This is a genomic window from Paraburkholderia sp. UCT31, from assembly GCF_014397655.1.
Lineage (GTDB): Bacteria > Pseudomonadota > Gammaproteobacteria > Burkholderiales > Burkholderiaceae > Paraburkholderia > Paraburkholderia tuberum.
Genome location: NZ_VZQP01000010.1, coordinates 57672 through 113181, shown reverse-complemented (window position 1 = coordinate 113181; position 55510 = coordinate 57672). Strand labels below are relative to the sequence as shown.

Here is a 55510-nt window from a genome sequence, read left to right as displayed (position 1 = left end):
ATAAACACACAAGCAAGCGTTACGTCATCGACCACAAGCAGCAGACAGTCACGCAGTACGGCCCCACCGGTTTGCGGACGGCGCACGTCAAGCACCGCGCCGCCGACAGCTTGAGGGGCTGGATGGCCATGATGGGGTTCGTCCCAGCCATGGAGCATCAAGCGCAATAACGCTGCGTGATTACCTTATTTTTCTCCGGACCTCTCGCCACCGCGAGAGGTTTTTTTATGGCGTACGGGACGCCGCAACAGCCAGCAAAACGGCGTAGCCTGTCCCGATGATGTCCTTTACAATTCCAACCTGCCCGCCAACTTGCTACCGCCGGCCGGCGCTCCCACCGCTAGCCGGTTTGCTGTCACGTCTGCCTTTATCAAATGGCCCAGAGGAAATTCGATGCGCGTCCATATTCTCTCAGACTTGCACATGGACGATGCTCCATGGCTGCCACCTGAGGTGGACGCAGACGTCACGATTGCGGCAGGCGACCTGTTCGACGACGGAGAACGCGCCATCCAGTGGTGCGCGGACCACGCTCAAAGAACCGGGCGTCCCGTTCTCTACGTCCCCGGCAACCACGAGTTAGCTCCCGGGAGCGTTGCAAACCGGCTTAAGGCAATCCTCGGTGCCGCGAAGAGAAGCAACGTCCTCGTTCTTCATAACCGTTCTGTCGTTCTTCAGGGAATCCGCTTCGTTGGGACGCCGTGCTGGACCGATTTCGAGCTTGACGGTCGCAGGATGGCACAAATATCGAAGCACGCCGCCGGCACTATGCTGGCGGACTTCGGTCCTTCAGAGGGCGAGCGGACAGACGAAGGCGCGCCGCGAATAACTCCTGAGTACGCCGTTCGCATGCACGCACGAGCGAAGCGGGCGCTTTTACGAGGATTGGAGGACGCGTACAGCGAACCGGTGGTCATCATCACACACCACGCCCCCTCGGCCAGGTCGCTGTCCACCCGATATAACGGGTCTGCTCTGAACCCATCATTCGCCTCGAACCTCGACGAACTCGTCGCCTACAGTAATGCCCGACTGTGGGTCCACGGGCACGCGCATGAATCGGCCGATTACGTGCTTGGCACCACCCGCGTGGTTTGCAATCCCCGAGGGACCGCGCGCCACCCCAACACCGCTTTCGCGCCTCAAATGGTGGTGGTCGTCGAGTAACTTTGCGACGGCCTAAAAGCCTTGGAGCCAATTTGTCGGTACGCCTTTGCAAAATGAAAGGTCGTCCACTTTCTTCGTTTACTTTACAATTCAAAGCGATATCAAATCCGCCCCAACCACGCGTTCACTACCGGATACCTCGTACCATGACTTACCCAATCGTCTTCCTCGACGAGGCTGGCTACTACTTCGCAAACAACGACCAGCTGAAAGAGCAACTCCGGACGATGCCGGGCGTGCCAAATGCCCAGTATCTGTCGCGCGACGGAAAGGTCTTCGTCTTCGACAAACTCGTACGCCTCGTGTCAGCCGCCGGCATGTCCGCCGATGGCAAGGTAGACCCAGTGCAGGTAGCGAAGCTGCTTCCGCAGGCCTGGGTCGAGCCGGAGCTTGCCGTCGTGTCGTTCGATGTCGTGCCCGAACCGTACGAACTCGTCGACAAGGAAGGTGCAGTGGCAATTCGCCACCGGCCCTTCAACGCGCTCCTGCCAGGCTCGTACGCCAGCAAGACGGATGCGCAGAAGGCGCTGGTCAAGCTGCTGGTCGGCGAAGTGATTCGCGGCGAAGGCCAGTTCGAATACCGGGGGCAGCCCATGACCCTGCAGCATAGCTTCGAGCTACAGAAACTGCCCGCGCGACCGTTCATCGACGTTGACGACGAGGGGGATGCACCTTATTTCTGGCGTATGGACGTCGACACGTACTGCCCGGGCCTGCCGCCCCTGAGCGCAGATGCCTTCACCGAACTCGTTAATGCCCACAACAGCTGGAGCGCCAAGGAACGACGCGCTCAAAAAAGAACCCGCGCCGCCAGTGATGAGCTCTGGCGCGATGCGGTGCGCTACTCACTCGCGTCATTGAACGACCTGAGTGAAAAACTGCCAGAGTACGGTTTCGAGGACGGCGCCGAATTGCGTCGCCTTTATCCGGAACTCTCAATGCTGGGCGACGGTTCGCTCTATAGCTGGTACAGCAGCTTCGCGGACGACTGCTTGTGCCTCAGAGGATGGACGCCGGCACGCGACGACGACTTTTTGTTCTTCCTGCTCGGAAAGGTAGCGAGGGGGCACGAGGCGAATGGCTACTACGCGAGGGAAGCTGGTTTGATGGCGGGCTTTGCCCTTCTGTGTGGTTCAACTGTCGCCGACGCGCTGCGTTTCGGCATCGAGTGTTCGCTGTATCGAGCAGCTCTGGGAGCAATGGCCGGCCATGCCCGTTCGGCAATGCGTTTCCTCGCCCAGGACAAGGATGCGCCGCCACTGCAGGGGTCAAAAGTGACTACGATGTTGGACCTGTTCCGGGCGGGACGGTCCGTTAAATCCCGCTTCGCTTACGCGGAGCAATCGTTATCTGACTTCGAAACCCCGGTCGTTCAGGGCTAAGCTTGGCTCAAAGACGGCAACAGGTGAGGGCGGCCCAGCGCGAGCGGCAAGTCGGCTATCGATGCGACCTGAAACTGCGCTAGCGGTTGACGGCTTCTTGTGGCGCGCTCTCTGCGGGCGCTAGCCGAAGCTTGGTAGCCTACACAAGGCAATCTGCACACCGACAAAAGGAAAATCTCATGCCTGACCTCACCTTGGCGGAACGCCTTGTCGAAACGCTGCCTCACGGAGTAGCAGGGCTATTCAACCCTTGGCGAGACGTCTGCCAGGAGGACACCCCCTTCAACAGCCCTGAAGAAAGGATAAAGCGGCTCGCGGCCCACCTTGACTGCAAGCCCCGATTTTTAGTCGTTGGCGAGGCGAGCGGGTATCAGGGCATGCGCCGAAGCGCCATCGCGTTCACGAGCGAGCGTCAGTTGCTCGAGGGAGCCATACCCCGGATAGCCCGCCTCGACAATCGGCTTACGACAAGGCGACTGCCATTCAGCGAACCCAGTGCCACTATTGTCTGGAAGGCACTGTATCGGCTTCACATCGCCGAACACACTATTCTTTGGAATGCGTTGCCGATGCACCCGCACAAGCCCGGCGACATCCAGTCGAATCGCACCCCGACAAACGTCGAGCTGCAACTCGGTGTTCCGGCGATGCGGCTTCTGGTCGAGGCCTTTCCTCGCGCCAAGGTGATTGCAGTCGGCAAGAAAGCTGAGGGTTTGCTGCAGGCCATGGGCGTCGCTACCGCCGGCGCCGTGCGCCATCCCGCCAACGGCGGTGCAACCGCGTTTGCCGAAGGCATGGCCGCACTAGCGGCATCGAGCTGACAATGGACACGGACAGAACGCCATTTAGTTGATTTCCGGCCGGTGTTTGCGCTCGCGGGAATGGAGTGTCCCGAACCCGGAAAGTATGTGGGTGCCCCCGCGTTCGAAACAGGTGACCGTCCGCTCGTGAGCATGCTCGCGCTGTATGACTTCGTTGTTGGGCTGGCGGGCTCAGAACAAACTCATCTGCGAGGCGGGCGCCGAAGTCACCGGCGGCGAGACTTCCGGGTGAAGCACAAGCACATAGTTATCGCCGTGGCAGCGAGCGCTCGGGGTCTTTCGCCCTTTGCACCAGCACCCCAGCCTCAACCCTCGTAGCTCTTCGAGCCGGGCCATGATACCGGGCTGCGTGGGAAGCCACACTCGATGTTTTTCGACCACCTCGTCGCGCGTGCCGTCCTTCCCGATGCGGAACGGATTGGCAAAAATGCTTCCCGGCAGCCCGGGCATGGCGCGGCCGATGTACACATCGTATTCCGCCTCCCTGCAGTGCACTACGCTCGTCAACTTTGACATGTGTCAACTCCTGCAATCCTGGGCAACTTACTAAGCAAAGGCAACTCGCGGGTCTAGCGACCAACGCCGCCACCATGCGGCCGTCCGTACCACTTGTTGACTCGAGCCTTCGTGTGACCCCGGCTTAAGTACGAAAGTCGCTACACGCCTCAGCTGGACACACTTTTACTCGAGGACAATCAAAATGAGCAGAAACACCATCGTTAGCATTGGCGGCGCGGTTCCGGACATGCTGAACAACATCGGCACGGTTTTCTTCGAAGCACAAAACATGCGCTATCACCGGTATGCGGAAGCCTTGACGGTAACGCTTCTGGACAACGCGCTGGACGCCGGCAAGACCTGCCCGCACTTGCATTTCAAGACTGACGAGCGCGATATCTGCGTCGTCTGGAATACTCTCAGCGCCCTTATCGGCGGTGAGCTGACGCCGCAGGCGCTTACCGACTATAGTCGCAAGCTCTGGGACGAGCACGCTGCGGTCGTCCCACTTCGTCTCCGAGACAAGGTTATCGTCTACTTCGAACCGAAGCAATCAATCCGGGTGTTCAGTCCGTTCGCGTTGAAGAAACTCAAGCCGCTGGATAAGGTGCCGGCAAAGATGACGCTGGCTTTTGTCAAACGTGCGCTGGCCAACGGCCAGTACGCCAACCTGAGGTGCAACTATGTGCTCACGGACGACTACGCGTGGGACGCGGCAGTCAACTTCCGCAAAGGCGCTATTGATGCGCTTCCGATGCTCGAGCGTATCATCGAGTCGCCGTCCGGATGGTGGACTTCGATGGATGGCAATCCCGCCGCGCCCCTCGTGTCACTTTGCTGTCACAGCTTCGACAGTAACAGTTTCACCCTGAAGCTCGACTCAACGGCGGCCGTCGCTTAAAAAGTCTTATTCATTCCCCAATCCCCCAGAGCCAACACTTTGGGGGATTTTCTTTCAGCGGGCCGCTGCTGCATCTATTTGGGTGGCGAACTTCAGGCTACCTTCGAAAGTTTTCGGGTGTCCACACGCCTTCATATTCGATGCCCCGCACACGGGCCACTCCATCCAGACGGCGAATGAAGGCGTCATCACTGTCGCCAACTCTACCTGCAACCAGACGGTCTGCTGCTATTCCCACGGGATTGCCATCCTCGATGTCGCGCGTGAGAAGCACCCAGCCCTCGGCACGCCGATGCCGAATGTTGCTAAGACAGTCACCCGCCCGCATACGCAACGCAGAGTCCGAAAGAGTCCTCGTCGGTCGGTCAAAGGCGTGCAGCCGCATAGTCATGCCGCCTAGCCGCCGCGCCAACTCAGGTACCACTCCGAAGATTAACCGTGATTCGTATGCCCGGTCTTCGGGGGCCCACTCTGGTTCTGAGCGCCGCGCAGACCGTGCGAGCTGGAGAAGGCGATTGGCAAGCAAGGGTGCATCGAGTCCATAAAGCCGTTCGACTTCGGCGCGCTCGGACGCCGTCTCATCGAAGCGGCGTTCATAGGGATGCAGAAAAAAGGCCATTTGGCTACTCGGTGTCCTGGACGTTAGGCAAGTTTACCCGTTTTTGTAAAGATAAACCAATGGAGCGCGGCAAGCAGTGCCTTGTGGAGCTCATCCCGCTAGCGGCCATTCAGCTAGAACGGCTTCGCCTTACCGGTTGCAGCCGTCGGGCGCAATTTGAGGATGTCGCGACGCAATACCTCAGCGGTCGGTTTGGAACGGCTCTCGTACCGCAGGGTGACGAAGCCAGCTTCGGCGGTCATCCGGTCTCGGGCTGCGTCCGTGTCCCGCTTGTTGTTGTGAGACGCGTCGTCGAGCTCGATGAGCGCGACCACGTCCAGATTACTGTCCGCGACCACGAAGTCGACAATCTTGCGATTGAACTGATTTCGCAGCTTTCCACTGTCGCCGCTTTCACCGCCTTTGGCCGTCATGAGCGCGCCCATGGAGACCTGGGGAAAGATGTAATGGCTGGGCAGGGCGCGTGCGAGTTGCTCAAAAAACAGCTTCTCATTTCGCGTGAGCAATGATTTTGCCGTGAGGCGAGCCCCCCGCGCGACGGTACTACGACCCCCGCCGGCTTTGGCGATGAGTAGAACGAGGAGCAGCACAACGCAGCCGATGAATACGAACTTGAGCATGAAAACCTTTAGAAGAAGGGTGTCACGCGTATAGCTCGTTTGCGTCTCAAAACACGCGCCCCAGTGCGGCCACCCCGCCGCGCGGGGGATTCGCTGACCACGCGAGAACTATTCCCTATACGGAGTATTCATTTCTGTTTAGAGGACACTTTATGAGTACTTTTCTACTTGACGCCGAAGTTCAGGACGCCATTGACCGCACGTCGTTCGTCGTTCTCGCTTCATCGTTCGAAAAAATCGCGCTTTGCCAGGAGGCGAAGGAAAGGGGTTTTGCCTGGCATCTCGAAAGCACCGGTTTCCTCGTGCGCATCGGAGAGCTCAACGGCCAGGCGATGAACGCGTTGGTCTCGTGGGCATCCTTCGACGGGTACCGCGTCATGTTCATCTCCCCGGCAAGCCGCTATTCGGATTCTGCAGCGCTATCACGCTGGCTCGACGAGCACTGCGACCCCGTCTGGTACCAGCGCGCCGCCGGCCGCCGTTCAATCTGTGAACCTCTAACGTTTTCGAACTGTCTCAGTGCTATCCGTGAGTTCCAGAAGGCTGTCGGCAGCGAAGAAGACCTTCTTGCCGCTTAGTGATTCAGTCCGCCTCCTATGGCGGACTTTTTTCGCACAGAGGCGTCGATTACTTTACAATAATCCGGCACACGCCTTCTCCCGAATCACTTTGTAAAGCCAGAATGCATTCACGCCAGTCATACATGCCTGATAACACTGATGCAGCATCGTTTTTGCCATTGCCGCATGTGCCGATAGCATGGGCTACTGTCACTCGTGCCGGCGAGCTCGTCCCGTGGATGCCCGTCGACGCCACACCCAACAGTGCGCACCCAAATTTCAATGCGGAACTTGCCGACCTTCAAAATCCGCAAAATGCGCCGCATCGCATCGTTGCGCTTTTCGCGCGAGACGACCAGCCAGAGTCTGTTTTTCCACCACTGTGGGATGTTCGTCCCGAAGGACGCAATGGTCCGGCTCCTTCCTTGCGGCAGATAGTGCACGAGTGGTGGGGAGTTTTTGGCGGAAGCGGCGATGTCGACGGATATCTCGACGCGGTGACGGCCTGCGCGCGAACGGTGTCTCGACGAGGAAACTCGGATGCGCGGGACTGCCGCAGGGAGGTTGCTGTGCCTCCTGCCTCTTTTCTGCCAATTCACCCGAGCGTACTTAGGGCTGCACGACTGCTACGGCCCACGCCAGCCCGGCAGACCAAGAAAATTCCCACGTCAAAACCAACACCGGCGCCCTGCGTGTCCGGGGAACCCTTTGACGCTGCGTTGCTGCACATTGAACGGGCGCGCAGGGCGCTCGCGGAACCCGGTGCCCGACGTCGATACGCTGCCCGCAGCTGGAGCGCCCTGAACGAGTTGCGGCGACAAATGCATCGTCACCAAAGCGACACAATCCGACCTTGTCCGGATTCGCCTCGCCCGGCACGCGACGGCCTTCGTGATGCTCTTATTAAAAGATATGAGAGCGCCCCTGATGACTGTCTGGTTGCGATTGGCCACTGGCGGCGTTCTGAGATTTTCCCGGCGCCCGCACGCGATTTTGTTGCCGTGATGTCTATTCGCGTGGGCGACCTCCGAGCGCACGCGGCTCCCGCCCTCGACCCCGCGTAGGTACGCGAGTGGCATCCTCCGGCCCGCTACCCCACAACAAAAGGACCATTCTATGAAGCAAGATAGCCTCGAGCATTCGGCAACTACCAACGGTGCGCCTGCTCCCCTCAGATTGATGCCGCGCCTCCAGTCCCAATTCGTCAGTTGGCTCGAGCATCTGGAAAGCGGCGGCGCGCCGGCGGCCGTCGCTGACGAGATACGCGGACTGCTTGACATGGGCCTGTCGACCCAGCCTGACGCGTCGACCCATGAGGCACGAATTGGAAACGCCCAATGGCGAGTTGCGCGCCGGCTCGAAGACCATTTGAAGATTGAGCTACGCGAGGCCTATGACCTTTCCGCGAGACTGATTCAGGACATGGTCGACACCGGCGCAGTTCCGCCCGCCGAGCCGCCGCCTGCATATGACGGTCCGGAGCCGCTCAACCTCCATATTTCCAGGCGCATTGACGAACTGATGCAACTTATCGCTCAGGTTCGGAAAGAACCGGGGGGCCTTGGAGATGGAACGGTGCTCGAGGCTTTTCGCGCGTTGGCACCGTGCCTGTCTCGCAACATGCGCTCGGGCCTCTACAACAGTCTCGGATGCGTTCCCCGCATTTACGACAACGCCTACCTCCCGCCGCCGGGATGGCCCGCATTTCTCGACGCCATGAAAGCTGAGGCGCTTCGTGCGGGCGACGAACAGGACGCCGGCCTGCGGCAATACAACGAAGGAGTACGCTGGACCATCGCGCAAATCCGCCAAGCTTTCCGCTACCTGGAAACGGACCCCGAGAAGAACGGTTGGCCTTCCGCCTAGCCGCTATTCTGAATCCGACCAAAACGGGCACGGCTCGGAACGACGCTGGCGCATAGCGCACAATCCGCCCAGCATGTTGGTCGGTCGGGAAAATCACGGATTGCTGCATTGCACAATTTAGTGTAGGCTTTCCCTCATGAATCGATGAGGCGTCGTCTGAGTACCTGTGGCCGCGCCTCACTCAATCGGAGGGCTTCTGCGCATCATGAAACTCGAACCGACAACGTTCGCTCAGCTCCGGCGACTTGCACCCACGTTGGACGACCTCCTGCATGCCGGGGAGGTCGAGCATGAGGGCCAGGCGAGGTGCCTGCTCGCTCTTTCTGAACTCTGCGCGGAATTGCACACAGCATATACGGCTACCGCGCCGCCTATGCCGTCGGACGAAGAGGGCACCACCCCGGGACAGCGCGACTAGCTCCACCGCGCCCGTCGTGTTGTAAAGCCGCAACGCTTGAAAATATTTTGCGTCATCCTTGACAAATCCAAAGCGGAGTTACTACACTCCGCATCATTGAAAACATTTCTTGGAACTGCTGCATCATGAACGCACTCTTTACCGCAATCGCATTGTTCGCCCGGGACGCCCGGTCGGATGCGTTCGCGCGTGATGAGCGTGCTGATGCCGAACGCGACGAGCGTTCGTAAGCGGTCCTGGTCGTTCTCCACCAGGTGACTGGTGGAACCCACAGAGCGGCCCGATGTACCATCCCCTTCTGTAGTCAAGTTTCCCCAGTCTAAGTTCCTCGGGACACGGAGAGCACGGTAGTAACTTGCTCTTTAATATCGTTGGTGCTGCGCCTTGAGGCTACAACAGTCTTGGGAACATGCGCGCGCGAACTAGAAACCTGATTTTTTACGTCTCCATCTACGGCAGGTTAGGACACAACCCTTTTCGCGGTTGTAAACTCGGTTCGACCCCGAGTGGAGACGTCAAACCAAAGCGCATTGTTCGCAGTGCTGACCAGTGCAGCAGTGTGCTTCTGTTTGATTGCAACGCTCTGTTCGTCTAGCGGCCTAGGACACCTGGTTTTCGCCCAGGTAACAGCGGCTACAGAGCGCCATGATGCGTTAGCTCAGTAGGTAGAGCAGTGGATTGTCTATCCGAAGGTCAGGGGTTCGAGCCCCCTACGCATCGCCAGATTTTTCGTCAGTACGGCTATAGCTCAGAGGATGAGAGCGTTGGCTTGCGAAGCCAAAGGTCGCTGGTTCGAGCCCAGCTAGCCGTGCCAAATGTTTTACGCGACTGTATGTCTCAACTGGAAAGAGCAGGAGCCTTCGAAGCTCAAGGTTGGGGGTTCGAGTCCCTCCAGTCGCACCAATTTTATGGACCGTTGGACTTCTGGTTGAGGTCAGCAGACTTTCACTCTGCGTAGGCTTGGGTTCGAATCCCGCACGGTCTTCCCGTTTCACGGTGAGTTAGCTCAATTGGCAAGAGCGCCGGCCTGTCACGCCGGAGGCAGCTCGGTTCGAAACCGGCACTCATCGCCATCACTTTAGTACGGCTGTTACTCACGGGGCCGAACTGCTTCGCTACAAACGAAAGAGTCGGTAGTCGGCTGTCGAATCCCTCCGGCCGTGCCGTTCTGCATTCTATCAAGACCAAATCCCCCTTTTCTGTTGCCAGTCTGTGCGGTTCTCTGGCGAATTGGTGGCAATCCCCATACAATGCGCATATGTGCGCGACAAAATCAATTCCCAATGTCGAGAACCTCGACTTGCTCCAGTGGATGGCAGGTATTCTCGAAGGCGAAGGCTCTTTTCTATTGTGTCAGCGTCGCATCTCCATTGTTCTTTGCATGACGGATGCAGATATTGTTCAACGAATGGCGTTGTTATGGGGGGTTGCTTACTTCAGCGTTTCAAAGCGGAAGGACCACCACAAAGTCCCCTACGTGTGTCGTGCATCCGGAACACGCGCAGCCTATCTCATGCAGCAGATATATCCCTACATGGGCGCAAGACGAAGGTCTCAAATCCGGCACTGCTTGGATTTTGTTGAAGAAGCGTCGCGCAGACGTAGTTCCGGCGAGACGGCTCGAAAGAAGAAGGTTGCCAACGAAGACCTGCTCCACGCATGGAATTCAAAAGAACCTTCCGAATCTTTTAGGGCGTTTGCACGACGGTTGGGGGTGGCCAATAGAAACTCAATGAAGACGCGACTAGAAACCTTAACTGGTGGAGGCGCTGGTGCTTCGGCGGAACTCCGGCTCCGAGAAGAAGAGGCCCCGAAGTCCCTCGCTTGGATAGCCGGGTTGTTGGAAGGGGAAGGCTGTTTTGATTGCAATCGTCGTAATAACACGGTGTGCGTCACGTTGAACATGACGGATGTGGATGTCGTGAACGACTTCGCAGCTATCACCAGTGCATTCTTATGGAAAGAAGCGCCCCGCCGAAACGGCTGGAAACCGAGCTTCATTGCGCGCGTGCAAGGCGTCAAAGCCGCGCAACTCATGCGGGCAGTTTTGCCTTACATGGGGCAACGCCGGTCCGTACGAATCGAAGACTGCCTAGCGTACTTTGACGGGGTCTTGCTTGCCAGAAAAGTGCGTGAAGAAGCCAAGGCCGCACGTCTGCCTTTGCCCGCGTTCAAGCAGCGCTGGCTTTCACGCGCCGAAGGGGAGTCTCTTCTCAAGATTGCCCAGGAATTTGGCGTTCACCCCGACTCACTCCGGAAGCAACTTCTCAAACTCGGCGTCTACGAGAGCCCCATCTACAAATACACGCAGAATACGACGAGCACGTGTTCAATCTGCGGTTCAGCGTTTGAGCACCTTGCTCACAAAGCAGCAATGTATTGCTCTCGCAAGTGCAGTGGACAAGCGGCGGCAATCCGCCTTCGTGCGGGTGCAGGTCAAGTAAGCCGCAAACGTCCCGCTAAGCATGCGATTGCTGGTGAAGTAACCGGCACACGCCCCGGTAAGCTCCTCCCGCAAGAAGCTATTTGCGTCCGCTGGCGTTCGCGGAAACCGGAGGATTCCCTCCGCGTCGTGGCCCGCGAGTTTTGCGTCAACCACGAGACTCTTCGCAAACGGCTTATTGCGTGGGGTGTCTATTAGCTCGGGTGGCGTGCTAGTTCAGTGTCAGACCGGCCTCGTCGACGGAAGGGTCACGATTCTCTGACAGCCGCCAGTTAAGTCCTCGCGTTCCCGAATCAGCTGCTGACCGGCAGCAGAACCGGCGGCGACGGCAGAACGGGCGCACTCGCTCCAGCGAGTCCGACGGCGCGCAGGCACCCGATTCCATTAAACGTCAGGAGCGCGGTGCACTGAGAGATGCTAGCGCTTTTTCGACCGCGACGACAGCAATAGGGATGCGCTCCACGAAACAGGTGTCGGGCGGCGAACATCCCCCGAATGGCGTTCTGCCTCGCGCTGAGCGGTGACTATACATCGATAGTCAAGACCAACAGACCAACTTGACCTTCGAACGGAGAACTATGCGTTGTCCGTTCACGGGCCAAAGCGAGTTCTCCTTTTGAATTGACATCTTTCAAAAGGAGCTTATATGTCAAAAAAGAAAAGCAAATCAGTAGGTTTCGTTTCAGAAAAAGCCATCACCGAGTTCGGCAAGGCTTGCCATGCGGGTAGTCACAAAATCCTCGCGCTGGCGCTTCTTGCTATCCCGGGGTTGCCTGCAACTTGCCTGGCCTATCTTCACGTGCCAGTCGATGTAGAGGGGCCAACCACCTGGACTACGTTCTGGGGGTTCTTCGCAGTTGGCTGCATCCTCAAGGTTATTGAACTTGCAACGATGTGCAATTGGACAAGCCTCAAGTTCAAAAAGTAGTTTTGTCGACTCGTTTTAGTCTTTCAAGGACACATTAGAATGTTGAATTTCGCAGATTACGAACTGTGCTTGCACACGTTGTATATTTGTGTATGCCTCAATTTTGCGTACAAGTGCTTTAAACTGTTCCTCAAACGGGGCTAAGGTCATGCGTTCGACGTTTCTTATTTCACCAAGCTCCGGTTTTATGACCGGAGCTTTCCATTGGTCAGAGCACACCCGCTGACACCGACCAAACCGGAACCTCGCTATGTACACTATCGCCGATTTCTTCCACGATTATCAACTCTGGCTAAACACAGCATATGCCTGCATCCTTCTGAGCCTTGGATGGAAGTGCTACCGCCTCTATCGAGGGGATGTGGACAAGCGGTCAGGCAATAGAAAGCCCCGAAAGAAATAACGGCTACGCGGAAAGTCCTGGGGACTGCGTGAGCCCTTATTAGATACCCCCGCCTGGAATTGTCGCCACTCCTCTGTTCGGTGACAGAGCCGCCGAGGCTTCTCCCCTCGTGAGACTGGCGGGACGTTGTGCGAGTCCGGTTCGTCTGCATCACATATTCCCTTGCACGACCCGCATCGGCTTCCGAGCAATCACGACGAGCGTTGCCTGCTTCTCGGCTTGGTCCGCAGGTCGTCGCATCAAAAGCCTTCCATTGGGGGACTCTTGCCTTGCACGTCCGGAACAAGAGGCCTCCTACCGCAGTTCCTGACAGGTCGTCATGAGCGGCCCGAAGCCCTTCTGGAGCTGGAAGGATGCATGCCCTGTGGCAAGGCGCGCCGAGGGTTGTCGTGGGACGTGGCGTCATACAGACGTGCCTATACCTCAGAGCAAGGCCACAACTTAATCAAAGGACCAGAACCATGAAAGTATCCAACGTCTACGTCGGAATCAACGGCGCAACCATCGGACTCACCTCCGGCAAAGCAATCGCTGCATATCCCGCCAGAAAGGGCGAAGACAAATCGCACTTCCTGATGGAGTCGGGCAAGCTGGTGCAGGTGAAGGGTGCACGCATCAATGGGGTAGGTGTCCCCCGCTTTCTGAAGGAGAGCGGGTTCGAACTGGCACAACCGGGCGACTCGAACGCGGAACGCGTGGCGGACCTCCTGGATGTGCGGGAGGGCACCGAACTGGTCGAAGCCGCAAGCCAAACGAAGGCGGCAGAACTCCAGAAGAAGTTCGCTGGACAAGACTGCACTTTCGTGCCGTTCGACGAAAGCCGCCCTTGCGTGACCGTCAAAGTCGAAGCGCCGAGGAACAGCCGCTCCATGCTTCTCGACCTCTCGACGGGTTTTAGCTCGGGGGTCATCGATATCGCCTACGTTCCGGGACGCGACATCGGTATGGAGGTGGCGCTCAGCTCCGGATGGCTCGTTGGTCCGGCCGGTGACGCAGGGAGCATGCCGCGCAACACCGACTACGGCGGCATCGTAGAAAAGGCGGTGTACGTCATCTGCAACTGCGGGCTGGGCGCCCTTGTCGGCGCGCAGAATCTGGTGCCGTTAGACAACGCGCCCGAGGATGCACCCTTCCCGCGCGGTCTGCTGGAGATTGCGCAGGCCAACGGCGACATCGTGCAGGTCGGAATCACGGGGGTTGATGAACTCGAAGTGGTGTATCGACGCGCGGGCGAAGTGTTGTATTCGCGCTCGGGCATGGCAAAGCCGAGGTTAGGCGAAGTCATTGGAGCTATCGCCGCAGTGTTGGTGCGCGTAGGGGAACTAGACGCGCCGCCGGTCAAGAAGGCCTTGAAGAAGACCTCGTAATTGTGCACTAAGCACCTCAAACCTCGACCGGTCGGTCGAGGTTTTCTTTTATCAGTGGACGCATACTGCAGAACTTCCCCCGAACGCATCGTTCGGGTCCGTCCTTAGACTGCCATCGGCGCAGTGAGCGGCGCATGGTGTTGATAGCCCTCAAGCGCGAAGTCGCTGGGCTCGACCTTATCGAGCCACTCTGGCTCGTACCGACCCGTTACGGCGAAGTCGGGCACTCGGTCAGCGATAACGAGACGCGGCAATGGGAAGGGCTCGCGGCGGAGTTGTTCCTGAAGCATCCCGAGCGACGTTTCGTATATGTGAGCATTCCCGACGAAATAATTCACGTAGCGAGGTTTATATCCTGTTAGGCGTCCGAACAGGTGTAGCAGAGCGGCCCCCTCAGCGATGTTCCATGGCAGGCCAAGTCCAATGTCGTTACTCCGTACGAACATCGCCAGCGATATCTCACGCGTTTCCTTCGTTGGGATTGCCATGTATAAAAGATGGCAAGCCGGCAATGCTATTTCGTCGAGCTTTGCGGGATTCCAGCCGTGGAAGAGAATTCGCCGGTCACCCGGGTTGTTCATAATCGTGTCGAGGCATTGCCGTACCTGGTCGATTTTCTTATGCAAAAGTACCTTCTCAGTGCCTTCGTCATTGAGAACACCAACGCGACGATACCCGCGTCCAATTGCATCTTCTATCTGAGCGGTAAGCGTCACCGGAACCAGCTTGTACGCCGGCCATTCCCGCCATTGGACGCCATACACGTCCCCAAGGGCGTCGTGCTCACCATTCCGCCATGGATTGGCAAGCCATTGCTCGTTCTCATTTGCGTTCTGGTCCCACGCCTTGCAACCTAGCGCCCGGAAATCGGCCGCGCTCCGCGAGGCCCGCAGGAATCCGACCATTTCGCCAATCGCGGACTTGAAAGCAAGCTTCTTCGTGGTGACGGCGGGAAATCCTTCCTGCAGGTCAAACCGAAGAGCAGCGCCGGGAACGCTGATGGTCCTGATACCGGTGCGGTTTTCCTCCCACGTTCCGTTGTCGAGGATATTTCTGACGAGGTCGAGATATTGCTTCATTGTTTGATTGCTTTTGTTTGTGAGGCCCTAGGCGCGATAACGCCTACGGAACCATGGAAAGACGATTCTCAAGCGCCTTCGCGGCTACTCGGGCAATTCCGTGTAAGACTGACGCGCAAGCCGGACCAGTGCGCCCAAAACAGCGGTCGCCCGGCCTGCTAACGACTCAGCCATTGAAGGGACCCGAACCGTGAGCTGAGAATGCTCGCTGCGCCTGCTCGAGAGCTTTCTTCGCCTCGACGGGGGAGCTCACCGGCTGCAGGAAAATCGAGGTCTCTCCACGGCCCGTGATATGGAGGGTGCCGTAGTTAAACAGTCGGCCGAGGAGCGATTGCTTGAACGTAGCCGTCTCGATTGCATCGAGGCGAATTTCCTGCGTGTCGCGCGACAGCAGGCCGCTCTTCTTGATGACGCGCCAATCAGTGACTGCCATCTCTACCGCCTTCTTGGGCAGGTAAAAATAGAGGGTGAGCGCGAACAACCCTACGCACACGCCGAAAGCAATTTCAGAGCGCAGAAGGATGGCCGCTATCAGGCTGGCTGCCCCAGCAAACGTCGTGGCGTATGACTTGACGAACGCGAGGGGATGAAGCCGTATGTGGCGAAGAACGCGTTCTTCGTCGCTCAGGGTATTTTCAATGAAGCTCATGTGTTCTCCGGGGTGTCTTTACGTGTATATGGACTCTCACGCCTCCGCTCACAAATTCCGCCGCAGGGCGCGCGCTGCGCATCTTGTCGCCGGCTACCTCATGCTTCCTTTTGCCGGATTTTCTGGCTACCTGCTGTGTCAGGACGCAGCCCCACACGACGCGTCGGGGTTTTGTCTCGCCGCTGGTTTCGCATGGTCGCTCATTGAGGGCGCGCGGTTTATTCTCCGGCGTCACCTCTCAGGCTAAACGGGTCACTCAGCTCTTGACGGTTGAACGGCTTCACAGCCCGGCCGCAGTACCTTTCCTCGCACAGCGTGACACGCCACGAAAATCAGGAAGACCGCGCAATAGGGGAGGAGCGCGACGAGCGCCGGCGCACCCCGCATCGTCAGACGGCATGTCAAAACTATGCTCGCTAGCGCGACTGTCGTCATAGCGACGCAGCAGATAAGGTCGTCGCGTAAGTTCCGGCGCAACGCGAGCGCGGGACCGACACCCTCGCGAGCCGCCCGACGTGCGGCGCGCTCCAGATGGGTAGCCGAGACACGTTCGGGGTCGACACGCGCGCCAAAAAGCTGAATCAGGCAGACACCTGCAACGAGATTTTCAAGGCGCATGTAGGAACGTTTCTCCGAGTGAGAAAGGGACCAAGCGCCTAGCTACGCCGCAGCTGGGAAATCTACGGTCAGGCGGGGCGCCCGGTCGGAGAACCGCGTGTATGCATCCCGCTCGGCGATACCGAGCTGGAACTTGGGCTTGCAATAAACGTTCGCACCGAGCCATGCGATTTCATCGTCGTATTGCAGCTTTCCGACTTCCGTCGACCAGTACTTGTCGACGCCGTTATCGGTCCAACGGTAGCCACGAGCTTTCAGCAGTCCCTTGGCATCGAACGGTGCCCGAAGAGCCGCGATGCTGAAGTCCGGTTCGAACGCAAACATCAGGAGTTCCTGCATTCCGATATCCCCGGTTGCGGGCATCGGGCGCTGCAGCGCCTCCAACAGTGCTTCGCAATCCGTGATGGCGCGATGTGCTTCGTAGTGGAATCCCAGCATGGCTGCAATGTAGTCGAGCTTTTGCGAGCCAATTCCGCCCGCTTTCCAGTCGACCTGATGGAGGGAGCACGCGAATGCTTTCGCCTCAAAGAAGGGGAAGCGTCCTTCGAGCAGACGTCGGTCAAAGTTGGAGTTGTGGCAAATCACCAGGTCAACGTCAGCGACAAAAGCTTCCAACTCTTTGTCATCGAAGCGATGCCCCGCCACCATCTCGTCGGTGATGCCGTTGATACGGCTCACGTCTTCCGGAATTGGCCTGCCCGGGTCTTCGAGCGCGTTGTACCGGCCGAGCACCCGATAAGCCTGACCAGTGGCGCGGCTCACTTCGACTTTAATCATCCCGAGCTCTATAAGCTTGTCGTTCGCGGGGTCGAGGCCCGTAGACTCAGTATCCGCGATGGCGACCCGGAGGACGGGCTGATTGTCGGTATTGACGGCGAACACATCACGCGCCACTAGTGGCTCCAGCACCTTGAAGTTCAGGGACTCAAGCAGATTCAGCGCTTGTTGCAGCTCGGTCAGGGCATCCGTCACCGCGTGGGCCGACTTAACAGCTTTATCGAGGGCATTCATTGGGGTGTCCGGGGCTGTCACTTGTGATGTCCTTGAGGTTGTGGCGAGAATTTGCCGCATTATTTGTAAATTGCAGGTGACTTTACATTAGCCATTTGTCTTTGTAAAGTCAGCTAATTGGTTGTCTGTAAGCGCACGCAGCAGTGGGCGCCGGAGTGCATCCTGCGGCAGACCACTAAATTCGGTTGATACAGGTTTCATTGCCTACGGAGACAACCTATGACGGGTGCCCTTAGAATCCTGCCGGAGCATTACTATTTCACCAACCGCGTCTTTCACTACCTCTACGCGGTCAAACCTCCTCGCGTCAGATTCCTGACCGGGGACTGGGTGGAGTCGTTACACGACGATGATTTGCAGGAGCTGCGCCACGCCTTGAATGCACTCGACGTCGACGCGGCTCTGGTCCGCGAGGATATTGACCGTGCATGTCAGGAACTCTTTCTGGCTGAAATGGGACTTGTCGCGGCGCACCTACGACCGCGTGCGGCCGAGAACCTTCGGTTTTCGCTCCTGCAAGCGGTCCAGGTCGAAATCCTTGTTCGCCAGGAACTCATCCTGCGGGACCGGCGAATGAGTATCGCCGCCGACGGGCGAGGCGAGCCACATCTGACTCGACGCGGGCAGGCGCTTCTCGCCGGCACCGCACAGAAGTAGCTGTCTCCGCCCGTCTAGCCGAAATGGTTGCCGGCGTCACGTCGGGTTGATTGGCTGGACGCTCGTCTGGATGTGCTCCAGCTTGACCTTTTCCAGCAGCACCTTGTCGGGATAGGTACTCGTCGCGTCCGAGACCGCCCCGTTGTAACGCGCGAGTGCGCCACGTACGTTAAAATTCGCCGCGCGCATGCAGTCGAGCAGAATCCCCGTTCCGATTTTCAGGTTTTTGCCGATATCCAGCAAACCCGTGAGACCGCCGACAGCGCGTACCTTATCGGAGTGCGCCGGCGCATACACCTGCATCAAACCGACCGCCTTGCCGTTGGTCGCGCGAGGGTTAAAGCTCGATTCGACGGCAGTGACCGCGAGGATGAGGCTCGCTGTGATTCTTCCACCGGTCTGCGCCGACAGCGCGTAGGAGTGCTGGACCATCGTCGCCGCATCCCGGGCCTTGACGTTAAATCGGGAGACGATGTATTTAACGAGACCCTGCTGGTCCGGAGCGAGTTCGGGAGCACTCGCGCGCGCCGCGACCGGAATCGCAGGCGTCGGCAATGTTCGCGTAGCCGGGACCGCATCGGCGGGCAAGCTCGCCTCCGCAAGGGCATCGGATGCGTCGTCGGCGTCGGATGCGTCGTCATCGCCCAGGTCAACGTCCTCGGCCTGTCCAGCGGTCGATGCCGTACGCGCACGACCCGCTTCCTGAGCAAAGTCGAAAATGGTGGTCGGCCCCGACATGCCGGGGCTGGGGTCGCTCACCGCGCAGATGTCGGGCGCGGTGTTCTGCAACGTAGTCGCCAGGCTCAGAGCTGGAGCGTCGAATAACGCCGCGCTCTGCGCGTGTGTTTGGCTGAATGCCAGTGCTAGCACGCCGCTAGCGATTACCCTCAGCTTGTAAGACTTGGACACGACGGTCTCCTTCGAGCAGCCGGCGGCCATGCGGCTGCACCGCTTGGCCGACCACTGCATCAGAATCGTTACGTCCTGCGAGCGCCGGTTCAAAGCTACCGTGATAGCTTTCGAACCACTCGCAAAACTTGGCGACACCCTCACTCAAAGGTGTCGAAGGGCTAAATCCCGTCAGGGATTCGAGAAGTTCCGTATTCGCGTACGTAATGGGTACGTCGCCCGGCGGAACGGGACGGTGTTCGAGCGTGGGGTTGAGGCGAAGGGATTGCTCGAGAAGTGAAATTAACGTTGAGACACTCTCTGGCCGACGATTGCCAACGTTGACAATACGGTGCGGGTCTTCGCCATCCGGGGCCTTGTTCGCGAGTATAGTTACGGCCCTGACACAATCGTCGATGTAGGTAAAGTCCCGGCGCATCGACCCGTCCCCGAACACAGGAATCGGCTTGCCCGCACGCATCGCGAGCGCGAACTTGTACATCGCCATATCTGGCCGGCCCCACGGTCCGTAAACCGTAAAGAACCGCAGCGCTGTCGCAGGAATGCCGTAGAGGTGCGCGTAGGAGTGCCCCATCAGCTCGTTAGCTCGCTTCGTCGCGGCGTAGAAACTGTCGGGCTTGTCCGCCAATGCGGTTTCTGTGAAGGGTACGGGACTCGACGAGCCGTACACCGAACTGGAGGACGCGTAAAGAAGGTGGCGGGGCCGCACCCGGCGGGCGACTTCGAGGATGGTGAGAAAACCCTCAATGTTGCTCTCAGAATAGGCCCGGGGGTTCTCGAGGGAGTAGCGCACACCTGCCTGCGCGGCAAGATGAACGATGATGTCCGGACACCCTTCGGCAAGCGAACTCGCCATTTCCCTATCAGCGAGGTTGCCTCGAACAAAACAGTACCGGCCGGTGTCGCAAAACTGCTCGAGAATGCGAAGACGCGCATGCTTCAGGCCAACGTCGTAATAGTCGTTCAAACTGTCAACGCCAACAACTCGATGACCTTCAGCTAGCAGCCGCTTGGCCAGATGGAAGCCGATGAAGCCGGCCACCCCGGTGATGAGATATTTCAAAAAGCCCCCTGAGAGTCTTCCGCACGGGCGTCGGCAAAGCAAACGCGCGCGCCTCAATGCAAGTAGTGGGGGGTCTAGACAACGGGTTTTAGCGGTACAGGGGGCGCGTTACCGTGGATGAGAAGGGCTGCACCAACGCACCACGGCGAGCCCTGCGTTCCTCATTGCGTTACGAGGGCTATATCGGCCGGGAACTTCCCCTGGACAGCAGTCACCAGTTTCGCAATAGCTGCATACGGCACCGCTGCGTCCGGATAGATTTCAACCGAACTCGATGAGCTAATGGCCGACAACGCGTTCTCGAGCGAGGTCTTCTGGTCGCCGAGCAGAACTGCACCGTCTTTTTGCAGCATAAGCCGCACGGTATTGCGCGCCGACGGAGGTGCATCGAGGGTCGTCTTGGGCAGGTCCACGGGCAGCCGTTTGGCTACGACCGGAATCGCAAGCATCAGCACCACCAGCAGAATCAGAAGCACGTCCACCAATGGGGTGATGTTGATGGCGGACAACGGCTTGCGTTCAAACATTCAAGTGCGCTCCCACTTCATCCCCGCCGCGCGCTCAGCGGCGCGGTAGTGGCGGTTCTGTTCATTTTGCAAACTGCGCGCCGCGAGGTTGTAGACGATAGCAGCCGGAATCGCCGACGCCAGGCCCCAGAGCGTCGAATAGAGAGCCCGTGCGATAGGGCCGGAAATGACCGTGACGTCCAGCCCGGCAGCGGAAATAGAGCTGAGCGCCTGGATGACGTGCAGAACGGTGCCCGCGAGGCCTACAAAGGGGGCCATCGCCGCTATCGTCGCGAGCAAAACGAGCCCCCGTTCTTTGCGCTCCAGTCGCTCGTCAATAGCGGACTTGTCCAATAGCACTTCCCGGATACCGGTACGCGGACCCCAGATAACGAAGCCCTTCCAGAAAATAAGATACAGCGTTAGGGCGAACAGGCCGATGAGGCCGTAGTCGACGATGAGGGTGAGAGTCAAGTTCAAGCTCCTGTCAGGGCAAGTCAGAGGTGGTGGACTGATAGTTAATTCGAGATTGAAGCCAGCGCGTTTCGCCCGCTGGAATCGGGGGGTTGATGTTGGTGAAATGCTGACTGTGAAGAGCAAGGGCCGCTGCAACGTCGTTGAATCTGTGCGAGGACGGTATTGCAATCTGGACGTCGAGCACCCGGCCATCGCTGTCCACCTTATAGGCGAGAACGACCACTTCGCCACCTGGTGCGTCGGTGAATATGAGGGGCGGTCGGTCGTCGGGCAGCGCGGGCGCCGATGACCGGCTCTGGCTCTCAGCGGACGGCACGTCAAGGGGAAGACCCGTTACGATAATCTCCGGCGCGGATTCGCTCGGTGCGGGCTGGCTGGCGGTCACCGCAGGATGGACGGGCGGCGGGACGGCAGTCGCCGTAACCTTATGCTGAGGCTTTGCCGGTGCCAGCTTTTTCACGGGCGTCGGCGCGTTCACCTTCTGGACCGCTGGCGCTGGCGGCGCGAGGGGACGCACCATACGGACGGCTACCCGGCCTGGAGCATGAACCTGCGGGTCTTTTTGCGTTTCCGTCGCCGCAAGAACGACCCATACAATGGCGAGCGCCGAACAGGCACTCACCACGTGGGTCAGGACGTCACGCCCAAGCTCAGCGCTTTTTGTTGATGCGAACGAAACCATACGCAAGGCCTAACAGAATTGTCACGAGAGCTGCATACAGACTCCAGTCCGGCAGCACGAAGCGAGGACGGGGCGGAGGCGTCGCCGGTTGAGATGCTTTCACAGTTTCAAACGGGGCCACGCCGGCCTGAGCGGCAGCAGCCATGCTCGAGAATGAGCGCGCCGGCGCGCCGGACTCGGGAAGCGGAAGCGCGTATCCCCCGCTGTTGCCCACCACCGGTCGGGGCGCTACCTCAAGGGATATCCGTGGAGCGGTGTTCACCGGAGGCGCAGGAATTTCGGCGGCGTGGCCGACGACAGCGGTCACTCCAACCAGAGCAGAAAAGGCAAGGTGAAAAGGACGCATGGGAACCTAAGTTGTTTGGAAGACTATTCACTCAATTTAGTCACCCCGCTCCGAACCCACCTGTCCGCTGGAATTTTCGACCAGCGAGTCGGCAACCTACCTCTTCCAGTTCGCCCGAAACACGGGCGAGAAAAAAGCCCCGATAGAACCGGGGCTTTTTTGAATCAAAACGTTACTGGAAAGACAGAACGCTATCCAGCGTCTTCAGGCGCGATGCCAAGGTCTCGGTAACGTCCGTGCGAACTGCGCCGGACTGCTCGAGGGTAATCTCGTAGATACCCTTCTGACATTCCAGATGTTCACGCGGTGCTTTGAATACGAAATCGCTGAATTCCTTGGCAGTCGACAGCTTGGCGGTGGCAGTGGTCATGACTTGGCTCCAGAAAAAGTTGTTGTCCTAACCCCTATAGATAACTTTTTTCTGACGCGATAAGAACCGCACCCTACACCCAATTTCAACCGCGCGTACTGCCCTGCTCATGCCTCTAAAGAAGCTCCTGACTTCACCGGCGTATCCCTTCGCTCTAGCCAGCATGGCCCTGGCCATCGTCGCAGCCGCCGTGCTGCTTCAAAAATACTCCCATCTGCATCCATGTCCACTCTGCATCGTTCAGCGTGTTCTGTTCATCGGCATTGCTGTCGCCAACCTTGCGGGTGCGTGGCGGCGCCTCCGGGTCCCGATGGCGCTGCTGGGTGCCCTTGTTGCCGTTTGCGGCATCGCCACAGCGGGCTGGCATGTCTATGTGCAAGCGCACCCGCTTGACTTCACGACATGCACTCCAGAGGATATTCTGTACATCGCAGCGAATTTCCCGTTCCAGAAAATTTTCCCGTTGCTGCTCGAAGGCGCCGGCCAATGCTTCTTTGTCGAATGGAGCTTTTTGGGCGTGACGCTGCCACAGATGAGTGTTGCGGGTTTCACCTTGCTGGGTGTCTTGTCTGCTTTGAGATTGAAACGTCCGGCGCGAGTGCCGACGCCAGCATAGCTATACCTCTTCAGAAAGAGTGCCTCTTTCTACTTTCCCAAGACTGATGAGGACAATAGTTTTATGAAGAACCAAACCACTCCCACGCGGCACCTGTTCGACAATCGCGCAGTACTCGGCAACCAGCTCATCTCGAGTGGAACGAAAGCTGAAACAGCGGCTACCGGCGAGGCATCGGGCGTTCCCGACCCGGGTCTGCGCATGCTCTCCCAAGGCTGCTTCTTCCGCGAGCGCCCGCAAGGTTACGGTCCGGACTCCGACGGCATCTGATGATTCTTCCGACCCCTGCGCTTTGCGGGGGTCGGTTTTTTGACTAGGCGAGGTCCGTTGGCCAAAGAGCCTGGGATAGCTCGTAGGCGTCCCCGAGTGCAACCCCCAACACATCCCCGATAAACGCGGGGTTTCGTCCCCCTTCGCCTATTTGCCAATCCCGGATAGCACCGTACACCGGCGTAGCGAAGACATCTTCGGCAAACTTAACGAACTCCTCAGCGCAGTGCGGCCCATCAAGCACTGGCATGTCGGTCGATAAGCCCGCGCTCTCGGCGTCGAGCGACGACACGCTGGCCTCAGCAAGGCCTGCATCAGCCGAGGACTGACCCCGAGCCACGAAGCAGTAAGGTAATGCGTCAGTCAGTACTCGCACCACATCCTTCCACGTGGCATCCAAATTTACATACACGAAAACGCGGCCGGTATCCGGCAGCAAGAGCACCGCGCCCGAACGCGGAATTGACCACATCACCGGAACCAGAATCGCACCCACGAACCGATGAAGGGCAACCATCTTTTGGACCTGAGTCTTATTGACTGCTCCGACGTCGGGTTGCGCAAAGGGCGCATCCAGCCCATGCATAACGGGGCGAAGGTAGGACTCCACTACTTCCGCCGCGCAAGCCGTCTGCCGGGCGGCAGAAGCTGCTGGCGCAGGTAAGAGATGCTCGATAGTCCGCAGCTGCCTACCCATGTCCAACACAACCGATTCCACCTCCTCATGGGACAGCTGTCCCGGTTGCGTCCGGCCGCCTCCTGTACTGGCGCCGCACGGGGAGCACCACAACACCACTGGTTCGGTTCGCAGATTAATGGGAGAGTACAACTCTTGCGCCTCCGCTCCGAGCGCGCGTGAGAGACGCATTAGCGCAGAAGGCCGTGGCAACGTTTGGCGGGCAAACCAGCGCGCCAGCGTGTCGCCGTCGACGCCACAGCGCGCGGCTAGCGCAGACCGGGACAGCGCCAAGGCAGTCATACGGTCCCGGATGAACATTAGGTTTAGCATGCGAGAAATTGTAAAGCGTGTTTGAGCTTTGTCAACTCGCGCGCCTCCACGCCTTTTCATGACGAAAACAAAACTCAAGCGACCGAACTCTATGCCTATACCCCCCATAAATGTCCATAAGAGAAGCAAATGAAAAATAGCGGATTTATACGGACCATGCACCTTGCCTCGCTGCTACTCTTGGCAGGTGCGATGGGCAGCGCATTCGGCGGTACGTACACCCTGCGGGTTCCCTTTCCCGGACTCGGACCCGGAACTACGACGGGAAGTTGTGCGGCGGGTCCCGTTGTTCTTAACTTCACGGGAGCTGTTCAGAACGCGCCGGTCCCGGCTGGGTGCACCACGGCTTCCGTTGATATGTGGGGTGCAGGAGGGGGCTCGGGTAACACAGGCTACGGCGGAAATGGCAGCGTAAACTATTCAGCTGGCGGAAATGGCGGCGGCGGCGGGTACGTTGGCTTCAGCTTGACCGGACTCTCAGGTGGGCAGGCGCTCTCTGTAAGGGTGGGTCAAGGCGGGCTGGCCCCGGACTCAGTCACCTATAACCAAAACGGCTATTACGGCTATTCATGGGGCGCGGCCGGCGGTGGCCGGAGTGATATTAGTCTTAGCGGAACCTTGCTAGCAGTGGCTGGCGCTGGAGGAGGCGGGGGTGGCGGAGACGATGATGTACCCAATGGCTCTCGAGGTGGAAACGGCGGAGTCGGTGGGGCGTTAGCCGGCGACTTAACGGGCAACGGCGGTACGGGCATAGGCAATCAGGCCGGAGGAAAATCCGGTGCCAATGGCGGAGGCGGAGCTATCGCCGGGGGGAGCTTCAGGGGAGGGGGGTGTACCTCAGCCAGCCCGAACCCAATCTGGCCAAACGGAGGTACCTACTGTGGCTGGAGTGCCGGCAACCTGGGCTCGGGCGGCGGTTCTGCTGGCGCCGGCGGCGACGGTTTCGTCGGCGGTGGTCAAGGTGCTACGAGATGGCCCGGCTACACGGAAGGTGGTGGTGGCGGCGGCAGCAGCTATGTGAATACGAGTTATCCCGGCATTGGCGCCATCGTTCAGCAAAGTGGTTCGGGCGTGACGCCGGGGAACGCCAGTTCGCCAAATCGGGGCACCGCTGGACAGGGAGGAACAAATCCGCTTACCACTGTTGGCCAATCAGGGCAGCCCGGTCGAGTAGTCATTACCTTCGGGCCCTAAGGAACTCGACGTCGAGATTCCGTTCTGGGAAATGTTAAACGGAAATCCTCTGGTCCTGTGACCGGAGGATTTTTTATGGAATAACTGCGCTTGCGTGTCGTACGGGCAGAAGCCCACGAAAGACAAGCCCGCCTTCGAAACCGCCGCGCATCGAGGAGCTACGCTCGGATTCACCGCCGAGCAGTTCCGTGATTTGGCGCTCCGCAACGACCAAACTATCGTCTTCGCGTCGACATCATGAGGTGCCGCAGTAGCGGTACGCTGGCAACAGGCTCTCCGACATGGTCGAAGTACATCCCCCTTGCCGCGTCGCCGAGAGCCGTGATGCGATAGGCGCGCGCGGTTCCACCGCCAGCTACCACCAAGGTCTCCTCCTGGCAGAATCCACGCGCCGCCAGCCGCTTTAGCGTACGCGCGTGGTGGCTCTGTCGGCTGCCGCCGACATGTTTTGCCTGACAAAGCCCCGGCGAGGCGCACCCTTCGAAGAGCAAGCCTTGATAGCGATGAAGCTGGCTCAGCAGGAGCGCTTCGTTCTCTGTCAGCAGAGCTTTACGCCGACTTTTCATTACGTTTATGCGCTTTACTCAAGTTAAGAATGCTTCTTCCGTGATTGCTTTGCAAAAAACTTCGGGGTAACATTTGTCCCTCTACCTGCCGCGCACGTTCAAGCATTGCAAGGGCTTTTCATCGCATGCCGTGCACGTATAGGTAAGGCAGAGAACCGCTCACCAACGCCTCGGCCACAAGGGCATAGCTATCGAGAAAAGCGTCAAATACTTTACCTACACTCGTCAGTAACGTAACGTTTTTTACCCTAGGTCAAACTTCGGAGTTTCTATGTCTACAGCCATCCTGCAGTCTCTCGGTTATGTGGTTGTTCCGGCTGTTGTCTTTGCTACCTTCCTGGGCTTGCCGAAATTAGACGCGGCCATCCGCGCCAAGCGCAAGGCGGCGAAGGATGCGGCCAACGACCCGGTCCCTGAAGCACTGCAGTCAACGGTTGCCAAGGTGACCGCTGAGCTTGCGCAGCCGGAAGCTAAGGAAACACAGGAAGTGCCAATGCAAAAGTTCGTAACGACGGCACCTACGCCGGTCGTAGCTACGATAGCGGCCGCCGCAGAGACACCCGCTCTACTCGAATCGACTTGCGACGCGACGGACCAAGAGATGCACACTCCGGACCCCGCTCCTGCTGCTGAGAAAAACTGGACCGGATTCGACCCGAGCAAGTTCGTCGACCCGTTTGACGAGGACCGATATTTTGAGATGTAAAACTGATTCCTGATTCAACAGGCGACCTTAGGTCGCCTTTTTTTCGTCCAGCTAAAAGTGGAGGCTATTCGTTCTTGCCCTGCAGGAAGTCCCGAACGCAGCGGCTCTGACCGACGTCCCCTCGTGAGTCTCAAAATGGAAAATACTGACTTCCCCACGCCAGCAAACCAGAAGCCATCCCCGCTCGAATACGCGCTGGTGCACGAACTCCTGAAGGAAACGAGGCGCGCTCGCAAGTGGCGGAACGTCCGTTGGCTCGCTGCCGCTGCGGTGGTCGGTATTGGGCTCATACGCGTTGTAGGCCCGGCAAGCGACAGTGGACTCGGAGCCGCGTCCGAACCCCATGCCTCCCTTGTCAAAATCGAGGGCGAAATCGCCCCCGATAGCGAGGCATCGGCCGCCCGTCTCATCCCTGCCATTTCGGAGGCGTTCGACGACGCCACCAGCAAGGGGGTGCTAATAGAAGTGAACAGCCCCGGGGGCACCCCGGTACAAGCGATGCTCATCCACGACCATATCCTGCGGATGAAAAAACTCCATCCCGACAAGAAAGTCGTCGTTGTCGGAGAAGACTATCTCGCCTCCGGCGCGTATATGGTGGCCGTTGCCGCTGATAAGATTTACGTGTCAAAAGCTACCGTGACTGGCTCCATCGGCGTGGTTACCCGTGGTTTCGGAGCGGTGGGGGCGCTCGAAAAACTGGGTATCGAGCGCCGCATCCTGACCGCTGGGGAAAACAAAGCAAGGATGGACCCTTTCCTGCCGGTGCAGAACCGGGACAAGGAGAAGATGCAGCAGATGCTCACGAAGCTGCACGGGCAGTTCATCGACATCGTGAAGTCGGGGCGTAAAGGGAAGTTGAAGGGCGACGAATCCGAACTGTTCTCTGGGGACTTCTGGACCGGCGAGGAAGCCGTTGGGTACGGCCTTGTTGATGCGACAGGGGACGTCCTCGGCGCGGCCCAGGCGGAATTCGGTGTCACCTCTGTTAAGGAGTATTCGCCGGCCGCTCCGCTCTGGCAGAAGATTACGAAGGAGTTCGGAACACAGGTTGCACTGAAGGTGCCCGCTTTTGGGATGCGGGTTGAGGCTCTGGCGCCAGGCGCTTAAAAGCAGTCCCAACAAACACAATGCAAAAAAAAGCGGAAGACGCACCGGGCGCTTCCGCTTTTATCTTTTCGTGAGGGCTTCAGACATGGCGACTCGCTTTTCGTCGCGTCACGGTGTTGCCACCAACTAACACTTATCAATAGAGCCGGGACGTCCGTCTAAACCGCCATGCGTGAAAGTGCTTCCAGATGTGCCCCGTCCGGCGTTCTCCTCGACTAGACGGGCTGGTCGTGTCCCCGAAGGGCACTTCACTCACGCCGTTGCATGTCCGGAAAGCGCCGCTTTTATCAGCCGGTGCACAACTCGAAAATCTTCAGGACTGCGAGGGCCAGCAGGCTCTGATTCAGCGCCACAAGAAAGTAGAACTCGTAGAGCGATACGTTCTCGACGAACCACGGCTTCGCCCGATTGATAAGCCGCGTAAACAGCATAAGGGACAGCAGCTCGAAAGTCCCGGAGACGGCGGCGCCGGCAAAACCCCGTCCCATTACACCGGTGGAAACGGCTCCGTAAGCGAGTACGACGAGCGGGATGGCGAACTGCGCGGCAATGAGAAACCACCGCGAGTCGTATTGCTTGGGGCGTGCTTGGGTTTGCGGAGCGTTCATTTCGGTGTGGTCCTTGTCAACTACAACCAAGTTAGGGTGTTCACATCCTGATGCCTATCTTACGGGGCTCTTTTATACACGTCAAACATTTCTTAGCGAAAAACATTGTTTTTGTAAACTGTCTCGCGCCGTTCCTTGTAAAGCTGCATTTGCCGTCGTTGACAGGGCTGCAACCGGTGGACAACGAGGACACTAGCAGAACGCCGCTGCACATATGGCATGCGCTAAAAGCCATTCCTATCCCTTATGCCCAATTGCCATCCTATTCATGCAAGTTTCGCAACCGCCCACCTTTCTCGTCGAGTTACTGGACTCTGAGTCCGGGGAAATCGAGCGCTCGGATGTGACCCGGCACCTTTCGAATGCGCTTGAGCAGGTGTATCTGCACGTCATGGAAGACCGCGACGCGGAAATCAGCACGGAAGTGAGCATTGACCGGGACGGGGAACTTCAGGGCATCCACTTTGTTGACCAACATCGCGAACGCCGGGCACTGATTACCGCGTACTACCTCGACCGCGACGAGCCTGAGGGCGTCATCGACGAGCTCGGCGTTATCGCGCAGGCTGCACTCCCTGACCTGCAGGCCGCATTGAAAAGGTTCTTTCGTCCTTAAGAAGGGGATAAAACCCCTACGCTACACCTGGCCTGAATCCCCGTTTTCTACCAAGGAAATCGTCATGGCCGGCTTGAACCTCGTCCCCAACAAGAGCATCGGATTCCGCATCCGCCCCGACTACTACAACTGGACTGTTGTCCATGTCAAAGAGAAGGGCGCCAATTCAAAAGATGCCGGACAGCAGTACGACACGACGATTGGCTATTACAAGTCCCTCGAAGCGGCTGTGCACGCTATTGTCGAACTTTCGGCCCGCATGCAGGGAGAAGAGCTCCAGAAGGACGCGGCTGCAGAGTCGGGTGACATCGCCTCCATCTCAGCGCTCGCCAACGCCATCGAAGCGGCCAAAGCTGCGGCTTTCGAGGCCGTCGCTCAATTTCAGAAGGACATGGATGACGCCGGAGTCTCTGTCTGGCACATCGCCAAGCAGACGAAGCCCCAAGGCTCCAGCCCCGACGGCGCAAACCCGGACGTCGTTGACGAGACGAACTGAGGGGGCCGCGCATAAATGCTTAACACCAAAATCCACGGGTGGCTGTCCCGCCGTGCGCTACAGAGCGTCTCATCACTCGCTTCCGCCGCGAGCCGTCACGACGCGGCCGTGACCGCCCTTGACGACGAAGCGCTCAAGGCGCGGTACCACGCGCTGGGCACGCTGACGAAAAAGAACTTCCCTGAAGCACTCGCGATTGTGCGCGCCGCCGCTGAAAGGACCCTGGGCCTGCGGGCCTTTGACGTCCAGCTGATGGGTGCCGCCGCACTGTTTGATGGTGTCATCGCGGAGATGAAAACGGGCGAGGGTAAGACGCTGACTATCGCACTCGCTGCGGCGCTCGCAGCGCTCGAGAAGGACGGCGTGCATGTGGCGACAGTCAATCCGTATCTGGCGGCGCGCGATGCGGAATCCCTCCGCCCCTTCTTTGAATTTCTCGGCCTTTCTGTTGGCGTCACATTGCCGGGGCAGTCGACCGAAGAAAAGCAGGCGGCCTACCAGGCGGACGTCACCTACGGGGTGCATTCCGAGATAGGCTTCGACTATCTCCGCGACAACATGGTCTCCCGTTGGGAATATCGCGTTCAACGACCGTTGAACTTTGTCATTGTCGATGAGGCTGACTCCATCCTCATCGACGAAGCCCGCACCCCACTCATCATTTCACAGCCCATCGCGCAGGGCACCGACCTTTACCACCTCGCCGACGGTATTGCGGCTAGCCTGAGAGCTCACAAGCACTTCGAAGTCGATGAGAAGCTGCGCTCGGCCACTTTCACTGAAGCCGGCCTCGAGGAAATCGAAAGCCAGCTGATTCAACGCCGCGTGATAGCCGACAAGGGCGCGCTCTTTCAGTCCGCCAATCTGTATCTGATGCGGTACCTGCAGGCGGCGCTCCGCGCCCATGTCCTCTATAAGCGGGACCGCGACTACATCGTTCGCGACGGCGCCGTTCACATCGTCGACGAAGCGACCGGCCGTGTCCTCGAGGGTCGGCAGTGGCAAGAAGGCCTGCATCAGGCTGTGGAAGCAAAAGAGGGTGTGGAAATCAAGCCCGAGACGGAGACTGCGGCTGAAATCACGTACCAAAGCCTTTTCCGGCTCTATCGTCGTCTCTCTGGGCTGACGGGGACCGCGCTGACTGCAGCGGACGAATTCGAAGGGATGTACGACCTTCAGGTCGTCCGCATCCCGACAAACCGTCCTGTGAAGCGACGTGACCACCCCGACTTGCTGTTCCGTTCCAAGTCCGACAAGTTCGCCGCCATCGTCGCCGACATCAAGGCGCGCAGCGCGGGCGGACAACCCGTACTCGTTGGCACAGCGTCGGTGAGCGAATCGGAAGAAATCGCTGTTGAACTCGTCCGCGCCGGCATCCACCACCGCGTCCTGAACGCACGGCAGAACGAACAGGAAGCGGAAATCATCGCCGACGCAGGGCTGCCGGGAGCGGTTACCGTTGCAACGAACATGGCCGGGCGCGGAACGGACATCGTACTCGGCGGCCATACCGACAAGGATGATGCGTGGCGCGAGCGGCACGCCCGAGTCATTGCCGCCGGGGGCTTGCACGTGCTGGGTACCCAGCGTCATGAATCCCGTCGCGTCGACGACCAGTTGCGCGGCCGTGCCGGACGGCAGGGCGACCCGGGCTCAAGCCAGTTCTATCTGTGCCTGGATGACGAACTCCTCCGTGTCTTCGGCAGCGACCGCATGGCGAAACTGCTGAATTTCGCGGGCGTAGGTTCCCAATCCGTCAGCGGCGGGATACTCGACAGGGCGGTGAGCAAGGCTCAGGCGCGCATTGAAGGGCGCCATTTTGACTCCCGCAAAAACATCGCGAAATTCGACGGCGTGATGGCCGCACAACGCGACGCCGTGTACGCGAACCGCCAGCAACTCCTGTTGCGCGAGGTAAGCGAAGACTTCTGCTTTGCTGTAATCGGCGAGACTGCGCTGATGCTCGCACAGACTTTGGCACCCGACGACCAGCTCCCGGAGATGTGGGATTTGAAAGCGTTGAAGGGCGGCATCGAGCGGGAGCTCGGTCCCGAACTGCCGCTCATCCGATGGGTGACGGTTGACGAGCTCGATGCAACGGAAGTTCACGAGCGAATCGTTGAGGGCTGCGTCGAGTATTACCGCACCCGACGCGAGGCTGAGGAGGGGCTTTCAGAACGCGAGCAGTCGATTCTCCTTCAGGTTCTGGACCAGTTCTGGCGCGGGCACCTGACACACCTGGACGAACTTCGCGAGAGCATTCATCTTCGCCAGTATGCGAGCCAGGACCCGGTCGTCGCTTTTCGCAAGGAGGCGTTCAACGCATTCCAGTCTTTTCAGCGGCGATTCTGGGCGGCGGCGGCAAGCGCGCTTACGCTCGCATTCCGGGCACCCCCGGAGCAGCCAAGCGCGCCGCCCGTCATCGTTGTCGGACCCGACGAATCGAATGAAGCGCGGCAACCCGAGGGTCAACCGCTCCAACGACGCATCTCGCGCAACGAACCGTGTCCATGTGGCTCGGGCGAGCGATACAAAAACTGCCACGGCAAACTTGCATGATGCAGAAGCCCCGCCTGACACGCGGGGTTTTTTCTGCTCGGCATTTCCGGAGAGCATTCGATTCTGCAGCTCGAAACGTCTCCGCCACTTCGCGCCGCGCTCGGCAAGAGGAAGGGACTAAAGGCGTTTGACACCCCAACCCGCTGCAGGGTATCGTCCCTATCGGGGTCCCACGTCCCTGCGCCGCCTCCATTGGCATGCCTATCGGCAACGTGTCGGGCGATTTTTTCGCCCTGAAAAACTCGGCCATGTGCGCCTCTTCCATCGCCGGCTGTGGAGGCTCGTCGGCATTCGGAAGGGACCAAACCATGCGAGTGTATTTCACCAACGTTTCAATCGCGACGCGAGCGGCAAAACGGCTCAAGATTGTTCTGGCCATCAAGGAATCCGAGGCCCGGCACGCTACTGCGCAAGTCCTGGGGTACCGGAATTGGGCTGACTTCGAACGCGAGTGCGCTCAACAGCAACCTTCTGCCCTGGATGAGGATTGTGTGCCTGCCGTACTAGCTGAACGGCGAGTCTATCAGGCCGCGCAGTTGGCGGCCGCCGGCGTCGACCTCAAGGGTCAATCGCCCGAGCAGGTTGTGCGTGATTGGCAGCCTTCGGCGGCTCGGCCTCAAGTCCCCACGAGCGGAGAGCGGACCGCTTCGAACCCTAAAGAAGCCGCGCTGAAATTCTTGAGACTTGTGACCTTTCTCTTCGAAAGGGCCGCGACGCCCGTGACGCCCTACCTGCCCGAACTGCTCGAGGGCATTCGACAGTGTGCCGACGACGGGTTGCTCGAAGCAACGGAGTACATCGCGGCGAGTCTTCTGGACGGGTCACGCAGTCCTGAACCCCACACCGGACGCGCGCTTCTGGAGGCGCTCGCGGCGCGCGGCCGGCCCGGTGCCATTTTGAATCTCGTTACGTGTCTCCATAAGGGAGATGGCGGTCCAAAAGATGAAAAGCGCGCAGCCGACTTGCTTGAGCACCTGACGCGTTCAGGGAAGCTCGACCAGCGTACGCAGGCATATGCGGAGTCCCGGCTCGCCTCCATGTACGCCATCGGCACGGGCCGGGCACCTAAGCCCCTCAGGTCACTGGAGATGTGGGAGCGCGCGGCGACGGAGGGCGATGTTGAAGCGGCGTTCAACGCGGGTCTTTATCACGAAGGGCGGGGAAAGCTCGGCAACACGGAGGCGTTTGACCCGGCAAAGGCAGCGAAGTACTACCGGATGGGGGCGACGCAGAGTCATCTGCCGAGTGCGACAAATCTGGGACTGCTGATTCTTCGGCGCCCGGACCTCTCTGTCGAGCAGAACGAAGCGTTGAAGTGGCTCGAGTTCGCGGCGGAGCAAGGCGACTTGCCTGCTTTAGAGGCACTCGACCGGTTGAGGATGCGCTGAGGCGCGCGCGAGGGGTCTATTCCCTCAACAACAAGGCCTTAGTGATGGCGGCGCGGAACTGCTAGAAACGTGCGGCACCGGTGAAGTGCCTAACCCAGTAAGGCACGGTCAACGCTTCGAGCCTGACCGTGCCGCCTGCCCGGGGTGCGTGCACAAAGCGTCCCTTTCCCACGTAGATGCCGACATGCGAATGCGACGCGCCATCGGTGTCAAAAAACACCAGGTCTCCGTCCGTAAGGCTCTTCCTTTCGATGTGTCTCCCCTTTGCCCACAGTCCGGCGGTCGTACGCGGCAGATTCTTTGCGGCAGCTGAGAGGAATACGTAGTGGACCAGGCCGCTGCAGTCGAATCCGCCGGCCGGACTGTTGCCGCCCCAGCTGTAGGGCGTACCCACCAGACCAATAGCGGCCACCACTGCTTCGGTGTTTGCTCCGGCGGCGCGAGCTGGCTCGGACGGACCCATTTTTCCCGCCGGCACCGTGCCGCACGCCGCCAGTAGCGCGCCGTACGCCAGTGCAACGACCACCCGGGCACTTCGCCAGAAAACGGGGCGCGTAAAGCTGCGCGCGTCAGCAAACCGCAACGCAAACAGTAAAGATAGAGTGTTAAGCACTGCCCGATGTCCAGTCACGCTAGTGTTCTTAAATCAGCCCGCTTGACAAAATAGTCGTCGTTTTGTAAAGTCTGGCCGGAAGGAGAGTTACGCAAAGCGGTCTGTCTAAACACGCTTTCTATACTTTCCTCAAGATGTACTACGGAAGAGTGGATGAGCGGCTGAAGTCGCACGCCTGGAAAGCGTGTATAGGGTAAAACCTATCAAGGGTTCGAATCCCTTCTCTTCCGCCAGTTTCGACCTCGGTTTGCCGGGTCACCGGGAATTGTCGTGAGCGGGCCTTAGGGTCCGCAGGATGCAAACGAGAACACAGTTCTGGACGGGGTTCGATACCCCCAGCTCCACCAAGAAAGGCTTCGTTTAGGTGAGGCCTTCCTTGATGGGGCTGACAGGTTTCGACAGGGCTGAAAGTACCGGGAGAGTACGACACGTCAGGCGCCTGACGCTAATAGCGCAACTTGACAAACGCCAACGATGACGTTTTCGCTGTCGCTGCCTGATAGGCGGTGGACCGAGTTTCCTGCCACTTGAGAACAGAAGGCGGGAGGAACGGCAGGGCCTTTACGGTTCTGCCGTTTTTCTTTGCGCGGCGCGCACTGTGATAGCTACACGAGCGAGGCAATCATCTGAGAGGTTGACCGAGGCACCGGTGACCAGGGGCGCCAACCGAAGGCGACGCCACAAGCTGCGCTCAAATCCGCAAATATTCTTTTCACGAGGAATGCACCATGGCAGTAGCGTTACATAACCTACCCAAGCCCGACTACCACAAGCTCTATCGCGAGATGGAAAAGTGGCTGACGGAGAAAGTGGCAATCGACCCCGAGTATCAGGTCGCGATGGACGCATTTCACTACGCGCACAATGTCCATACGAGCGGAATCAAGCGCAACGGCGAGAAGACGACGGCACTGCGCAAAGATGGGCTGACGCCTGAATTTCAGCACCAACTGGAAATCTGTCACTTCATCACGACGCTCGTACCTTCGCTCGCCAGGCCCGCGCAGACGTTGGCAACGGGCTTTCTGCACGATGTACCGGAAGACTATCTGGTGGAAAAAACGGAGCTGCTCGCGCGGTTTGGTGAAGAGGTTGTTCACAGCGTTTATCTGCTGAACAAGTATGACGAGGCGGGTAACGAGAAAGACGCCGATGTGCATTACCAAAACATCGCAGCTGACGTTATTGCGGCGTTCGTTAAAGGCGTCGACTGCCTCCACAACCAGTCGACCATGCAGGGTGTCTTCACACTCGCCAAGATGTTCAGCTACGTGCAGCGCTGCGAGAAGCATATCCTGCCCATGCTGAAGTCCGCCCGCAAGCGATTCCCGAGCCAGCGCGAGGCCTACGAGAACCTCAAGTTCAACCTTCGCGTGCAGTGTCAAATGTCGATTTTTGCGCTCAACGCTGCCGGCTTCTCCCCCGCGACGTAAAGCAACCGACCTTAATTCGATAGCCCGCTTTTGTGGGCTATCTTTTTTGCAGACCGGAAGTATCGAGGGGCACGTTCAGCGGATGCTCACTTCGGCTGAGATAACGTTCGAGCCTCGAGATTGAACTGCACCGAGCTCGGCGATGTGGTTCGCGTCGAACGCGTACAGCCTCTTGCGCAGACCCTGCATCTCCTCGACGTACGTTCGACAATCAGCCCACCGTTCGCAATTAGCCTTGAGTTCGCCAAGCTCAGCGGAACCCGGCTGCAGAGGTGTCAGCAAGGCGTGTGCGCCGTAGAATGGCTGGCGGATTCGTTCGACCAGCAGATAGCATCCTAGACAGGCAGGCACGCCCAATGCTAAAACGGCCGCAATACCGGTTAATAGCGCGACAACCGCTCGCCAGATTGCGGGGGCCTGCGGCATACAAAGCATCAAACACAACACCACGACGCCACCCATCATTACGCTAAAAACCCCTATGCTGAGCGAACGCTCAACCCTTTTTGCGCGCTGCACTCTAACAAACTGCTGCCGAAGCGCTTCCCCGAGTTCAGCGAGTTCCGCATCTGACTTGCGCGTCAGGGGAAAGTAACGGTGGCTTTCGTTCATATCGAAAAGGGATGCCCGAGAAAACTCGCCCATCCGCGAGGCGTCGGTACAGCGCGACGCCATTCGATGGACTTAAGAAAGAAAAGCCCCCCGGGGAAGTGCCTCTCCCGGGGGGATGTCGAGCTAGCGGCTAACTACCACGCCCACACGCGGAGTAGCCGCGCCGAACGCTTACTTGCGCAGGAAGGCGGGGACGGTACCCAGCTCGCCCTTCGAGAACATGCTCTTGAAGCGCGGCTCTGTCTTAGCACCAGCCTCAGGCGCCGGCTCAGCGACCGGAGCTGCTGACACCGGGGCCGCAGCAGGAGCAGGAGCCGCTTGCGGCGTAACAAAGCGCGCGTCGCGCGGACGGAATACGGACGGCGCCTCATACGCCGAGAAGTCGCGCTCCTTGTCCCACAGGCCGGCCGGCGCTTCGGGGGCGCGAGCCTCGCCGTGTGCACGTTCCGGGCGCTCGAGACCAACGGGAGCCTTCGGCTTGCTGACCAGCGGATGCATCTGCGGTGCTGCTGCCACCGGCGCGGGCGCGGGCGTCTGCGCTTGCGCTTGCGGCTGCACTCGAGCAGCGGCGGGTTTGTGGTCGTCCAGGCCCGTTGCGACTACCGTCACCCGAAGGCTATCTTCGAGGCTGTTGTCGTACACCGCGCCATAGATGATGGTGGCTTCTTCGTCTACATGCCGGCCGATGATTTCCATCACCCGCTTCGGCTCCTTGATTTTCAGCGTCGCTTCGGATGCCGTGATGTTCACCAGCAGTCCCTTCGCGCCAGAGAGGTTGACACCCTCGAGCAGCGGGCAGGCGATAGCCATCTCCGCAGCCGCCTCGGCCCGGTTGGGTCCCGACGCGTAGCCATAGCCCATCATCGCGCGACCCTTGTTGCTCATCACCGTGCGAACGTCCTGGAAGTCGACGTTCACGACGCCCGGGCACTGGATGATTTCGGTGATACCGGAGACAGCGTTGAACAGGACGTCGTCCGCAGCCTGGAAAGCCTCGGTCTGCGTGATGTCTTCGCCGAGAACGTCAAGCAGCCGGTCGTTCAAAACGACGATAAGCGAGTCGACGTGCTTCTCCAACTCTGCGAGGCCCTGATTTGCCTGCTTCGTGCGTCGCGGGCCTTCGAACTCAAACGGCTTGGTCACGACGCCAACGGTGAGAATGCCCATCTCACGAGCGATTTCCGCCACCACCGGTGCCGCGCCCGTGCCCGTGCCACCGCCCATGCCAGCGGTCACGAACACCATGTGCGCGCCCGTCAGGGCTTCCGCGATTTTCTTGCGCGCTTCCTTTGCGCATTCGCGGCCAACTTCCGGGTTCGCGCCTGCTCCGAGACCCGAGTCGCCAAGCACAATGACGCGATGCGCGCCCGTCTTGTGCAGGACCTGGAGGTCGGTGTTGGCGCAGATGAGTTCAGGTCCCTGGAAATGGCGGCGCACCATGTTCGTGACCGCGTTACCTCCGCCACCACCAACGCCAATCACCTTGATGATGGTACCGTCGGTCTCTTGCTCGTGTTCGACTACTGACATGCGGGTCTGCTCCTAGGGGTTCGTTTCGCGCGCTGGCGTGCGTAGCATATTGCTGGCAATAAATGAATCTTAGCATTGCCCTTTACAAACTAGCAACAGCGTTTAGACTATACTCTTTACAAAACAACAGATTAACCACTAGAGAGATTCCGATGAGCGGAAAAACTGCAGGCGGCGTTAGCACCCGGGGCAAACTTACTCAGGCCCAGGTCAAGCGAATGGCCCTTATCGAGGCGGGCATTGACCCGCAAGCGTTTGGTATGCGCGCCGCCACGCGGGTGGAACAAAATCGCAGGCGGGCAGAGCGAACCGGCTACGTGAAACATAGGGGAACGGCCGCAGCAGCCGAGTGAAGGTCGGGAAGCATCGCGGTGCAACAAAAGCAGCAGGCGAACCCGAAAGATGCTTTACAATTCTACGGGACTAGGCGCGCGGTGCTACGGGCGGCGAGCGCATCGGCCCTGTCGTTGAAGAGACGGGGCACCCGCTGAATCTCGAAGCCCGAAAGGCAATCGGCGAGCCGGAGGGCTTCCCGTCCCGGGGTTGAACCAGCGATGCCTTTTTTGCGAAAGAACAGTTCGACGAGTGCCTGCGCGTCCGTACTGATACGCACGGCGCGGTGGCCGAGAGCGAGGGCAGTCTTCATACACAGGACGAGTGCGTAAAGCTCGGCCTCGACGGGCGTCGTGACCGGCAGTTCGACGTTTGCCTCAACGAGAAGCGCACCCTTGTTGATGACGATGAAACCAACGCCCGCTTTCCCGTTACGCACGGAGCCGTCCACGAAGCACTCGACCGCGTCGTCGAGCGTTCCTTTTGTGAATATCGGATTTTGGGAGAGACGCACAACGCCGCGTGCGCATTGCAAACGCGCCCTGACAAGGTGGTACGTCTCCTCAGCATAGCGGCGTCGCCTGCGTCGCTCCTCAAGGGAATCGACGCGGGCGGAAAGTTCGGTCGTGAAGAGGCGCAGTGAAGATAACAGTAAAACCAGGCAGTCGTGATACGGGAGCCCGGCTCTCTCCAGACGGTGAAGATGGCGAGCGGCCGCCTCGACAGCGGCGGGGGTCTTTTCCACCACCGCTTTCTCGAACCGTTTTTTGAAACCGTTGAGGGTTTTTGTCCGCAGGACGGAGCTCCGACTTCTCATGGCCCATATAGCGAAAGCGCACATGTCAGAACGCTGTTCACTCAAAACATTTTCAATCGGCTTTTGCGACTGGCTTAGGGAGGGTCGTACCGTCACTGTTCGTGAAGCGGCGGGAGACCTTGAGCAGCGTTCGTACGGCTTCCTTCGGCCTGCCGCCGCAGTCACGGCCATGCTCGTTCTGCTCCTGGCGCTCACACGAGCCGTCGCCGCGCTCGGACACTCCACACTTTCGCGCCATATATCGTCCGCTCAACTGTTGGTCTTCTCCGCGCTGCTAGTGAGCGTCCTCCTCCCGGTTGCGGCGCTGGCATGGGCGTGGCGCACGGCGAGTAGGCTCCGGCGATTCGCAGCCGAAATGTGCCGACGCGGCCATCGCGTACGCGCGGCCCGCCAATGAAAGGTGCCGCTATCTACACCCTTCGAGGTCATCTCTTCTTTAAAGGACTGGAATGCTGACAATCGCAGTATCAAGCCGTGCGCTGTTCGACATGGAGCAGGAGCATCAGGTATTTCTCGATGGGGATGCCGAGGCTTTCGACCGGCACCAGGTGGAAAATGAAGACGAGCCATTGCTTCCCGGGGTGGCTTTCCAACTCGTCAGAAAACTTCTGGCACTGAACACGCCGGGCAAGCGGCGGGACAAGGTTGAAGTCGTGCTGCTCTCACGAAATTCGCCGAACGCTGGCATGCGCATCATCAAGTCCATCAACCACTACGGAATGGACATCGAGCGTGCCATCTTCACGCAGGGAACAGACCGGTTCAAGTACAGCCGCGCGCTCGGCGTACACCTGTTCCTGTCCGCAAATTCGGCAGACGTTATCTCGGCGCTAAATAACGGCGTCGCTTCAGCGGTCATGATGCCGAAATCGGTGCGAGCGCCCGGAGGCGACGACGACGTCCGCATCGCTTTCGACGGAGACGCGGTGATTTTCTCCGACGAGGCTGAACGCGTGAACGTGACGGAGGGTTTGAACCGCTTTACTGAATCTGAGCAGGCACTCGCACGGACACCGCTCGGGCCAGGACCGTTCAAGGGTTTTTTGCAGGCTTTGCACGAGCTGCAGGCACAGTACCCGGTTGGGGAATGTCCCGTAAAAATCTCCCTTGTTACGGCCCGTAGTGTGCAAGCTCAGGAGCGGGTCATCCGAACGCTCAGGCACTGGGGCATCGCCCTGAACGAGGCCTGCTTTTGCGGCGGGTTGCCGAAGGGTCCGTTTCTCGACGCTTTTGGCGCAGATATCTTTTTCGACGACGCGCCGAGGAACTGCGAAAGTGCGGCACAACACGTCGCCACGGGGCTCGTTCCTTCCGGAGTGAATCACGAAGCGGGCGTGGTACACGCTTAGCCTCCACGGTTGGCGAGCAAGCAACTTTTCCTCGCCGGAAGACTCGCGTTCCGATTACCTGAGCCCCTTTGAAGTCGACGACTTTGAGGGGCTTTCTTTTTGTAGCTTGCGTCCCGAATCGCCCGTCCTTCTTAAGTGTTGCTGAAAGCCCGCACTCCGTAATCCCGGCCACCAGCGGGGCGAATTTTCCTTTACAAGCGTGATACACTTCCTTAACAAATACAGCTTTACAAGCCCCTCTCCGTGAATACGATTCGACGTGCACTGATTCTCTTGCCCCTGGTGTGTCTTGCTGCCGCGCAAACGGCAGCCGCGCAGGAAAGTCCTTTTGGAACGGGCCGCGCGGCGCCAAGCCTCGCGTCCGGCGCCGATACATCGAACCCTTTTTCGCCTGCGAACACCCAGACGTTGGCGCGAACCGTACAAGGCGTCGTGGCCTTGTCCCGGGACATGCCGCCCTTGCCGCCCTTGCCATTACCCCCTATGCCACCGGCCGACTCCGTCGCTGACTCCTCAGAGACGGCTCAGCAGTCGCCCCTGTCCGGCCCGCTTGCGGCAGTGCTGCGACAGGCGGTCACCCACACCCCTTCACCCGAAGCAAAGGACGGCGCCAAGGCACCGACACCCGCCGCAACGCCGGCAGAGTGTGTCGTGGCTGTGCGTGGCCGACTGCGCTACGCCGTCGCGGGAAGCGGCGGGGTGGTGTCGGTCCCGCTGGTGTTTCGGGGCGCCGACCGCTGCTCAAAGCTCGCGGCTCCGGCACAATCGTGGATTGACGTTGATTCCTTCGACGATGCCCGCCTGGTTCTTATCGTCAAGCCGAACACCAGCACTGAACCCCGTACTACGATGGTGAAGATTGCGACCAGCGGGTCGCGCGGCGTGTCCTACCTCCAGATTGACCAGGACGGTGCGTACCATTCCTCCCGGTCATCGCAAGCGGGGGACGGCCAGTGAGCACACTTTCGTTGATTAGTCTTCTTCAGCCGTTGAGCGGAGCGTCCCGGGAACGGGGACTAGCTCTCCTGGCCAGGCTCGGACGCTACGCGCAGTCTGCGGAACGCGAAGCAGCGTTGGTGTGGGAATCAATCTCATGTGGTGACCTTTCTTTGTCTCAGGCTATCGAGCGCGGGCTGAGCAAGGAGGCAAGGAAAATTCTGAAATTACTGATGGCCCGGGTCTGCGAGCAAGAACGTGCGGAGCGCCTTATCCGGGCAGGGGAAATAAGTGCGGCGCGCGTGCACTTATGCTCCCTGCTTGAGCCCGCGCCGCCAGGGCACCAGTCCGAAGACAGGGAAGCGGCGGCGGCGCGTCTGTTGCATTGGCTGCCCGCTGAGGCGTTGGACGGGATAAATCGGAAGGCGGCTCCGCAGCCGTGGGATGTCCGGAGCCTGTTTGTCCCGCTCGGCAGTCCGGTAAATTATCTCTGACCTGCCCCGGAGGAGGCGCTCGCCGACCGCGCCCCTTCCGATAAGCAAACGAAGAAACGTCCCGGGTTCCGGGCCAGTCCTTCACTTATCGTTTTGAGGGCCTGCAACTGATTGAGTGAGATGCCCCGAAAGTCCGTGACTTTCGGGGCATTGCATTATCCATACACGACACGACTTCACTAAAACGCCTTCAGCTTTTCTGGAGCATACATTTTGATGAACGCCAAAGAATTCATTAACGACCTGCAGTGGCGTGGTCTGATATCCCAGGCCACGGACCTCGACGGCCTGACCCAACGCATGGCACAGGGGCCGGTCACGTTGTACTGCGGCTTTGACCCGACGGCGCAGAGCCTTCACGTGGGCAACCTGGTCCCGCTGCTGACCCTAGCACGGTTCCAACGCGCAGGACACCGTACGCTGGCACTGGTTGGGGGAGCAACTGGGCGCATTGGCGACCCGAGTGGCAAATCTGCCGAACGCGACTTCCAGGACCCGGATGTCATTGCCGAGCGTACCCGGCACATCCAGGCGCAGCTGAAGCGCTTCATCGCCTGTGACGACGAAGCGCGCGGCAAGGTGGTCAACAACCTGACCTGGACACAAAACGTGCGCGTGCTTGATTTTCTGCGCGACATTGGCAAGCACTTCTCGGTCAATGCAATGATGACTCGTGACTCGATAAAATCTCGGCTCGAGCGCGAAGATTCCGGGATTTCGTTCACGGAATTCAGCTACATGCTGCTTCAGGCGTTTGACTTTCTGATGCTCGCTCAGCAGGAAAACTGTGCATTGCAGATTGGCGGCTCTGACCAGTGGGGCAACATGTGTTCTGGCGCAGACCTGATTCGTCGCAAGCTTGAGCGCGAAGTTTTTGCAGTAACGCTACCGCTCTTGACGACGCACGACGGCAAGAAGTTTGGCAAAAGCGAAAAAGGCGCAGTCTGGGTGGATGAGCAGATGACCAGCCCGTGGGAATTCTTCCAGTTCTGGTTGAACACGAACGATAAGGACGTGGGGCGATTCCTCAAGCTATTCACCTTCATCAAGCGTACGGAAATCGAAGCGCTGGAAGCCCGGACTCAAGAAGCACCGCATCTGCGCGTGGCTCAGAAACGCCTGGCGCAAGCCATGACCGACTTGGTACACGGGGAAAGTGTCCGTCTGCAGATTGAGGCCGCAGCGGAGGCGTTGTTCGGCAAGGGAGACCTCAACGTCCTGACGGCTGACACGCTCGCACAGGTGGCTCGTTCGGTGCCGCACGTACAGGTCGCTCGCGCATCGGTGGACCGCACCGTTGCCGGACTCCTGGTGCAGACTGGACTGGAGAGCTCCAGTACTCGCGCCGCCACGGTGGTGTCGCAAGGAGGTGTGGTGCTCAACGGCGTTAAGGCGCACGACGCACGGACTAAGGTGACGGTCGAACAGGCTTTACACCAGCGGTTTGTGGTGCTGAAAAAGGGCAAACGCGACTTCGCTATCGTCGAATTCCAGTAAGCTCACCCGCAGGGAGCTTCGGCTCCCTTTTTTGGTGGGCTTTCGGATGGTCGGGGGCAATTCAAAAACAACAAGGCGCGGAGATTTGCTCTGCGCGCCTCGAACCAGCCTTGTAGGACATAGCTTCCCTTCAACACGTTAAGTGAAGGGCTGGGGGTTCCGGGGGCTGTGCTCTTTCCGGAGCGCCGGGGAACAAATGGCACCCCGGCCAGATTTCCGACCTTTTACGGCTGCTGCTCTGACTGCTCAGCCGCGCCTTCAACAGAGACCGCAGGATGCACAGCGGCTCCAGAATCAGGCTCTTCACCAGTTGCCGTAGCCGCCGTGGACGCTGGCAATTCCTCTGCGGCCGTCTCTGCCTGACTCTCATCGAGCAACCGCTGCGCCTTCGAGAGCAGGTGCACCTCGTATTGGCGAAGCCAGCTGATGAGGACTGCCTGCAGGCAATGATGTGTGCGACTCAACTGGTCACAATAACCGGCATGTCCGCTCAGTTCCCCTTCGCGTGATTTCACGAGGAGCGTCCGACCTTCGTCGTAGAGCTCGAACGGCTCACGCTGGTTAAGCAGATTCGCTGCGAGCAGGAACGCCTCAGTCGAGGTGTACGCCCTCTCTAGCACGGAGTCGGGTTTGATTACCGCGAGAATGAGGTTGTCTGTGAGCGCTATCTGGCCCACGTCCGCAGAATCCTGACCCGATTCGGGCGATTGCCATGGTTGTGTTTTCATTTTACTTTTTGTTTCATCCGGTTGAAAGACTGATGGGTGCCCTCGCTGTACTGCGTATCGAGGGTGCTACCATCGCGATTGAAGTGATAGGCCATTGTCGCTTTGCCGTGGGCACCCAGGTCAATGTCAACGTAGGGACCCTGGACCTTGTACGTACCCGTCGCGGCCGGAAAGCCATCGGGCGCGAGGACGATTGTGCCGTCCTTCTTGAAGGTCATTGACCCTGAGGTGTTGCCACCCGAGGTGTCGTCCGAATGCCACGTGCCAACCAGTGAGGGCGCGGCGAACGCGGCGGTACTCGCCATCAAAAACAACGTTGCAATCAGTCTTTTCATTGCAAAGAACACAGCCTTTTCAGTTGAGACGCCACGCGCCGGGGAGCATCGATGGGCGCCGAAGGTTCGACAACAATCAGTTCAATCTCACGTGGCCACGCGGGCGCCGGCAGGTCGCGCGCACATGCGTAGAACCTGACTCGTTTCTTCGCGGCCTGCGTGAGGCTTTCCTGTGGCACGTCCAGCTCTAGCAACTCCCGGCCCCGGACAAGCACGCTTGTGGGCTCACCCCTGACCTCACTCAGATGCATAGCGAGCTCCACTGTTTCGTCCAGGCGATTGTGGGAGTCTGCTACCACAACCATCGAGTGCGCGACGCTCGCGCCGCCAAGAAAGAAAAGCAACACACAAATTTTCCGGAACATGCGTACCTGTCGACTGAACTATAAGCCGTCTAGCAACGACGCTTAAACAAAAAAGACAGGACGCGAGGTCCTGTCTTCTGAATGATAATGCCGTTAAGCCGCTGGCTTGTTGTCGAGAAATACCGGGAGGGACGTTGCCCAAATAGTAATTTTCAACCCAGCGGTCTTTTTATCCTGCTTGACGTAAGGCTCGTATTCCGGGCGCCCCTGAACCAGCACAAGGCGGCTTTTCGCGCTCAGGTACTTGTGGATGCCACTCAGGTCATTTGTCGCGCTTCCGAGAAGAACAATCTGGTACCACTGCGACTCGTTGCTGCCTGCCTTTTTGAAATTGTGGCAAACCGAGAAGGTTAAATACGGCTGATTGTTGGGTCCCGTTCCATGCGTACATTTTCCGACCTGCCCGATAACTTGTGTCTGTGCCCAACTGCTCATGTTGCCCTCGCTTAAACCATTGACCGGATATGTTGCGTATAGGCACCGTTGCCGGCAGGCAGGGTCGACGGGGAGGGACGCTCTTGCTCGCAGAAAAAGGAGGACTCGAAACGACAAGGCCCCGCCGGGGCGGGGCCTTGGGTTCCGGAAGCGCGCCGCGCTTAACGCTTGAAGCGCAACAGTTCCGGGTCGGTGATTTGCTGCTCCGGCAGGTTGAGCATTGCCGGCAAGTCGTTCAGCGACGGCATGCCGCCCTTGCCGAAAACCTTGCCTGTGCGCGCGTCCTTGTACACGATGGCCGGCGTACCGTTGAAGCCCATCGTAGCCATCAGCTTCTGGTTCGCGTCCAGCTTCGCCTGGATGTCAGCCGGAATCGTGGCCATCGGCTCGATGCCGCCGCTTTCGGTTTGCGGCTGGAACTTGTGTTCGTGCTCTGCCAGTGCCGCGTCCGGGTGGGCGGAAGTCAGCAGCGCGGCGGCCTTGCCGGCCGAGTCCGGCTTCAGGAAGCCCATCGGCAGCCAGCGAACCTGCAGACCCGCTTTTTCGTACGACTGGAATGCCTTCCACGTCAGGTGGCAGAAGATGCAGTCCGGGTCCATGAAGGCGTAAACCACCGTCTTGGGATTCTTCGCGCCTTCTGCGATGTACGTGCTCTTCTCAAGCTGGCTCCAGTACTGGCCGTAATCCACCTTCGGTACGTACTGCGCGTTGTGGTCCGCCGTGAGGTTCTTGCCCGCCTCGTCGATGAGTGCGCCGGCCAGAACGTATTTTCCGTCTGCGGTCGTGTACACGATGGAATACTGGCCACCCTTGGACAGTACCCAGCCAGTCAGCCCCGCCGGCGCCGGGAATGGGCGCTCGATTTTCATGCCCGCTTGAGTCACGAGGGAGAGTGCCTTCGGGACACCCGACGCGGCCGGCGCGGCCTGTGCAACGGCTGCAGTGGCAACCAGCGCGGCAATCGCCGCAAGCGCAAACTTCTTCATTCAGACTCCACGAAAAGTACAGGACGGATGAGGCGCAGTGCGCCTCGATGTAAAAGGTCTAGCTTGCCGGTTTATTTCTTAGCCAGCGATTCCAGCTTTTTCTTCAGATACTCACGACTCTTGTCGGTCAGGTCGCGGCCCTTCGTCTTGTCACCGACGTAGGCGACGAGAGCCGCGATGGACGCACCCTTGGCTGCCTTCGCGAGGACTGCCTTGACCATATCGGCCTCTTTGGCGCCGAATTCGGCAGGCATATCCGAAACCATCTCCGTCTCGCTTGCTGCTCCGGACGCCTCAGGCGCGGGCGAGTCGGCGGGGACGGGAGACGCGGGGGCAGTCTCCAGCGCAGGCGCTGCGGCGGCAACTGGCGCCGGGGAGGCGGCTGGTTCAGGCGAAGCTTTAGCCGTCTGTTCTTTTTCCGGAACGGCGGCGGTGCTCACGGCAGTCGCTGCCACGTTCGGCGCAGGGACGGGCGGGGCAGCGGGAGGCTGGGAAGTCACTTCCGGCTTGCCTTCGGGGATGGGCGCGGTCGGCATTTCGCCAGTCGGCGCACCCGTGTCGGACTTCGACGCGACAACAACGGCGGACGAACCGGGCTGATTCGAAGCCTCCGCGACACCGGATGCAGCGTCCGGGCTGGCGTCAGGAGTCGCTGTGCCGGCGTGACCGCACGGGGCTTCCGCCACCGGCGCGACCAACGACGAATCTAGCGAGGGGGTCTTCTTGAGACGTCCATCGTGAAGTTCGACGCTTTGCGGCTCGACCCGATGCAGATACCGGCCAAGACCCCACATGGTCGCCGCGCGCACGAATGCATCTTGCGCGACAGTCGAACAGTGCTCTTTCGCGAGCCAGTCGCTGCCAATCCGGAAAGCGAGCTTGCAACGAATTGTCTCGTTCGGACCCTGGTCGAATTCGTTTTTCCAGTTCTGCGCCCCGAGCACGTGGTCGAGCCGCTCCGTGAGCCCGCCAAACTTGACACACGGCACAGCCAGCCCTTGCGTGGGGTCATTTTTATTGACCGAGGTCCTCCACTCAATCTGGCTCAGTGGAAACGGCGCGAGAAGTTCCGCCAGTTTCTCTGGCGTCAGCGTCAACAACTGCTCAGACATGCATTCTCCTGTAAATTGTAAAGTTGGTGGCTTTTGTTACGCGGCTTTACATTAGCTAAACGGTCGACAACGTAACACACAATCTGCGACTTTACAAATCGACGGTTTATGGACCACGCTCAAAATAGTTGGGTATTTCTCATCGCGGCAGGGGTCGCAACGTATCTGTATAGGCTCAGGCCCGGCGTGCTCTTCTTCGCGGCGGCTTTTCCCGGTACCGTCGCACACGAGCTGGCGCACTTTGCGATTGCCTTATTGACCGGCGGCCGACCCCGGCGCATCAGTCTCGTCCCCGTTCGCTCCGGTGATTACTGGACACTAGGCTCCATATCGTTCTATCCCCGTTGGTGGAACGGCGCCTTCACAGCGCTTGCCCCGCTGCTTCTCCTGCCAATCGCGTGGTCGTTATGGCGGCAAGCGCCGTCAGAAACCATCAGCACGCAGCTATACACGGGATACATCGCGGGTGCCGCACTGAACTCGGCGACTCCCTCCCGCGCAGACTGGGAAATCGCTTTCCGCTACCCAATTGGGCTCTTCGTCATCATGGGCTTCATCGCTGCAGCGTGGAACGCAGCGCACCCCTAACCGCGCCAGGTTCGCAGGCGCCCTGTGTCGAGATGAACGAAGCCTTTTCCTTCATAAAAACCTACCCCGCCGCTTCTGAAATAAAGGCCGACCGCCCCAAGGTGTTTTACAGGAATGCCGGGCATGTAGATATCGGCTGCCTTGCCGTACAGGTGCATGGAGTTGCGCACCGCCCCTTCTTTACGAAGGCGCTCGTTCGTTTTCTCGGTGCGAAACCCTGAGTTGATAACGAGTGGCTGCTGAAACCCGTAGGCTTCGTAATAGCCTTGAACGCCGCGCAGGATGTCAAGCAGCACTACGTCCATCTGCACTGCCTTGTTCTCGTGGGTGTCTCGCAGAAGCTGGCAAATCTGGTAGTACCCGGGGTAGTTGAGCTGGTTGTCGGACCAGTAAACCACTTGAAGCGCTTCGCGGGTGTTCGCGCAGTACAGCTTGAGCTCGCGCGGCCGGCTCCAGAAGTTCTCATCGGCGACGGCGGAGAGCGGAGTACCTGCCATAAGGGCGAGCGCCACCCCGGCCTTCATGAAAGCCCGGCGCTTCAGGTCGGTCTCGGTCTCGAGAGGCGGAAGAATGAGGTCGGTCACGCGTGCCAAAAAAAGAGAGTTGGGGCAGTCGGTATATATCGAATGCCTATTAGGGATAGCTAATCCTTTTAGTCCCGTGGCCAATTACCGACAATGAACGCTGACCCCTTTGTTAGTCTGCTCTCCGAAGTCCCCTCAACCGTAACGGTCTTTAACCCCTGGCGGGACACCGACCCCGTCAACGACGCGTTTCAGCACAGCGCCAGTATCCGAAGGGACAACCTGAGGCGGTATCTGGAGCTTCGAGCCGGAGCCCCGATGCTTGTCATCGGAGACAGTTCGGGAGCCACCGACGTAAAGTTTTCTGGCGTCGCCCTCGTGTCCGAACGGATGTTGCTTGGCCATTGCACCGCCAAGGGCGTCGCCCCGGACGAGATATTCCGGGGCGAGAAGCTTCGTACCAGCCATCCGAGTTGCCCCGTCGCTGGGCGGGAGGGGGCCGACAGCCCATTCGCCCTCTCGGTGTGGCAGCACCTGACATCGGCGTCCATTTCGCCGCTTACATGGGTTGCCTGGAACGCCTTTCCCTTCCACCCCCATCACGAACGCCGCCCACTGGCCGACTGCACGCCGGCCCGGGGCGACCTCCTGGCGGCTCGCCGCCATCTCGAGGCGTTGAGGATTCTGTTCCCTAAAGCGACTCTCTACGCGGCGGGACCCTTAGCCAGCAACGCGCTCAGCGAGTTCCAGATGCCTTTTCAAATACTTCCGGCGCAAAAGTGAACTTTTCAGACGTCGGCGACGTGCATGGTGGGCCGCGTCCGAAGTAGCTACACCAAAGGCGCCTTCAGGTTTAAGAGGCAGCGCTATACGGACTTAACCCATAGAAAGAAAGCGTAACCACGTCCCAAGGGTCTCCATGATTTCAACAAAACGCGCGCGACTCGCCTTGTCGTTAGCGTGCCTTTTTACAACAGGGGCATATGCCGCCCCGGGCACCGCTGCAGTCGCTCCGGCTCCGGCGAGCAAACCTGCTCCGGCCGCCGCCACGACGCAAGAAACCCCAGTCGCCGCCCAGATGGCACAGCCGGCCGCCCCGGCCGCTGCAAAGGCGGAGCCGACCAGCGGTGGCAAAGGGAAAAATGCCGATTTTGTTTCTGTGAAGGCAGATGGCACCGCGCTGGCGCTGCAGAGCAGCTCCTTCAAGGCAGAAGCCGTCGACAAGACCATTCGCGGCACTTTGACGCGCTGGTGCCTCGAGTCCGGTTGGCATCTGTCGTGGGAACTGCGTGACGACCAGGACATGCAAGTCGATTTCGCCGCTGATTTTGGCTCCGACTTTTACAAAGCGGTCGATGGGGTGCTCGCCAATGTCAATGCCAATGGCGGACATGTGGTCGCGGTCGCGTACGAAGGCAACAAGGTGGTCCGCATTCTTTCTGAAGGGGTTCCAAAATGAAAAAGTTTCTGAAGCCTACCGCCTGCGCGACTGCGGTCGCATTGCTGCTGTCAGGTTGCGCGAACCAGATTCAGGTCAAGCGTGACACCGACACGGAAGCTGCGCGCAACGACGCGGCCATCACGAAGAGCCTGGAATCCATACCGGCGAACAACCCCAACCGCCTGCTGTATCTGAGCGTGAACCCCGGCTCCTGGCTCGGCAGCACGATGACCAAGCTGCCGGCGGGCGCGAATCTGCCGCCCGTATTCAAGCAGGATATCACCCTCGTTTTCGACAAAAAGGCGAACCTCGCCACAATCGCGGAGCGACTGACGAAGGTCACCGGAATCCCGGTGAAACTTCGTCCGGACGTGTTCATTCCCGCGTCCGCTTTCCTGCCGAGCCAGAGTAGCGGCGGGGTCGTAGCGAGCGCGACAGGCAACCTCGGTGGCGGAAACTCGAGCGGAAATTCGGGGTCCGGCGCGCCCGGTGCAAATTCGTCGGCTTCGTCCTCGCCCTCGTTGCCGCCGCCGCCATCGATGCCATCCTTCTCCGGGGCCCAGAACAACGGCTTGTCCGCTTCAAGCTCCGCCGGAGAGTATTCGCTCGACATGACTCTCAACTACACGGGGAGCATCTCGGGATTCCTCGACATGGTTTCGGCAAAGGCCGGCATTTCGTGGGAATACAAGGACGGCAGCATCGTATTCTTCCGGCTTCTCACGAAGACCTTCGCGCTCAAAAGCACCCCGGGGTCATCCTCGTACGCGACAAGCATCGGCACGAGCGGCCAGAACCAGACCGGCAACCAGAGCAGCGGGGGTAGCAGCGGGGGCAGCAGCAACAACACCTCCCAAGGAAACTTCTCTGCCGATTCCAGCGTCCGCATGGGAAGTGACTTCTCGGTATGGGCAAACCTGAAGGACACTATCAACGCGATGTTGACGCCTATCGGGAAAGCCGCCGTCACCGAAGCGACGGGCACCATTACGGTAACCGACACGAAAGAGGTCGTCGAGCGCGTCGGTGAGATGGTCGCTCAGGTGAACAAGTCGCTATCGCGGCAGGTCGCCTTCCGTGTCGAGGTGCTGAATGTTCAGCTTAACAAGGGCGCCGACTACGGCGTGGACTGGACCGCTGCTTTCCAGAAGCTCACGAAAAACCTCAACCCATCCTGGCAGCTCGCATACGGCAGCCCGACGTCTCTCGTGGGCACGGGGGCAGGCACGCTCGGTTATACGATACTGACCCCCACCGGCGCCGACAATGCGCGCAGCGCAATGAATGGCTCGTCGGCGATTGCGAGCGCGATGGCAAATCTGGGCAAGGTAAGCGTCGTCACCACCGCCTCAGCCATCACCCTCAACCGGCAACCTGTACCTGTTGCCATTACAGACCAGACCGGTTACGTCGCATCCGTGTCGTTGCAGAACACCGGCACGACCTCGTCAAACGGCAGCTTGAACCAGTCGGCGGTGCAGGTGAACCCCGGCACGGTGACCACCGGTTTCATTCTGAACCTGTTGCCTTCCATCACGGACGACAACAGCGTGCTGCTGCAGTTCTCCGTCAACATCTCCTCGCTCAAGGCGATGAGTACGTTCGGCACGGGAGTGTCGCAGGTTCAGACGCCCGAAGTCACAGGCATGCAATTCATGCAACGCGTCGGCATCAAGAATGGCGACACGCTAGTGCTTAGCGGGTTCGAGCGCAGCGCAAATCAGTACAACAGGCGCGGCCTCACGCAGGACGCCGACCTGCTCTCCGGCGGCTCGCTCTCAGGAACGAACGACAAGGAAGCCATCGTCATTCTTATTACGCCGGTCATTTCGGAAGGAGTCTGACCTGTGGACTTTCACGTCTTCGAAGCCGAGGGGTTGAGTCTTGTTAGCGGACTGGACTGGGTCGCGCTGCCGGGTCTTCAGAAGGCTTCGGTAGAGCGGCTCAGTCAGGGGAAAGACCTGGGCGCGGCACGCTACGTCGAGTTCGCAAGCGAAGACGAGACGGTCGTCGGTTTCCTCCCGGCTATTCGCTTGCCGGACGTGCCGGGCAAGGTGTACTCGCTCACAGCACTCTTTGCAGGGGTCGACGGCATCGCCAAAAATGCCGTCTACGTTTTCGAGCGAGGCGACTCGGCCACCTTGTGCGCTATCAAGGACGGTCTTCCAATGGTCGGCTTCGACGGCCACGGGCCTGTTGGTGACATCGTCAGCGCGGCGCAGCTCTTCATTTCCATGGTGGGCGGCGCAGTCACGGTGTACGGGAATAGTGCCGCTTTCCCCGATTCCGTGGCGTTGGGCATGGACCGCCTGCTCGCGGACGCGAAATCGGTCAAACGCGCCCAGCTCAAGACGATTGCAGATAACCAGCTCCGGCTCGGCGCGCTTGTAGTCTTTCTGATTGCCGGCGCTATCGCGGCAAACTGGGGGTATAGCCTCCACAAGAAGCACAAGGCAGAGCAGGAAGCGCTCGCGCGACAGGTTGTTGACATCGAAAAGCTGTACACGGACTCGGTGACCACCCAGCTGCACCAATCCCTTCCGCTCAACGCGACAGTCAAAACCATCAAGGCCTGGCTCGCCGAGGTCGCCGTGGATAACAACGGCTGGACTCTCACCCAGGTCGACTGCACGCGCGATGGGTGCACCTTTACGTGGACAAGCGTCGACGGGACCAACGCGACGTTTCAGCCGCCGGAAGGCGTAGCGATTGTCTACAGCCCGACGGGCGACAAGATTACCTATTCGTTGCCACCGAAGTCTCCACTGACCCCAGGCATCGCAACGAAGGATGTCGTTAGCAAGGCTAGCTTCCTTCGCGAGCACCTCGGCGCGCTCCAGGCATACAAGAGCCTGGATATCGCCTATACGGTAACGGACCCCGTGCCGTACGCGATACCTCCGGGCGCAACAGGAACCCCTGCGCGACTTATCAGTGAAGGGTCTATCGAAGTGTCCGGTCCGTGGTGGGCGACAGACGCACTGGCCGCGTTGCCGCAAGCGACCGCCTTCGACAGCCTAACGATGCAGCTTTCCGACACAACCATCACCTTTAAAGTAAAGGCGAAATACTATGTCAATTAAGGTTAAGGCCCTGCTGCCGGCAGTCCTGCTTACACTCGCCGGCGTCGCAACAGCCGCCACCGCCGTTACCCCCGCTGCCCCGGCGTCCGAATCAGCCCCGACTTCGCTGCCTGTCAACGCCGTGCCAACGGTGGCCGATATCGCAAATGCGAACGCGCGGCTGAAAATGCAGCAGCTCGAAAACAAGATTTCCGACGAGCGCAACAAAGCCAACGGGGCCGTCTCCCAGCCGGGCGCGAGCCAAGGCAGCGCCGCAGCCGGCGGGCTGCCGCCTTTGCCTGCAGCGACGGCGCCAACGGCTCATGTCGATGACGACATTGAGGTTAGCGGAATTTACGGACTCGGCAACGACCTTTCCGCTGAAGTCATTTTCAACGGTAACTATGTACCGATTTCCCGTCGGTCGTCGATGGCCGTGGGCGACTGGACCGTGACCGAAATCACGCCTGTCAAGGTATCTTTTACAAAAAAAGTGAAGGTCGGCAAGGGAAAGGGCGCTCACTACGCGGTGACGACGAAGGAAGTCTTCCTCTCGGCGGGCACCATTGGGAGCAGCGCCGACGCACAAAAGTTCGCGAGCCCCGCGCAGAACGGACTCGGCAGCTTTTTGGGCATCCCCGGTGTCAGCGGCATGTCAGGCGGTGGACTTCCTGGCGCTGGTGGGACGACTGGCGGTAACGCGCTTCCGCCCCAGATTCCCGAAGCGCGCGCGATTACGAGCGTCTCGAGCCTGCCGGCAGATGCGCCGCCCAAACATTAACCAGCTATCCCGAACATATGTTTAAAGGTGTCCTGAACCGCAGGAAGGTCAAGGCAGAGACTCGTCCTACGGCAAACTCCCGCGCGGATGGGAGCGGTGCAGGCGCGTCGGCGAACGACCGGCAGGTTGACGTAAGCATTCCTCGCCTGCATTCGTGGGAGGAACTCGAGCAATTCGACGAAGTCCTCACGGCCCCAGAGGGGAAGCTTCCCATTGCCGACTTCATGCATAAGGAAGTCGCGCTGCTTGAAACGAGCGCAGCGGAAGTGCTCCTGGTATGCTCCGACGCATTCTACGGCAGCCAGCATTACATGACGCTGCTGCAACGCGCGCACCGCAGCGAAATTGCTGTGGCACGGACCTACATCGCGAGTAACCCCGGGATTCTGGGCATCATCTATGACCAGGAACAACGCCGCGCGCTTCGAGCCAAGCAAAACGGCTTTGGCACCGTCGTCACCAAGAAGGCGGAGTCGGTCGAGACCTTTGAGTCCATCATCGCCGATGCAGTACGTGAAGGGGCGACAGACATCCACTTCCTTATCCGGGAGGCGGACGACATTAGCACAGTCCTCTTCCGCATTGACGGCCTTTTGCGAAAGGGCCCTAGCTACCCGTCGGTAGCCCTCAATGATTCGGCAGGGGTTGCGTTCACAAAGCTCGCGGAAGAAAAGTCGCGCTCGCATCCCGCCTACAACCACCGGGTACCCCAGAACTGCACGGTGCCCCTGTCCAAGATTGCCGGACGCAACCTGCGCCTTCGATATACGACCGTGCCTGTTGAAGGCGGCCTTGACGTCGTACTTCGCGTCCTCTACACCGATGACTCGAACAGGCCCACTGCGAGTCTTCCACAACTCGGGTACAGCCCATCGCACCAGAAAGACCTGGACCTCGCGGCCCGGAAAACGGTTGGTACCATCATCATCGCAGGCGTCACCGGGTCAGGTAAATCGACCACGTTGAAGACCTTGATGACCATGGACCCCGAACGGCACACATGGAAATCGTATTCGGTGGAAGACCCCGCCGAGTACAAGATGGAAGGCGTCAGCCAGTGGTCAGTTCAGCGTACCGCAGAAACCCAGTCGACCGCAGCGGGGGGTAGCAGCAACCCGTTCGCAGCCGCAATGCGGGTACTCATGCGTGCGGACCCTGACGTCATCATGGTCGGTGAAGTGCGCGACCAGGAAACTGGGTCATTGCTCAAGTCCATGGTTCAGTCGGGCCACCAGGTCTATACGACGGTCCACGCAGCCTCCGCGCCGGAAATCATTGAGCGGCTGACGTCGGAAGAAATCGGGCTGATGCGGACCACGCTCTCCTCGCGCAACTTCATCTCCGCGCTGGTCTATCAGAAGCTGATTCCTTTGACCTGTGGCGAGTGCAAGCTGCCGGCCGTGGGCAACCTGCCCGACGCGTATCTCGAGCTTATCAAGACCAAGTTCGGCGTAAGCCCGGAGTCGATTCGCATCGCACATCCGGAGGGATGCCCCGCGTGTAAGCAGAGGGGCGTGAAGGGCCAGACGGTGGCAGCTGAAATCATCGTGCCGGATAGCCAGTTCCTCAAGTTTCTGCGGGACGGCGACGACCTGGAGGCCGAGGAGTATTGGCGAGGCAGCCGCACGGCCGCATTCGATGAACCGGACTGCACCGGGAAAACGGCCTTCGAGCACTCACTATACAAAATGTCGCAGGGTCTGATTGACCCCCGCCTCATTGAGGGTTCCTTTGAGCCGTTCGAAACGTACCGCCTACACACCCCAAAGAAAGACGCGCACCCATGAGCCTGCTCAAGATACTGACACAGCCCATCGGGGGTTCTGGAAAGAACTCCCGCCACCCCTCAGCGCTGCCCACGAGCTACAGCCCTAGCGCAATCAGTCGCGGGAAGCGCAAGTTTGCGAAGCAGCGCGCAAACTTCTATGAAGACCTCGCGGAATCGCTTAAAGACAAGGCTGTCCTCGTTGTGTTCCTGCAAAAGCATATCAAGCGTGAGCACAAGAAGGGCTCGCCCCTGGCCGCGCTTTATTCGCTCTGG

54 protein-coding genes, 6 tRNA genes, 1 other RNA gene and 1 pseudogene (2 of these 62 only partly in view) are annotated in these 55510 nt (G+C 59.3%); 37 read left to right on the top strand and 25 right to left on the bottom strand.

Annotated elements, in window-relative coordinates:
• From F6X40_RS10895 to F6X40_RS10880, 4 genes are all read left to right on the top strand, one after another.
• On the top strand, nt 1-170 hold the 3' portion of the coding sequence (locus F6X40_RS10895) for a hypothetical protein (RefSeq protein ID WP_187627836.1). It extends 88 nt beyond the left edge of the window; only the last 170 of its 258 coding nucleotides appear in the window; its start codon lies beyond the left edge, outside the window; the stop codon is at nt 168-170.
• A 223-nt stretch (nt 171-393) separates the two neighbouring features.
• Nucleotides 394-1167 carry a metallophosphoesterase gene (locus F6X40_RS10890; protein ID WP_187627835.1) on the top strand — a complete coding sequence of 258 codons (774 nt, stop codon included), beginning with the start codon at nt 394-396 and terminating at the stop codon, nt 1165-1167.
• A gap of 146 nt (nt 1168-1313) precedes the next feature.
• Nucleotides 1314-2549: a hypothetical protein gene (locus F6X40_RS10885; protein WP_187627834.1), complete on the top strand. Its 1236-nt coding sequence runs from the start codon at nt 1314-1316 to the stop codon at nt 2547-2549.
• A 179-nt stretch (nt 2550-2728) separates the two neighbouring features.
• Nucleotides 2729-3370 (top strand): uracil-DNA glycosylase, encoded by a 642-nt coding sequence (locus F6X40_RS10880; RefSeq protein WP_187627833.1) that lies wholly within the window; start codon nt 2729-2731, stop codon nt 3368-3370.
• Between the two features lie 171 nt (nt 3371-3541).
• Here the strand turns inward: F6X40_RS10880 and F6X40_RS10875 are convergent, their stop codons facing one another.
• On the bottom strand, nt 3542-3886 hold the full coding sequence (locus F6X40_RS10875) for a DUF4326 domain-containing protein (RefSeq protein ID WP_187627832.1): 345 nt from the start codon (nt 3884-3886) through the stop codon (nt 3542-3544).
• Between the two features lie 184 nt (nt 3887-4070).
• On the opposite strand from F6X40_RS10875, the gene F6X40_RS10870 reads away from it, so the two are divergent.
• The gene (locus tag F6X40_RS10870; RefSeq protein WP_187627831.1) at nt 4071-4769 is read left to right on the top strand and encodes a hypothetical protein; all 699 of its coding nucleotides are present in this window, start codon (nt 4071-4073) and stop codon (nt 4767-4769) included.
• Nucleotides 4770-4866: 97 nt separating this feature from the next.
• Here the strand turns inward: F6X40_RS10870 and F6X40_RS41840 are convergent, their stop codons facing one another.
• Together F6X40_RS41840 and F6X40_RS10865 are read right to left on the bottom strand one after the other, a co-directional pair.
• The gene (locus F6X40_RS41840) at nt 4867-5388 is read right to left on the bottom strand and encodes a hypothetical protein (protein WP_222946043.1); all 522 of its coding nucleotides are present in this window, start codon (nt 5386-5388) and stop codon (nt 4867-4869) included.
• 113 nt (nt 5389-5501) lie between these two features.
• Complete coding sequence (locus F6X40_RS10865; protein ID WP_187627830.1) at nt 5502-6008, bottom strand: DUF2726 domain-containing protein; 507 nt, start codon at nt 6006-6008, stop codon at nt 5502-5504.
• A gap of 152 nt (nt 6009-6160) precedes the next feature.
• On the opposite strand from F6X40_RS10865, the gene F6X40_RS10860 reads away from it, so the two are divergent.
• From F6X40_RS10860 to F6X40_RS10815, 10 genes are all read left to right on the top strand, one after another.
• A complete protein-coding gene (locus F6X40_RS10860; protein WP_187627829.1) occupies nt 6161-6586 on the top strand; it encodes a hypothetical protein in 426 nt (141 codons plus the stop codon).
• A 1098-nt stretch (nt 6587-7684) separates the two neighbouring features.
• Entirely contained in the window at nt 7685-8434 is a 750-nt protein-coding gene (locus F6X40_RS10855) for a hypothetical protein (RefSeq protein ID WP_187627828.1), read from the top strand.
• A 1065-nt stretch (nt 8435-9499) separates the two neighbouring features.
• Nucleotides 9500-9575 (top strand) — tRNA-Asp (locus F6X40_RS10850).
• A gap of 14 nt (nt 9576-9589) precedes the next feature.
• Nucleotides 9590-9666 (top strand) — tRNA-Arg (locus tag F6X40_RS10845).
• Nucleotides 9667-9676: 10 nt separating this feature from the next.
• Nucleotides 9677-9755: transfer RNA gene (locus F6X40_RS10840), tRNA-Arg, on the top strand.
• A 7-nt stretch (nt 9756-9762) separates the two neighbouring features.
• Nucleotides 9763-9837, top strand: a tRNA-Glu gene (locus F6X40_RS10835).
• Between the two features lie 10 nt (nt 9838-9847).
• A tRNA-Asp gene (locus F6X40_RS10830) sits at nt 9848-9925 on the top strand.
• Between the two features lie 185 nt (nt 9926-10110).
• Entirely contained in the window at nt 10111-11493 is a 1383-nt protein-coding gene (locus tag F6X40_RS10825) for a hypothetical protein (protein ID WP_187627827.1), read from the top strand.
• Between the two features lie 448 nt (nt 11494-11941).
• Nucleotides 11942-12223: a hypothetical protein gene (locus F6X40_RS10820; RefSeq protein ID WP_187627826.1), complete on the top strand. Its 282-nt coding sequence runs from the start codon at nt 11942-11944 to the stop codon at nt 12221-12223.
• Between the two features lie 864 nt (nt 12224-13087).
• Nucleotides 13088-13993: a hypothetical protein gene (locus tag F6X40_RS10815; RefSeq protein ID WP_187627825.1), complete on the top strand. Its 906-nt coding sequence runs from the start codon at nt 13088-13090 to the stop codon at nt 13991-13993.
• Nucleotides 13994-14097: 104 nt separating this feature from the next.
• On the opposite strand, the gene F6X40_RS10810 is transcribed toward F6X40_RS10815, so the two are convergent.
• The 3 genes from F6X40_RS10810 to F6X40_RS10800 all read right to left on the bottom strand — a co-directional run bounded on the left by F6X40_RS10810 (nt 14098) and on the right by F6X40_RS10800 (nt 17350).
• The gene (locus F6X40_RS10810; RefSeq protein ID WP_187627824.1) at nt 14098-15072 is read right to left on the bottom strand and encodes a thymidylate synthase; all 975 of its coding nucleotides are present in this window, start codon (nt 15070-15072) and stop codon (nt 14098-14100) included.
• Nucleotides 15073-15238: 166 nt separating this feature from the next.
• Entirely contained in the window at nt 15239-15721 is a 483-nt protein-coding gene (locus F6X40_RS10805; protein ID WP_187627823.1) for a PH domain-containing protein, read from the bottom strand.
• Nucleotides 15722-16381: 660 nt separating this feature from the next.
• The gene (locus tag F6X40_RS10800) at nt 16382-17350 is read right to left on the bottom strand and encodes a 3'-5' exonuclease (RefSeq protein ID WP_187627822.1); all 969 of its coding nucleotides are present in this window, start codon (nt 17348-17350) and stop codon (nt 16382-16384) included.
• Between the two features lie 219 nt (nt 17351-17569).
• Here F6X40_RS10800 and F6X40_RS10795 point away from each other — a divergent pair, with 219 nt between their 5' ends.
• A complete protein-coding gene (locus tag F6X40_RS10795; protein WP_187627821.1) occupies nt 17570-18007 on the top strand; it encodes a hypothetical protein in 438 nt (145 codons plus the stop codon).
• Between the two features lie 36 nt (nt 18008-18043).
• Here F6X40_RS10795 and F6X40_RS10790 read toward each other — a convergent pair whose 3' ends face one another.
• The 6 genes from F6X40_RS10790 to F6X40_RS10765 all read right to left on the bottom strand — a co-directional run bounded on the left by F6X40_RS10790 (nt 18044) and on the right by F6X40_RS10765 (nt 22360).
• Nucleotides 18044-18796 (bottom strand): lytic transglycosylase domain-containing protein, encoded by a 753-nt coding sequence (locus tag F6X40_RS10790; protein ID WP_187627820.1) that lies wholly within the window; start codon nt 18794-18796, stop codon nt 18044-18046.
• An 85-nt stretch (nt 18797-18881) separates the two neighbouring features.
• Nucleotides 18882-19979: an NAD-dependent epimerase/dehydratase family protein gene (locus tag F6X40_RS10785; protein ID WP_187627819.1), complete on the bottom strand. Its 1098-nt coding sequence runs from the start codon at nt 19977-19979 to the stop codon at nt 18882-18884.
• Between the two features lie 161 nt (nt 19980-20140).
• Nucleotides 20141-20506 carry an ExbD/TolR family protein gene (locus F6X40_RS10780; RefSeq protein ID WP_187627818.1) on the bottom strand — a complete coding sequence of 122 codons (366 nt, stop codon included), beginning with the start codon at nt 20504-20506 and terminating at the stop codon, nt 20141-20143.
• Entirely contained in the window at nt 20507-20959 is a 453-nt protein-coding gene (locus tag F6X40_RS10775; RefSeq protein ID WP_187627817.1) for a MotA/TolQ/ExbB proton channel family protein, read from the bottom strand.
• 13 nt (nt 20960-20972) lie between these two features.
• Nucleotides 20973-21644, bottom strand: a complete 672-nt coding sequence (locus F6X40_RS10770) for a hypothetical protein (protein ID WP_187627816.1) — start codon at nt 21642-21644, stop codon at nt 20973-20975.
• 518 nt (nt 21645-22162) lie between these two features.
• Nucleotides 22163-22360, bottom strand: a complete 198-nt coding sequence (locus F6X40_RS10765) for a hypothetical protein (RefSeq protein WP_187627815.1) — start codon at nt 22358-22360, stop codon at nt 22163-22165.
• Nucleotides 22361-22469: 109 nt separating this feature from the next.
• Between F6X40_RS10765 and F6X40_RS10760 the strand changes: the two genes are divergently transcribed.
• Both F6X40_RS10760 and F6X40_RS10755 read left to right on the top strand, forming a co-directional pair.
• The gene (locus tag F6X40_RS10760) at nt 22470-22976 is read left to right on the top strand and encodes a disulfide bond formation protein B (protein ID WP_262421427.1); all 507 of its coding nucleotides are present in this window, start codon (nt 22470-22472) and stop codon (nt 22974-22976) included.
• Nucleotides 22977-23039: 63 nt separating this feature from the next.
• A complete protein-coding gene (locus tag F6X40_RS10755) occupies nt 23040-23246 on the top strand; it encodes a hypothetical protein (RefSeq protein WP_187627813.1) in 207 nt (68 codons plus the stop codon).
• Nucleotides 23247-23289: 43 nt separating this feature from the next.
• On the opposite strand, the gene F6X40_RS42250 is transcribed toward F6X40_RS10755, so the two are convergent.
• The gene (locus F6X40_RS42250; protein ID WP_262421426.1) at nt 23290-23856 is read right to left on the bottom strand and encodes a hypothetical protein; all 567 of its coding nucleotides are present in this window, start codon (nt 23854-23856) and stop codon (nt 23290-23292) included.
• A 228-nt stretch (nt 23857-24084) separates the two neighbouring features.
• A pseudogene (locus F6X40_RS43485) lies at nt 24085-24225 on the bottom strand (helix-turn-helix domain-containing protein); the annotation flags it as partial.
• A 2061-nt stretch (nt 24226-26286) separates the two neighbouring features.
• Here F6X40_RS43485 and F6X40_RS10745 point away from each other — a divergent pair.
• Entirely contained in the window at nt 26287-26721 is a 435-nt protein-coding gene (locus F6X40_RS10745) for a hypothetical protein (RefSeq protein ID WP_187627811.1), read from the top strand.
• 135 nt (nt 26722-26856) lie between these two features.
• Nucleotides 26857-27831 carry a S49 family peptidase gene (locus tag F6X40_RS10740; RefSeq protein ID WP_187627810.1) on the top strand — a complete coding sequence of 325 codons (975 nt, stop codon included), beginning with the start codon at nt 26857-26859 and terminating at the stop codon, nt 27829-27831.
• A gap of 287 nt (nt 27832-28118) precedes the next feature.
• Here the strand turns inward: F6X40_RS10740 and F6X40_RS10735 are convergent, their stop codons facing one another.
• Nucleotides 28119-28439 carry a hypothetical protein gene (locus tag F6X40_RS10735; RefSeq protein WP_187627809.1) on the bottom strand — a complete coding sequence of 107 codons (321 nt, stop codon included), beginning with the start codon at nt 28437-28439 and terminating at the stop codon, nt 28119-28121.
• A 268-nt stretch (nt 28440-28707) separates the two neighbouring features.
• Between F6X40_RS10735 and F6X40_RS10730 the strand changes: the two genes are divergently transcribed.
• From F6X40_RS10730 to F6X40_RS10715, 4 genes are all read left to right on the top strand, one after another.
• A complete protein-coding gene (locus F6X40_RS10730) occupies nt 28708-29055 on the top strand; it encodes a hypothetical protein (protein ID WP_187627808.1) in 348 nt (115 codons plus the stop codon).
• Nucleotides 29056-29119: 64 nt separating this feature from the next.
• Nucleotides 29120-29551 (top strand): hypothetical protein, encoded by a 432-nt coding sequence (locus F6X40_RS10725; protein WP_187627807.1) that lies wholly within the window; start codon nt 29120-29122, stop codon nt 29549-29551.
• Between the two features lie 15 nt (nt 29552-29566).
• Nucleotides 29567-32110 (top strand): preprotein translocase subunit SecA, encoded by a 2544-nt coding sequence (secA, locus tag F6X40_RS10720; RefSeq protein WP_187627806.1) that lies wholly within the window; start codon nt 29567-29569, stop codon nt 32108-32110.
• 197 nt (nt 32111-32307) lie between these two features.
• Nucleotides 32308-33498: a tetratricopeptide repeat protein gene (locus F6X40_RS10715; RefSeq protein ID WP_187627805.1), complete on the top strand. Its 1191-nt coding sequence runs from the start codon at nt 32308-32310 to the stop codon at nt 33496-33498.
• Between the two features lie 61 nt (nt 33499-33559).
• Here the strand turns inward: F6X40_RS10715 and F6X40_RS10710 are convergent, their stop codons facing one another.
• Nucleotides 33560-34024 (bottom strand): C40 family peptidase, encoded by a 465-nt coding sequence (locus F6X40_RS10710; protein WP_316251804.1) that lies wholly within the window; start codon nt 34022-34024, stop codon nt 33560-33562.
• 230 nt (nt 34025-34254) lie between these two features.
• Here F6X40_RS10710 and F6X40_RS10705 point away from each other — a divergent pair.
• The 3 genes from F6X40_RS10705 to F6X40_RS10695 all read left to right on the top strand — a co-directional run bounded on the left by F6X40_RS10705 (nt 34255) and on the right by F6X40_RS10695 (nt 35544).
• A tRNA-Ser gene (locus F6X40_RS10705) sits at nt 34255-34344 on the top strand.
• A gap of 23 nt (nt 34345-34367) precedes the next feature.
• Nucleotides 34368-34691: a transfer-messenger RNA gene (gene ssrA / locus F6X40_RS10700) on the top strand.
• Between the two features lie 148 nt (nt 34692-34839).
• Entirely contained in the window at nt 34840-35544 is a 705-nt protein-coding gene (locus F6X40_RS10695; RefSeq protein WP_187627804.1) for a hypothetical protein, read from the top strand.
• 75 nt (nt 35545-35619) lie between these two features.
• Here F6X40_RS10695 and F6X40_RS10690 read toward each other — a convergent pair whose 3' ends face one another.
• The 3 genes from F6X40_RS10690 to F6X40_RS10680 form a co-directional block, all read right to left on the bottom strand.
• On the bottom strand, nt 35620-36189 hold the full coding sequence (locus F6X40_RS10690; protein WP_187627803.1) for a hypothetical protein: 570 nt from the start codon (nt 36187-36189) through the stop codon (nt 35620-35622).
• Nucleotides 36190-36327: 138 nt separating this feature from the next.
• Complete coding sequence (gene ftsZ / locus F6X40_RS10685) at nt 36328-37686, bottom strand: cell division protein FtsZ (RefSeq protein ID WP_187627802.1); 1359 nt, start codon at nt 37684-37686, stop codon at nt 36328-36330.
• 415 nt (nt 37687-38101) lie between these two features.
• Nucleotides 38102-39007 (bottom strand): reverse transcriptase-like protein, encoded by a 906-nt coding sequence (locus F6X40_RS10680; RefSeq protein WP_187627801.1) that lies wholly within the window; start codon nt 39005-39007, stop codon nt 38102-38104.
• A 278-nt stretch (nt 39008-39285) separates the two neighbouring features.
• On the opposite strand from F6X40_RS10680, the gene F6X40_RS10675 reads away from it, so the two are divergent.
• Nucleotides 39286-40185 (top strand): 5'-nucleotidase, encoded by a 900-nt coding sequence (locus F6X40_RS10675; RefSeq protein WP_187627800.1) that lies wholly within the window; start codon nt 39286-39288, stop codon nt 40183-40185.
• Nucleotides 40186-41831: 1646 nt separating this feature from the next.
• Complete coding sequence (gene tyrS, locus F6X40_RS10670) at nt 41832-43112, top strand: tyrosine--tRNA ligase (protein ID WP_187627799.1); 1281 nt, start codon at nt 41832-41834, stop codon at nt 43110-43112.
• Nucleotides 43113-43336: 224 nt separating this feature from the next.
• Here the strand turns inward: tyrS and F6X40_RS10665 are convergent, their stop codons facing one another.
• The 5 genes from F6X40_RS10665 to F6X40_RS10645 all read right to left on the bottom strand — a co-directional run bounded on the left by F6X40_RS10665 (nt 43337) and on the right by F6X40_RS10645 (nt 47073).
• Complete coding sequence (locus tag F6X40_RS10665) at nt 43337-43840, bottom strand: hypothetical protein (protein WP_187627798.1); 504 nt, start codon at nt 43838-43840, stop codon at nt 43337-43339.
• On the bottom strand, nt 43837-44175 hold the full coding sequence (locus F6X40_RS10660) for a DUF5640 domain-containing protein (protein ID WP_187627797.1): 339 nt from the start codon (nt 44173-44175) through the stop codon (nt 43837-43839). The genes F6X40_RS10665 and F6X40_RS10660 overlap by 4 nt, the downstream gene beginning before the upstream one ends.
• A gap of 458 nt (nt 44176-44633) precedes the next feature.
• Complete coding sequence (locus F6X40_RS10655) at nt 44634-44975, bottom strand: single-stranded DNA-binding protein (protein WP_187627796.1); 342 nt, start codon at nt 44973-44975, stop codon at nt 44634-44636.
• Between the two features lie 161 nt (nt 44976-45136).
• A complete protein-coding gene (gene dsbG / locus F6X40_RS10650) occupies nt 45137-45961 on the bottom strand; it encodes a thiol:disulfide interchange protein DsbG (RefSeq protein WP_187627795.1) in 825 nt (274 codons plus the stop codon).
• A 71-nt stretch (nt 45962-46032) separates the two neighbouring features.
• Nucleotides 46033-47073 carry a hypothetical protein gene (locus tag F6X40_RS10645; protein ID WP_187627794.1) on the bottom strand — a complete coding sequence of 347 codons (1041 nt, stop codon included), beginning with the start codon at nt 47071-47073 and terminating at the stop codon, nt 46033-46035.
• A gap of 108 nt (nt 47074-47181) precedes the next feature.
• Between F6X40_RS10645 and F6X40_RS10640 the strand changes: the two genes are divergently transcribed.
• A complete protein-coding gene (locus F6X40_RS10640) occupies nt 47182-47661 on the top strand; it encodes a M50 family metallopeptidase (protein WP_187627793.1) in 480 nt (159 codons plus the stop codon).
• Here F6X40_RS10640 and F6X40_RS10635 read toward each other — a convergent pair.
• A complete protein-coding gene (locus F6X40_RS10635; protein WP_187627792.1) occupies nt 47658-48245 on the bottom strand; it encodes a YcbK family protein in 588 nt (195 codons plus the stop codon). The genes F6X40_RS10640 and F6X40_RS10635 overlap by 4 nt on opposite strands.
• Before the next feature lie 258 nt (nt 48246-48503).
• Here F6X40_RS10635 and F6X40_RS10630 point away from each other — a divergent pair, with 258 nt between their 5' ends.
• The 7 genes from F6X40_RS10630 to F6X40_RS10600 all read left to right on the top strand — a co-directional run.
• The gene (locus F6X40_RS10630; protein WP_187627791.1) at nt 48504-48968 is read left to right on the top strand and encodes a hypothetical protein; all 465 of its coding nucleotides are present in this window, start codon (nt 48504-48506) and stop codon (nt 48966-48968) included.
• 136 nt (nt 48969-49104) lie between these two features.
• Nucleotides 49105-49644: a TcpQ domain-containing protein gene (locus tag F6X40_RS10625; protein WP_187627790.1), complete on the top strand. Its 540-nt coding sequence runs from the start codon at nt 49105-49107 to the stop codon at nt 49642-49644.
• Nucleotides 49641-51470, top strand: coding sequence for a PilN family type IVB pilus formation outer membrane protein (locus F6X40_RS10620; protein ID WP_187627789.1), 1830 nt, complete (start codon nt 49641-49643; stop codon nt 51468-51470). The genes F6X40_RS10625 and F6X40_RS10620 overlap by 4 nt, the downstream gene beginning before the upstream one ends.
• Before the next feature lie 3 nt (nt 51471-51473).
• Nucleotides 51474-52709, top strand: a complete 1236-nt coding sequence (pilO2, locus tag F6X40_RS10615) for a type 4b pilus protein PilO2 (RefSeq protein ID WP_187627788.1) — start codon at nt 51474-51476, stop codon at nt 52707-52709.
• 130 nt (nt 52710-52839) lie between these two features.
• Entirely contained in the window at nt 52840-53469 is a 630-nt protein-coding gene (locus tag F6X40_RS10610) for a hypothetical protein (protein ID WP_187627787.1), read from the top strand.
• A gap of 17 nt (nt 53470-53486) precedes the next feature.
• Nucleotides 53487-55256: a GspE/PulE family protein gene (locus F6X40_RS10605; RefSeq protein ID WP_187627786.1), complete on the top strand. Its 1770-nt coding sequence runs from the start codon at nt 53487-53489 to the stop codon at nt 55254-55256.
• On the top strand, nt 55253-55510 hold the 5' portion of the coding sequence (locus F6X40_RS10600) for a hypothetical protein (RefSeq protein WP_187627785.1). It continues 885 nt past the right edge of the window; 258 of the gene's 1143 nt are visible here — the first part of the coding sequence; the start codon lies at nt 55253-55255; the stop codon falls past the right edge of the window. Before F6X40_RS10605 ends, F6X40_RS10600 begins: the two co-directional genes overlap by 4 nt.

Bases quoted from the DNA above. Each gene is read 5' to 3' on its own strand.
- F6X40_RS10725 (WP_187627807.1), top strand. From the start codon at position 29,120: ATGGCCGGCTTGAACCTCGTCCCCAACAAGAGCATCGGATTCCGCATC.
- F6X40_RS10770 (WP_187627816.1), bottom strand. From the start codon at position 21,644: ATGGTTTCGTTCGCATCAACAAAAAGCGCTGAGCTTGGGCGTGACGTC.
- F6X40_RS10605 (WP_187627786.1), top strand. From the start codon at position 53,487: ATGTTTAAAGGTGTCCTGAACCGCAGGAAGGTCAAGGCAGAGACTCGT.
- F6X40_RS10800 (WP_187627822.1), bottom strand. From the start codon at position 17,350: ATGAATGCCCTCGATAAAGCTGTTAAGTCGGCCCACGCGGTGACGGAT.
- F6X40_RS10820 (WP_187627826.1), top strand. From the start codon at position 11,942: ATGTCAAAAAAGAAAAGCAAATCAGTAGGTTTCGTTTCAGAAAAAGCC.
- F6X40_RS10880 (WP_187627833.1), top strand. From the start codon at position 2,729: ATGCCTGACCTCACCTTGGCGGAACGCCTTGTCGAAACGCTGCCTCAC.
- F6X40_RS10825 (WP_187627827.1), top strand. From the start codon at position 10,111: ATGTGCGCGACAAAATCAATTCCCAATGTCGAGAACCTCGACTTGCTC.
- F6X40_RS10630 (WP_187627791.1), top strand. From the start codon at position 48,504: ATGCTTGTCATCGGAGACAGTTCGGGAGCCACCGACGTAAAGTTTTCT.
- F6X40_RS10735 (WP_187627809.1), bottom strand. From the start codon at position 28,439: ATGAACGCTCCGCAAACCCAAGCACGCCCCAAGCAATACGACTCGCGG.
- ftsZ (WP_187627802.1), bottom strand. From the start codon at position 37,686: ATGTCAGTAGTCGAACACGAGCAAGAGACCGACGGTACCATCATCAAG.
- F6X40_RS10890 (WP_187627835.1), top strand. From the start codon at position 394: ATGCGCGTCCATATTCTCTCAGACTTGCACATGGACGATGCTCCATGG.
- F6X40_RS10645 (WP_187627794.1), bottom strand. From the start codon at position 47,073: ATGTCTGAGCAGTTGTTGACGCTGACGCCAGAGAAACTGGCGGAACTT.
- F6X40_RS10860 (WP_187627829.1), top strand. From the start codon at position 6,161: ATGAGTACTTTTCTACTTGACGCCGAAGTTCAGGACGCCATTGACCGC.
- F6X40_RS10855 (WP_187627828.1), top strand. From the start codon at position 7,685: ATGAAGCAAGATAGCCTCGAGCATTCGGCAACTACCAACGGTGCGCCT.
- F6X40_RS41840 (WP_222946043.1), bottom strand. From the start codon at position 5,388: ATGGCCTTTTTTCTGCATCCCTATGAACGCCGCTTCGATGAGACGGCG.
- dsbG (WP_187627795.1), bottom strand. From the start codon at position 45,961: ATGAAGAAGTTTGCGCTTGCGGCGATTGCCGCGCTGGTTGCCACTGCA.
- F6X40_RS10740 (WP_187627810.1), top strand. From the start codon at position 26,857: ATGGAAAATACTGACTTCCCCACGCCAGCAAACCAGAAGCCATCCCCG.
- F6X40_RS10745 (WP_187627811.1), top strand. From the start codon at position 26,287: ATGTCTACAGCCATCCTGCAGTCTCTCGGTTATGTGGTTGTTCCGGCT.
- F6X40_RS10875 (WP_187627832.1), bottom strand. From the start codon at position 3,886: ATGTCAAAGTTGACGAGCGTAGTGCACTGCAGGGAGGCGGAATACGAT.
- F6X40_RS10625 (WP_187627790.1), top strand. From the start codon at position 49,105: ATGATTTCAACAAAACGCGCGCGACTCGCCTTGTCGTTAGCGTGCCTT.
- F6X40_RS10660 (WP_187627797.1), bottom strand. From the start codon at position 44,175: ATGAAAAGACTGATTGCAACGTTGTTTTTGATGGCGAGTACCGCCGCG.
- F6X40_RS10640 (WP_187627793.1), top strand. From the start codon at position 47,182: ATGGACCACGCTCAAAATAGTTGGGTATTTCTCATCGCGGCAGGGGTC.
- F6X40_RS10815 (WP_187627825.1), top strand. From the start codon at position 13,088: ATGAAAGTATCCAACGTCTACGTCGGAATCAACGGCGCAACCATCGGA.
- F6X40_RS10620 (WP_187627789.1), top strand. From the start codon at position 49,641: ATGAAAAAGTTTCTGAAGCCTACCGCCTGCGCGACTGCGGTCGCATTG.
- F6X40_RS10805 (WP_187627823.1), bottom strand. From the start codon at position 15,721: ATGAGCTTCATTGAAAATACCCTGAGCGACGAAGAACGCGTTCTTCGC.
- F6X40_RS10795 (WP_187627821.1), top strand. From the start codon at position 17,570: ATGACGGGTGCCCTTAGAATCCTGCCGGAGCATTACTATTTCACCAAC.
- F6X40_RS10665 (WP_187627798.1), bottom strand. From the start codon at position 43,840: ATGAAAACACAACCATGGCAATCGCCCGAATCGGGTCAGGATTCTGCG.
- F6X40_RS10780 (WP_187627818.1), bottom strand. From the start codon at position 20,506: ATGTTTGAACGCAAGCCGTTGTCCGCCATCAACATCACCCCATTGGTG.
- F6X40_RS10865 (WP_187627830.1), bottom strand. From the start codon at position 6,008: ATGCTCAAGTTCGTATTCATCGGCTGCGTTGTGCTGCTCCTCGTTCTA.
- F6X40_RS10715 (WP_187627805.1), top strand. From the start codon at position 32,308: ATGCCTATCGGCAACGTGTCGGGCGATTTTTTCGCCCTGAAAAACTCG.
- tyrS (WP_187627799.1), top strand. From the start codon at position 41,832: ATGAACGCCAAAGAATTCATTAACGACCTGCAGTGGCGTGGTCTGATA.
- F6X40_RS10885 (WP_187627834.1), top strand. From the start codon at position 1,314: ATGACTTACCCAATCGTCTTCCTCGACGAGGCTGGCTACTACTTCGCA.
- secA (WP_187627806.1), top strand. From the start codon at position 29,567: ATGCTTAACACCAAAATCCACGGGTGGCTGTCCCGCCGTGCGCTACAG.
- F6X40_RS10730 (WP_187627808.1), top strand. From the start codon at position 28,708: ATGCAAGTTTCGCAACCGCCCACCTTTCTCGTCGAGTTACTGGACTCT.
- F6X40_RS10690 (WP_187627803.1), bottom strand. From the start codon at position 36,189: ATGGGCGAGTTTTCTCGGGCATCCCTTTTCGATATGAACGAAAGCCAC.
- F6X40_RS10655 (WP_187627796.1), bottom strand. From the start codon at position 44,975: ATGAGCAGTTGGGCACAGACACAAGTTATCGGGCAGGTCGGAAAATGT.
- F6X40_RS10675 (WP_187627800.1), top strand. From the start codon at position 39,286: ATGCTGACAATCGCAGTATCAAGCCGTGCGCTGTTCGACATGGAGCAG.
- F6X40_RS10760 (WP_262421427.1), top strand. From the start codon at position 22,470: ATGCCTCTAAAGAAGCTCCTGACTTCACCGGCGTATCCCTTCGCTCTA.
- F6X40_RS10765 (WP_187627815.1), bottom strand. From the start codon at position 22,360: ATGACCACTGCCACCGCCAAGCTGTCGACTGCCAAGGAATTCAGCGAT.
- F6X40_RS10810 (WP_187627824.1), bottom strand. From the start codon at position 15,072: ATGAAGCAATATCTCGACCTCGTCAGAAATATCCTCGACAACGGAACG.
- F6X40_RS10870 (WP_187627831.1), top strand. From the start codon at position 4,071: ATGAGCAGAAACACCATCGTTAGCATTGGCGGCGCGGTTCCGGACATG.
- F6X40_RS10755 (WP_187627813.1), top strand. From the start codon at position 23,040: ATGAAGAACCAAACCACTCCCACGCGGCACCTGTTCGACAATCGCGCA.
- F6X40_RS10680 (WP_187627801.1), bottom strand. From the start codon at position 39,007: ATGGCCGTGACTGCGGCGGCAGGCCGAAGGAAGCCGTACGAACGCTGC.
- F6X40_RS10695 (WP_187627804.1), top strand. From the start codon at position 34,840: ATGGCAGTAGCGTTACATAACCTACCCAAGCCCGACTACCACAAGCTC.